We start from the raw sequence: 56,000 nt of genomic DNA, 5'->3' as shown, positions 1-56,000 counted from the left end.
TGTCTTTTGAAGAAAATACAAGTTTGCATCGGCTTTTGGCCTGATGCCTGTTCTGCATATATCGTGAAGAGAAGATTGATCTGGAGGCTTCCAGGTGTTTTGGGTTTTGCCCAGGATGTCCGAGCCCAGTTCCTGTGAACCCATGGATGGCCTAGCCGGCCGGATATGGTGGAGGGGCTGGAGGTAGGTAGGAAGCTTGTCGCTCTGGGTCGTTGTTGTTTGGTCATCTTTAGGGGGTGAGCATCTGACGGACGACTTGATTACCGTTGCCTGACCGCGCGGTATCGGATCCAATCTCGAGAAGCTGGTCTTAAGACAGGCTGCAAGTGGGCTGCTCGGCGTAGCTCCAATAAAGCAGATCTGTCGAACACGTCGATGGCATTATTGGATTGACTGGGTTGTAAAAGGTAACCCGGTCTGTTGCCGTTTCCTTAGGGGAGCGGGCAGCGAGATGATGAGCATTGGCAATGAGAACGATTAAGTGTCGTAAGGGCATTTGGTGGATGCCTTGGCATGCACAGGCGATGAAGGACGTGATACGCTGCGATAAGCCGTGGGGAGCTGCGAATAAGCTTTGATCCATGGATCTCCGAATGGGGAAACCCACCTTAAATGCTTGGGAAATCTGTTCTGTTGGCTTTTGGTTTGGTCGAAGCGGATGCTTCGCAAGGCCAGAGGCCGTCGCCGGTTATCCGGCGCGCTGTCCGCAGGCCTTCGGCCGTGAGGACAAACAGGAGAGGTTTCCAAGCATTGTTATAAGGTATCTTACTTTCGAATACATAGGGGTAAGAAGCGAACGCAGGGAACTGAAACATCTAAGTACCTGCAGGAAAGGACATCAACCGAGACTCCGCAAGTAGTGGCGAGCGAACGCGGACCAGGCCAGTGGCATTAGTGATTAAAGCGGAACGCTCTGGAAAGTGCGGCCGTAGCGGGTGACAGCCCCGTACGCGTAGATATCATTAATGTCCTAGAGTAGGGCGGGACACGTGAAATCCTGTCTGAACATGGGGAGACCACTCTCCAAGCCTAAGTACTCGTGCATGACCGATAGCGAACAAGTACCGTGAGGGAAAGGTGAAAAGCACCCCGACAAGGGGAGTGAAATAGTACCTGAAACCGGATGCCTACAAACAGTCGGAGGGGGCAACCCTGACGGCGTACCTTTTGTATAATGGGTCAACGACTTAGTGTAACAAGCAAGCTTAAGCCGGTAGGTGTAGGCGCAGCGAAAGCGAGTCTGAATAGGGCGATATAGTTTGTTGCATTAGACCCGAAACCGAGTGATCTAGCCATGAGCAGGTTGAAGGTTGGGTAACACCAACTGGAGGACCGAACCCGCATCTGTTGCAATAGATTGGGATGACTTGTGGCTAGGGGTGAAAGGCCAATCAAACTCGGAAATAGCTGGTTCTCCGCGAAATCTATTTAGGTAGAGCGTCTGGCGAATACTCCCGGGGGTAGAGCACTGGATGGGCTATGGGGACTCACCGTCTTACTGATCCTAACCAAACTCCGAATACCGGGAAGTACTACCAGGCAGACACACGGCGGGTGCTAACGTCCGTCGTGAAAAGGGCAACAACCCTAACCTCCAGCTAAGGTCCCCAAGTCATGGCTAAGTGGGAAAGGATGTGAGGATCCCAAAACAACCAGGATGTTGGCTTAGAAGCAGCCATCATTTAAAGAAAGCGTAACAGCTCACTGGTCTAAATAAGGGTCTTTGCGCCGAAAATGTAACGGGGCTAAAGCCATGCACCGAAGCTGAGGATTCCTCTTTGAGGAGTGGTAGCGGAGCGTTCCGTAAGCTGATGAAGGGAGACCTGTGAGGGCTCCTGGAGGTATCGGAAGTGCGAATGTTGACATGAGTAACGATAAAGAGGGTGAGAGACCCTCTCGCCGAAAGACCAAGGGTTCCTGCTTAAAGTTAATCTGAGCAGGGTTAGCCGGCCCCTAAGACGAGGCGGACACGCGTAGTCGATGGGAACCACGTTAATATTCGTGGGCCTGGTGGTAGTGACGGATCGCACAAGTTGTTCATTCTTATTGGATTGGATGGGCAGCGGAGCGGTTCCAGGAAATAGCTCCACCGTATAGACCGTACCCGAAACCGACACAGGTGGTCAGGTAGAGTATACCAAGGCGCTTGAGAGAACTATGTTGAAGGAACTCGGCAAATTGCACGCGTAACTTCGGAAGAAGCGTGACCCCATAGTAGGCAACTATTGTGGGGTGGCACAGACCAGGGGGTAGCGACTGTTTATCAAAAACACAGGGCTCTGCGAAGTCGCAAGACGACGTATAGGGTCTGACGCCTGCCCGGTGCTGGAAGGTTAAGAGGAGAGGTGCAAGCTTTGAATCGAAGCCCCAGTAAACGGCGGCCGTAACTATAACGGTCCTAAGGTAGCGAAATTCCTTGTCGGGTAAGTTCCGACCTGCACGAATGGCGTAACGACTTCCCCGCTGTCTCCAACATAGACTCAGTGAAATTGAATTCCCCGTGAAGATGCGGGGTTCCTGCGGTCAGACGGAAAGACCCCGTGCACCTTTACTATAGCTTTACACTGGCATTCGTGTCGGCATGTGTAGGATAGGTGGTAGGCTTTGAAGCAGGGACGCCAGTTTCTGTGGAGCCATCCTTGAAATACCACCCTTATCGTCATGGATGTCTAACCGCGGCCCGTTATCCGGGTCCGGGACAGTGTATGGTGGGTAGTTTGACTGGGGCGGTCGCCTCCGAAAGAGTAACGGAGGCGCGCGATGGTGGGCTCAGACCGGTCGGAAATCGGTCGTCGAGTGCAATGGCATAAGCCCGCCTGACTGCGAGACTGACAAGTCGAGCAGAGACGAAAGTCGGTCATAGTGATCCGGTGGTCCCGCGTGGAAGGGCCATCGCTCAACGGATAAAAGGTACGCCGGGGATAACAGGCTGATGACCCCCAAGAGTCCATATCGACGGGGTTGTTTGGCACCTCGATGTCGGCTCATCGCATCCTGGGGCTGGAGCAGGTCCCAAGGGTTTGGCTGTTCGCCAATTAAAGCGGTACGTGAGCTGGGTTCAGAACGTCGTGAGACAGTTCGGTCCCTATCTGCCGTGGGTGTAGGAATATTGACAGGATCTGTCCCTAGTACGAGAGGACCGGGATGGACATATCTCTGGTGGACCTGTTGTCCTGCCAAGGGCATAGCAGGGTAGCTATATATGGACGGGATAACCGCTGAAGGCATCTAAGCGGGAAACCCACCTGGAAACGAGTATTCCCTATCAGAGCCGTGGAAGACGACCACGTTGATAGGCCGGGTGTGGAAGTGCGGCAACGCATGAAGCTTACCGGTACTAATAGCTCGATTGGCTTGATCGTTCTCATTGACTATGCTCATCGAACAAAGTTCGATAAGCCTGACCTTTTGTCCTCACGCGCCATAGGCGCTGCGGACGGCGCGCCGGACAACCGGCGACGCGCTTTGCGCTTGCGGCCTTCTGGCCGAAGGTGCCTCGCGAAAGGTAAGACGTGTTCAAATAAAAGGATGTGAAAACATCCACCAGCTTCTCAACACAAGTTGCGCTTCGCTGACCTGGTGGTCATGGCGGGGTGGCTGCACCCGTTCCCTTTCCGAACACGGCCGTGAAACGCCCCAGCGCCTATGGTACTTCGTCTTAAGACGCGGGAGAGTCGGTCGCTGCCAGGTCTGCAAAACGCAACTCGTGTAAATCTTCTCTTTACGAAACTTACGGCCCAAAGCCGATCAAAGGGCCGCTCGCAAAGCGGCCTTTTGTGTTTGGGGCCACAGGAACACGAGACAAATTGCAAAGCAATTTGCTCGGCACAGATCCGTAAATCGCAAAGCGATTTACGCAGACGATATTTTGCCAGAGGCAAAAATCGGTCGGTATTTTGCCAATAGGCAAAAACCTGGACGGACGACGCTAGCGTCGCCTGGATAACGCGGGGTGGAGCAGCCCGGTAGCTCGTCAGGCTCATAACCTGAAGGCCGCAGGTTCAAATCCTGCCCCCGCAACCAAACTCTTTCCGAAGATCAAAACGAAAAAGCCCTCCATATCGGAGGGCTTTCGTATGTCTGCACCAGCGCTCGCATCGTCGGGCTCCGTGCAATTCCTTCTCCCCGAAATACCGAAGTCCGTTATCGCAGGCGCTAAGACCGCATCTTCGATGGCCATCCCGACGCCTAGTCCTGCGTTCAATAGCCGCAAGGGTCTACGCAGCGAATGCAGCAATGCCGCAACACAAAACCACAAGCCCGCCGCAAAGCGGGTTGTTTTATTGTCGCGAGAAAAAGCAATCACTTTTGTGCCGCTCGCCTGCGGTTCTCGTCATGCGACGAACTCGCCACCAGTTTCATTGCGGCAGCGAGCAGGACGATAGCACCGGGCAGCACGAGAGTGTTCCACTCAAGCTCTCCCTCGGTTTCTGCGATGAGCGTCGCAAAATGAACCACCAAATACAAAATGATGACCTGGAAGAAGAGAATCTTCAATTCATTAATTGTGGACAGCAGCATCCACCTCGGCACTTTTCGACGCTCATCGTCCGACACATCGAAAACGAATCCGAACGTAATCGCATATGCAAAGATGATCAGAATGATGCCGAAAATGAACTTATCGGTAGAACGCAGCACTGCCGCGATAACGGACGAACTTGGATCCATACGAACGGCCGCGAACGCATTTCCGAGCGTCAGCGTGCCCTCCCAGAACGTGAGTGCAGCACCGCTTAGAAGGCCTAAAGGCGCGATGATGATGACATAGCGCAGCGATAGAAACAGCGAGAGCATAAACGTACTCCGTCGGCGGAACTGACGGTGGTCAAACCACCTTGCTATGTCGGGGGCAACGGCTCCATCCGGGCATGCCCAGCACCCCGCGTCAGCAAAAGCTAATCAATGACTCCTGAACCAGAAGATCGGAGGAAAGGAACTCTGGTCAATCGTTCAGGTTATTCAGATATTTGCGTGTACGGTTGGCAAAGCATAGCCCGGACCGCTCCGCCCCGCCATTGCCGTCGGGTCATTCCAGGTCGAAATGGACTTGAAGCATAGTCTTGGGATTCCATGCCGATTACCGGGACTCCGGGGCAAGGCTAAAGTGGCAATTCGACGAACACGACCAGTCCGCCAGGAGCGCGTGACGATGACTTCAGATTCAAATCGGCATTTTTCCGTTTGGACATTGATGGCGATGGTCGTGGGCTCAATGGTCGGGGCCGGAATTTTTTCTCTGCCGCAGGCCTTCGGACGCGCGACCGGACCGTTCGGCGCATTGATCGCGTGGTCGATCGCCGGTATCGGCATGCTGATGCTAGCCTTCGTATTTCAGACACTGTCTCGACGAAAACCGGAGTTGGACGCAGGGATATACGCCTATGCAAAAGCCGGGTTCGGCAACTATCTCGGGTTTCTCTCTGCGCTTGGATATTGGTCGGCTGCCTGCCTCGGCAATGTTTCGTATTTCGTCCTGATCAAGTCGACACTTGGCTTGTTTTTCCCCGTCTTCGGGGACGGTAACACAATCATCGCGATCTTCTGCTCATCGATCCTGCTGTGGCTCTTTCACACGCTCATTCTGCGCGGTGTCAAAGGCGCAGCCGCGATCAACACCATCGTGACTTTCGCCAAGATCATTCCAATTATCCTTTTCATTGCCTTTGTTGCCTGGGGATTCCACGCGGATATTTTCGCTGCCAATTTCTGGGGCGGCGAGGACGTCAGTTTCAGCAACGTCGCCAGCCAGGTTCGCGCCACGATGCTTGTGACCGTCTTCGTCTTTGTCGGAATCGAAGGCGCCAGTGTGTATTCCCGCTATGCGCGGAACCGCAACGATGTTGGAGTGGCAACGCTTGTGGGTTTCCTCGGCGTATTATGCCTGCTTGCTCTTGTTACGATCCTTTCCTATGGCGCCATGTTGCGCGCCGATCTTGCAGGACTGCGCAATCCGTCCATGGCCGGCGTTCTGCAAAGCATCGTTGGACCTTGGGGGGCCGTATTTGTCAGTTTGGGATTGTTGATTTCCGTTCTGGGCGCCTACCTGTCGTGGGTGCTTCTCGCCGCAGAAATTCTTTTTTCGGCCTCGAAATACGAAACCATGCCGCGGTTTTTGTCGCACGAAAACAGAAACGGAGTGCCCTCGAACGCATTGTGGCTCACCAATATCGTCGTCCAAACGTTTTTGATTCTGACGCTGTTTACGCAATATGCGTTCAGACTTGCGCTCGAGCTGACGAGCTCGATGATCCTCGTTCCCTATCTCCTCGTTGCCGCGTACGGATTTAAACTTGCCTGGTCAGGCGAAACATACGACCGGGATCCGGCTGGCCACCGGACGGATCTGATACGTGCCGGGATCGCCCTGATATACACTGTGGGCTTGATCTATGCGGCCGGAGCAAAACACCTGCTGCTATCGGCGGTGATCTACGGGCCGGGTTCAATTCTCTTTATTGTTGCGCGCCGCGAAGGGGGCAAAACCGTCTTCACTCCAAGCGAATTGATCATGTTCGCAGCCGCGAGTCTCGGCGCGGCAATAGCGGTCTATTCCATCACAACAGGTCTCATTTCCGTTTGACCGAGCGCCGTGACGGTGTGCGTCGAAAGAAACGCTTTGGCGCCATTGCTGGCTCAGTTAGTCGCAGCGTTTCATTTCGGTCCAAAAGGTCGTTGCTTGCGTAAGTCGCGCACGAAAATCGGGACGCGAAGAATGGTCGTGGGATTCTATGCTGATCCACTGGAGGACCGAACAACACTATAATTCAAATCAGCACTCGCTACGGTCAGCGCACTCGGACATTTGATAGAGTTTTGTAGGGGACACCATGACTTCAGACTCTACTCAGAAATTCTCGTTGTTTGCGCTAACGGCCATGGTCGTCGGATCGATGGTCGGCGCTGGCATATTCAACCTGCCCGGTCGGTTCGGTGCCGCAACAGGCCCATTTGGCGCCATGATCGCCTGGGCGATCGCGGGCACCGGCATGTTCATGCTCGCCCGCGTGTTTCAAGCGCTTGCCGAGAAAAAGCCGGATATCGACTCGGGCGTGTTCGCCTATGCCAAGGCTGGCTTCGGCAACTATATGGGCTTCCTGTCGGCTTTTGGCTACTGGCTTGGTAGTTGCCTTGGCAACGTCTTCTACTGGGTGCTGATCGGCTCGACGCTGGGGCGCTTTTTCCCTGCCGTCTTCGGCGACGGAAGCAGCGCCACGGCGATCATCGTGTCGTTGATCGGTATCTGGGCATTTCATTTCATGATCCTGCGCGGCGTCGAGCAGGCGGCGTTCATCAACACCATCGTCACCATCGCCAAGATCGTACCGATCCTCGTCTTCATCCTGATGCTGATCTTCTCCTTCCACTACGGGCAGTTTGCCGAAAACTTCTTCGGCGGCGCCGGCATGCCGGAAAAGTCGTTGGTCGCGCAGGTGCGTGACACCATGCTGATCACCGTGTTTGTTTTCCTCGGGATCGAAGGGGCGAGTGTCTATTCGCGCTTTGCCAAAGAGCGCGCGGATGTCGGCACCGCCACGATTCTGGGGTTCGTTGGCGTCACCGGCCTGATGGTGGCGGTCACTCTGCTGCCCTACGCAGCGATGCCGCAATCGGCTATCGCAGCCCTGCAGCAGCCTTCGATGGCCAGCGTTCTCGAGGCGGTCGTCGGTCATTGGGGCGCCGTCTTCATTTCCATCGGCGTTCTGGTCTCGGTTCTTGGCGCTTATCTCGCCTGGTCGCTGATTTGCGCCGAGGTCCTGTTTGCTGCCGCCAAATCTGAGGACATGCCGCGGCTTTTTGCCGCGCAGAACGGCAATCGGGTGCCTGCCAATGCCCTGTGGCTGACCAACATCGTCGTGTCGCTATTCGTCATCTCCACCTACTGGTCCCGGGATGCGTTCAACTTCATGCTCGACATGACCAGCGTCACGGCTCTTTTGCCCTATCTGCTTGTCGCGGGTTACGGCGTGCTGCTCGCCCGCAGTGGCGAAGGCTATGAAGAAACCGCCAATGAACGCGGCCGCGACCAGATCTTTTCCTGGATTGCGGTCATCTACACGATCATCATGTTCATCGCCGCCGGGCTGAAATATGTGCTGCTTGTAGCGGTCTTGTTCGTGCCAGGCACAATTCTCTACGTCTGGGCGCGGCGTGAGCAGAAGGTGCAGATGTTTACGTCTGTCGAACTCATCGTTTTGGCCGTCACGGTGATCGCCGGCATGATCGGCGCCTACGGCCTGCTGAGCGGCACTATCACGCCTTGATAGGGAGGTAGAAGAATCATGACCCAAGACATCACATTTGGCGTTCACTCCGAGGTCGGCCAATTGCGCAAGGTGATGGTTTGTGCGCCTGGTCGTGCCCATCAGCGCCTGACGCCGACCAACTGCGACGCCTTGCTCTTCGACGACGTTCTCTGGGTCGACAACGCCAAGCGAGATCATTTCGACTTCATGACCAAAATGCGCGACCGCGGCGTCGAAGTGGTGGAGATGCACAATCTGCTCGCCGAAACCGTTGCGGTCCCTGAAGGCAAGAAGTGGATCCTCGACAACCAGGTGGTGCCAAACCAGGTCGGTCTAGGCCTCGTCGATGAGATCCGCAGCTATCTTGAAGGATTGTCCAACCGCGAATTGGCGGAAACTCTGATCGGTGGCCTGTCGACGCAGGAATTCCCTGAGACCCACGGCGGCGAAATGCTGAAGCTGGTACGCGAGGCGGCTGGCGTCACCGAATATCTGCTGCCGCCGCTGCCCAACACGCTGTACACCCGCGATACGACCTGCTGGATCTATGGCGGCGTGACGCTGAACTCGCTCTACTGGCCGGCACGCCACGAGGAGACCATACTCACCACCGCCATCTATAAATTCCATCCTGACTTCGCTGGCAAGGTCAAGGTATGGTGGGGCGATCCGACCAAGGACTGGGGTCTTGCCACGCTCGAGGGCGGAGACGTCATGCCGATCGGCAAAGGCAATGTACTCATTGGCATGAGCGAACGCACCTCGCGCCAGGCGATCAGCCAGGTTGCCGCCAATCTCTTCGCGCAAGGTGCAGCCGAACGGGTCATTGTGGCGGCAATGCCGAAACTGCGTGCCGCGATGCACCTCGATACAGTGTTCACCTTTGCCGATCGCGATTGCGTGCTGCTCTATCCCGATATCGTCAATGGCATCTCCGCCTTTTCGTATCGGCCCGGTGCAACGCCGGGAACGGTCGAACTGCACAAAGATAAGGGAACATTTGTTGAGACTGTCCGCGACGCTCTAGGCCTCAAGGAGCTACGTATCGTTGAAACGGGCGGTAACGATTATATGCGCGAACGCACGCAGTGGGACAGTGGTGCCAATCTCGTTTGCGCTGCCCCGGGTGTCGTCTTCGCATATGATCGCAACACCTACACCAACACGCTTTTGCGTAAGCAGGGCATCGAGGTCATTACCATCATAGGCGCCGAGCTTGGCCGCGGTCGTGGCGGCGGCCATTGCATGACCTGCCCGATCATCCGCGACGCGGTGGATTACTAATTCTGGGATGCTTTGATCGCTGTGGCAAATACTGCGCACGCTTTATAGTAGCAAAGTTTAACGCCTACTGTGCGGAGGGTTAGTTGCAGGCGAAAATTGTTGCATTGGCGAGATCATTCTCAATTTTCGGTTTGGTTGTCGGCACTGTCTTTTTCGCTGCATCCTTAAGCCCGAGCCTGATGCCACGAACTTACCTGGTTCAAGGCATTGTTGCTGGTTTCTGCGCAGCGCTGGGTTATGGGATCGGCGTATTGCTGCGTTGGCTTTGGCTCTATTTGGAGCTGCCGCTGCCGCGTGTTCGAACAACTGTGAAGATCGCGTCTATTGTCATCTGCATCGCAATTGCGGCCATCGTTCTTTGGAGAGCCACCGAATGGCAGAACTCCATTCGGAAGCTGATGGGGCTCGATCCAGTGCAAAGCGCAGAGCCCTTTGAGCTCGTTGTCATTGCGCTGGCTGTGTTCGGTTTGCTGGTGTTGTTCGCGCGGCTCTTCAGGCTGACCTGGATGGCTCTCGCGGCTTTGTTCGAACGATTTCTTCCAAGACGAGTGTCCATTCTCGTCGGCGGTTTGATTGCAGTCGGATTGTTTTGGTCGATCGCAGAGGGTCTTCTTTTCAGAACAGCGTTGCGGATTGCGGATAGCTCATTCCAGCAGCTCGACGCCATGATTGACGATGATCTGGCGATGCCGGGTGATCCTCTAAAAACAGGCAGTGCGGCTTCTCTTATCGACTGGAAAGAACTGGGTCGGCGGGGCCGCGAGTTCATTATTTCCGGGCCTACAGGCGCTGAAATTGGCAATTTCTTCCACGAAAACGCTCTCGACCCTATCCGGGTTTATGTCGGACTTAACAGCGCAGATACCGCTGAGGAGAGAGCTCGGTTGGCTTTGGCGGAGCTCAAGCGAAACGGGGCTTTCAAGAGATCTATCCTGATCGTCATTGTTCCAACAGGGACTGGTTGGGTCGACCCCGCGGCAGTGGACACAGTCGAATTCCTTCACAAGGGCGATGTTGCGAGCGTAGCCCTCCAGTATTCATACCTGAGCAGCTGGCTGTCGCTGTTGGTCGAGCCAGCCTACGGCGCAGAAGCGGGGCGCGCGCTTTTTCGTGAAGTCTATCGCTATTGGATCACGCTCCCTCGTGATCAGCGCCCGAAACTGTACCTGCATGGGCTCAGCCTCGGCGCAATGAATTCAGAGCTTTCGGCCGATCTCTTCGATATCGTTGCCGACCCGTTTCAAGGCGCATTGTGGAGCGGGCCTCCCTTCCAGAGCCGCACGTGGAAGTCGGTGACTGCCAATCGCAATCCCGGTTCGCCCGCCTGGTTGCCGCGTTTCCGCGACGGCTCCATCGTTCGATTTACCAATCAGCATAATGCGCTGGACATCTCGGGTTCCGTCTGGGGGCCGATCCGGATCGTTTACCTGCAGTATGCCAGCGATCCAGTAACGTTTTTCGATTTTCATTCGCTCTACCGGGAACCTGATTGGATGAAGATGCCACGCGGTCCGGATGTATCCCCTGAGTTTCGCTGGTTCCCTCTGGTCACAATGACGCAACTTTTACTGGACATGGCAACAGCCACCACATCTCCGATCGGGTATGGCCATGTCTATGCACCGGAACACTATATCGATGCGTGGATTGCCGTCACTGATCCGCAGGGTCTTTCCCCCGATGATGTTCTCCGCCTCAAAACATTTTTCGAGAACAAGTTTCGAAGTGGCGCTGAGGTGGCCGCGCACGGATAGGGTCTTAGTCAACTACGGCGCTGGTCGACTGTAGTGTCGTATGCATTGCCGACGGCGCATTCAAAAAGAGACGCAACGCATCACTCTGGGATTCTGTGCCAATTTCCTCGCTGCATTCGCGCGATATGTTTTCGATGTGGCCTCGTGATCAAGGTCTAAGGGTTCGGTTCACAACTTGGAGGGTGTCATGTCTAGTCTGATCGCCATCGTCTATCCAACGGAAGCAAAGGCTGAGGAGGTGCGCCGACGCCTTATCGAACTGCAGAAGGAGTATTTGATCAAACTTGGTGACGCTGTCATCGCAACCAAGACACAGGGCGGCAAAGTCAGGCTGAACCAGCTTGTAAGTATGACGACGTCTGGAGCTGTATCGGGCAGTTTTTGGGGCCTTCTCGTGGGTGTCCTATTTCTGAACCCGCTCATCGGCGCGGCGGTGGGGGCGGCATCGGGAGCCATCGCAGGCGCACTAACCGATGTCGGCATAGACGATGCATTCATGAAAGACCTTGCGAGCAGTCTGCAGCCCGGGAATGCGGCGTTGTTTGTGCTGGTGCAGGAAATGACGGCCGATAAGCTGCTGAAGGAGATATCCGGTTTTGGCGGTGTGGTGCTTAAAACCTCCTTGGATGAGACCAAGGAGCAGACTTTACGTGATGCCCTGCAGAAAGATGCGGCAGCCTAATTGGCCGATGTTCACGCCTGAAGCGTAACCCATTGTGATCGCCGGCATTGAGCCGGCGAGAAGGAGGTATGCGGAAATCGAAATTTTCGAAGTCGCCAAGCAATCCAGGCGACGCCCAATCGGCGCATGAACATCCTGATATTCCGTTTGGCGAGCCGATAGGGAGTGAAACATGACAGGACAAAGGCAATTCGGACCTATTGCGACCGGCATTCTGATTCTTGCCCTCCTTCATTTCGCTCAGGCGATCTTCGTTCCGCTTGCATTCTCGCTGTTTCTCATCGCGTTGGTTTGTCCAATCCAATCCACACTGCAGCGGTGGTTGCCGCAGCTGATAGCGCTGCTTCTCACCCTTATTCTAACGATGGCAATCATTGCCGCCATCAGTTCATCGGTCGCTTGGGGGTTCGGCAAACTCGGTCAATGGCTTTTCACCAATGCGGGTCGTTTCCAGCTCATCTACGCGAGCTGGACCGATTGGCTGGAAGGACATGGCATAGCAATCGCCGGCGTGCTCGCCGACCGTTTCGATGTGAGGTGGCTGGTCGGCTTCACGCAAGGAATGGCCGGTCGAGTCAATAGTTTTGCCGGCTTCGCACTGCTGGTTCTTGTCTTCACCATGCTTGGTCTGCTCGAGGTTGACGATTTCAACGAAAGACTGAAGACCCCTGCTGCGCAGCCTTATGGCGCGCGCATTCTCCTTGCAAACCGCGAGATTGGCATGAAATTGCGCCGCTTCATGATCGTGCGCACATTCGCCAGTTTGTTGACGGGTCTCGTCGTCTGGATGTTCGCGCTCGCGGCAGGGCTGGAACTTGCGGCCGCTTGGGGCGCGATCGCCTTTACGCTCAATTATATTCCGTTCTTGGGTCCGTTTGTCGCAACGGTATTGCCGACACTGTTTGCCATTGCCCAATTCGAGTCATGGCCGATGGCGGTCGGGGTCTTCGTGGGGCTCAACCTGATCCAATTTGTTATCGGGAGCTATCTTGAGCCGCTGCTGATTGGCACTTCTCTTTCGATTTCGCCGTTTGCGGTAATTTTCGCAGTGTTTTTCTGGAGCTTCATGTGGGGTGTTCCTGGCGCCTTCATCGGTGTGCCAATTCTAATTGCCTTCATTGTCTATTGCTCAGGCGAGAAATCCACGAGATGGATCGCGACACTCGCTTCGCGAGGGTCGTCGACATGACCGGCCGGTGAATCTGGGCCGGTCAGCGTGAAGACTGTCGTTGTTCCGCCCTCTTTGCTTCCCGAGCATCGCCGAGCGGGCGGGTGAACCGGCCTGAAAACCATTCTGCAAATCGTTCCACAACGACGAACAATCCCGGGATCAACAATATTCCCACGGTCGTTGCCGCCAACATGCCTCCGAGAATGGTGACGCCAAGTGCCTGGCGGGCGTTGGCACCGGCGCCCGTTGCGACCACCAGCGGGATCATCCCCAAGATAAACGAAACGGCAGTCATCATCACCGCCCTAAAACGCTGAGCCGCTGCAGAAACCGCTGAATCAACGATCGAGAGCCCGCGCTCCCGCTCAACTCGCGCAAATTCGACGATCAGGATGGCATTTTTCGAAGCGAGGCCAATCAGTAAAACGATACCAATCTGGGCATACAGCGAGTTTTCCAGTCCTGATACTGCGAGCGCCGTGATTGCGCCTAAAGCGGCAAAGGAGAGCGAGAGGATAATGGAGACCGGCAGGGTCCAGCTTTCGTACTGGGCAACAAGAAACAAGAACGCAAAGATGAGCGCCAGCGCCAAAATCATGGGGGTCTGCGCCGCAGATTGCCGCTCCTGCAGGGACAGCCCTGACCATTCGTAGCCGTAGCCTTCAGGCAGCACTTCTGAGGCCGCGCTCTCGAAAGCCGCCATCGCCCGAGCCGAACTGGTTCCCACAGCTGGAATTCCGTTTATAGGAGCGGCGGGAAAAAGATTATAGCGCGACAGCGAAAACGGTCCGAGGTCTGGTTCCAGGGTTACCAGAGTGCGCAGGGGTACCATCGTGCCATCGCGGCTTCTGACATGCAGATTGAGAACATCATCCGGAATTGTTCTGAACTGGCTGTCCGCCTGCAGGTTGACCTTGAATGATCTGCCGTCATGCGTGAAATCGTTGACATATCTTCCGCCGAACTGGGCTCCGAGCGTTGAATAAATCTGGTCGACGCTGACGCCCAGGCTTTCGGCACGCACGCGATTGACATTCACGAAAACCCGGGGGACATCCGCCGAGAAAGAACTGGATGCAATCGCAATCTCCGGCGTCTGGCCGGCAGCGGCTATCAGCGCCCGTGCCACCTGACTGATGTCTTCCGGCGATTGGCCCAAGTGTGCTTGTAGCCTGAAGTCCAATCCCCCCACTTGCCCGATGCCGGGGATGGGCGGAGGAGCGAATACAGCAACGTTGGCCTGCGGAAGGGTCGAGAAGCGCGCATTGAGCGATGCCAATAAGGCTGTTGTTGACAGGTTTGGCGCGTCTCTTTTTTCCCAGGGATCCAGCATGACAATGGCGAAGCCGCCATTCGGCACAGAGCCGCCCTGCAGAAGGCTGAAACCGGATATCGTCACGACCTTCGCCACGCCCTCCGTTTCTCGCAGCGCCGCTTCAACCTGTTGCATCGTTTTTTCGGTGGTCGAAAGTGTGGATGCATTGGGTAGCTGAAGGTCCACAAAGAGGAAGCCCTGATCCTCATCCGGCAGGAATGACGACGGCACTTTCAGGAAAAGCAGCATTGCTACGACGATCGTGGCAGCAAGGATGCCAAGAACAATGACGATACGCCGAGCGAGACCGCTGACAACACGGGTATAGCCACTACGCGTCTTTTCCAGCACGGACTCGAATCTTGCCAGCGGCCCGCTGAGTTCTGCCGGCTTGCGGAGAAGGGTCGCGCAAAGGGCCGGGCTCAAGGTTAAGCCGATAAAAGATGAAAAGACGAGCGATGCGGAGATTGTGACCGCAAACTGCCGGTAAAGCTGGCCGTTAATGCCTTGCAGAAATGCCGTCGGAACAAACACGCCCAGTAGCACCATCGTCGTGGAGATGATCGGGCCGGTGACCTGTAGCATGGCCCTTTCACTGGCAGTTTTTGCGTCCAATCCCTGATCTTTCATGAGCCGCTGCACATTTTCCACGACGAGAATGGCGTCATCAACAACAAGTCCCGTCGCCAGTATGAGCGCAAGCAGCGTGATGAGATTGATTGAAAACCCCGCGACATAGAGAACGGCGAATGTGGCGATCAGCGATGCCGGAATGGCGAGCGCAGGAATTATGGTGGCGCGCCATTCGCCAAGAAACAAGAAAGTGACCGCCACCACAATTACGAAGGTGATTGCGAGCGTTATGATGATTTCGCGAATGGACGCGCGCACGAACTGCGTCGAGTCATAAACCGGCTCATAGGTCAGACCGTGCGGAAACTGTCGCGAGAGAGTTTCAAGTTCCTTGGTCACCGCATCTGCTGTACCCAGCGCATTGGCGCGCGGCGCCTGATTTACGACGAGCATTGCACCAGGAGCTCCGTTCACTCTCACGCTGGACGCGTAGCTTTGCGCCCCGAGTTCGACCCGGCCGATATCGCGAATGCGAACGAGAGCGCCCGCCTGGCCTGTCTTCACGATAATGTCGCGGAAGGCTCCGGTCTCCTCAAGTCGGCCTTGGGCGACCAGCGTGTACTGAACCTTCGCATTGTCTTGCGAAGGTGGACCGCCGACCTGGCCGATCGACGCCTGAATATTCTGGGCTTGAATTGCCGATGCGACATCATCCGGTGTTATCTCGAGCGCTGCCATGCGCACGGGATCCATCCAGATGCGCATACTATATTGGGACGATCCCATGACCGACGCTTCGCCGACACCCGGCACGCGCGATAGGGCGTCTGTGACATTCATGGAGAGGTAATTGGCAATGTCGAGTTCGCTGAGCGTGTGATCCGGGGAATAGAAGCCGAAGGCCACCAGGAAATCAGGAGAGCGGGCTCGCACGGTGATCCCCTGCTGGGAGACCGCGGCCGGCAACTGTGCGGTTGCAAGTTGAGCACGATTCTGGACGTTGATCTGGGCGAGGTTGGGATCGGTGCCGACGGCGAAGGTCACCGTTAGGGTATAGGAACCGGCATCGGAGCTGTTTGATGACATATATATCATGTCATCGACGCCATTGATCGCCGTTTCCAGAGGGTCCCCGACCACCTTTGCGATAACCTCGGCATTGGCGCCGGGATAGAAAGCCGAAACCGTGATGCTTGGCGGCGTTATGTTGGGATATTGGGCAATGGGAAGCCCGAAAATTGATAGGCCGCCGGCGAGGCATAGGATAATGGCGACGACAATTGCGAACCGTGGACGGGAGATGAAGAAGCCCGAAATCATGGCTGCTTCCCAGCATCTTGCTCGACGGGCTGGACAGCGATGCCATCGGAGAGCCGCTGCGTCCCTTGCACAACGATCTTTTCTCCCGATTTCACACCCTGTCGGACAGCCCACAGATCACCGACCTTCGCCCCGGTGTCGATACGGCGTTGCCGAACAATATTGTTCTCACCCATCACGTATAAGAAGCGACCGTCGCGGTCCTGCAGGACGGCGGTTTGGGGCACGGATGGCCCCATGGCCTGCTGGACGCTACCGACAATGAGCTTGACGAACTGGCCAGGCATCAACAGTCCCTCGGGATTTGGGAATATCGTTCCGACGGTTGCTGTTCCTGTTCTTGAATCGACTTCTGGCGATAGGAACTCCAGAATACCATCCTGATTGTAAACGCTGCCGTTCGGTAACCTCAGGGTCAATTTCATGGCCTCGGCTGTCGATTTCATCTCCGCCGCGTCTCTTTGACGAAAGGTTGTGATGTCTCCTTCGGTGACAGAAAAGGCAACGCGCACCGGATCGACCTGCACCAGTCGAACAAGCGCTCCGACATCCGGACCAACGAAATTGCCTTTGGTAAAAAGCGGCTGACCGACGCGGCCCGAGATCGGCGCTGTTATGCGCGTGTAGGAAAGATCGAGTTCAGCCTTCGTGAGGCCTGCCTGAGCTGCGGCAAGGTCGGCGGTCGCAATCTCAAAGGCTGTCTGGGACTCTTCATAGGCGGCGCGCGCCACGGTGCTGCGTCGGACAAGTTCCGCATTCCTGTTTCGATTATCCGTGGCCTGGTGAAGGGTTGCCTCGGCACGTGCGACCTGCGCCTTGGCAGTGGCGACGGCAGCTTCATAGAGCGCAGGCTCAATGACGAACAGAATATCGCCATCGCTTACGGCCGCGCCCGGACTGAATGCGACTTCCTCGATGAAACCCGAAACGCGAGCGCGAACGTCCACCGCCTCCAGGGCCTCTACGCGGCCGATATTCTCACTCGGAGATTCAACCGGTCCATCGACAACCGATTGCACCACGACAGTGGGGGCCGGCCGGCCCACAGGAGGGGTGTCCTGCGCTGAAATGCGGACCGGCAATGCTAAAAAAAAGACGAGCCAAGGAGAGATGGCAAGGATAGTCCAGGAGATATTTTTCATCTGGATCTCCAAGGCGATAGCATCGTCGCACGGAGAAAATATATATTGCGGACCACTGTGCGAACAAGAAATTCCCTACCACTCCACATAGAAATGGACTGATTGCCAAGATTTGGGACGTGGAGCGAATAGAGATCAGTTTGACCTGTTGCGCACCAAGAGATGTGGCGGCCATTTGCTGCTGACGTGCAGGGGTGGTCCGAGCTATTCCGAGCACCACCCAGAAGTGGCATGCAAGCGTTCATATGCTGTTAACCACGTCGGCGCTGCAGTTGTGCCGGGCGATCCCTGTGCAGCTTTGGATGTAAGCAACATCTAAACAATCCGGATTAATTGTGTTATGCACTATTGCTACGCAGGGGTGAGTATCTGGCCGTCGGGGGGAGTGATGTCGGAGCAGCATCTTCAGAAAAGGGTGATTTGCTTGATTTCAGTAGACGTAGCCGCGGTAGGCGACCGGTTGCGTGCTCTCCTAGTTATCGGGAGTGTGAAGCTATGAGAGCCGAAGGCGCGATCGGACGAGATATATTGGCCAACGGCACAATCTCAGATGCAAAGCCCGCGGCGCCGAAGCAAACACCAGTTGAGCCCGAACAGGGAGCACGTGGCGCCAAGCACCTGCCCACATATGAGCTCACAACACACGATCTTCCCCCGGGATACCAGTTTGAAGCTTGGCGCAACAACTTTGCACCCATGCTCGAGTTCGACGAACCCGACGACGTGACAGTCGGCTTTGGCGGCAAGCAAGTGACCTGGGACCTTGGTTGCCTTGCCTTCTCTCGCATCGAGACCGACGCATTGGGTTTCGTCAGCCTGCCCGGACATACACGACGGGATCCACTGGATCACTGGACGCTGACGACGTTACTTTACGGGTGCGTGAATACCATTGCACCAGCCAGGACGTTTGAAGGCAGTGCTGGTGTGGTTCAGGTCCATCCTCTTGGCCGACCCTTCGAAGGGAACATCACCAATAGCGAGATGCTGATGTTGTTCGTTCCACGTGATTTTTGCGCCGAAGTAACGAGCGCTCTGAATGCCGCGGAATTCTCCAATCTCAGCACCGGAATGGGGCGACTGTTCACGGACTACATGATTGGCCTTGCCAAGCGGCTGCCGGTGATTGATGAAGCTGAACTTCCAGCACTGGTGGCTGCCACCCGGGCAATGATACTCGCCTGTGCGTCGCCTTCTGCAGACCATATCGAGGAAGCGCGGGAGCCGATTGCATCGGTGCTGATCGAAAGGGCGCATCGAATTATCCAGGCCAGATTATTCGATCCGAAGTTTGGGGCAGATTCCCTGCGTCGGGAACTTGGCGTCTCACGCTCACGGCTCTATCGCCTGTTTGAACCGTTCGGCGGCGTCATGCATTATATTCAGCATCGGCGCCTGCTCGATGCGCATTCGGCACTGAGTGATCCGACCGATCAACGCCGTATCATCGAGATCGCTGAGCAACACTGTTTCAACGATGGGACGGAATTCAGCCGCGCTTTCCGGCGCGAATTTGGTTGTAGTCCCACCGACGTAAGGAGCGGGCAAAAGGCCGATCTGCCGTACAGGCCGGCGACCGATCTAAAGGCGTACGCGCCTGAAGAACGGTTTGGCGTACTGTTACGCCGGCTTCACGGCTAAGGTGGGCCGACGATCGCTTTAAACGAGACAGGAGCGGGACCGCATCCGGTCTGGAAGCGCTGAAACCAGCGATCTGTTCTCGCTCTAGCAGGACATCAGCAGTGGAGACAGGCGCAGGTGTTGTTTTCACCCATGCGCAGTGGTAGTATTCAGTAGTAGCGTTGCAGCTTTGGCGCGCGCTTTGTATGTTTCGTCTGTGAGTTGCTTCTAATTAGCAGAAAATCTCTCGCACATGAGGAACATACTCAGCCGCCACTCAACGGTGCCTCCGCCTGTTTGTCTTAAACGTGAACGGATATACTGGAGGAAAAAATGACCAAGTGCACGATAGGTCTTACTCTCTTAGGCTGCCTTGCCTTGTCTGGCTGCCAATCTGCTTCGACGTCCCAAGCAGGACGCAGTAACGAGTTCGGCTGCATCGCCGGTACGGTCGGCGGCGCGGTCGTCGGCGGATTGCTTGGCGCAACTATTGGCTCAGGGACCGGACAGCTCTGGGCTGTTGGCGGCGGTGCCACGCTGGGCGCTGCGGGCGGCAGTGCCTTGACATGTCATTGACGCGAAAGGTCGGAATTATGAAAAGAGTAGTCCTGCTGACGGGATTCGTTTTTTTTACCACCATTGCGGCCACCGCGCAGAATCAACCGGTCGCTATGAACCAGGGCCAAATGGACCGGCTCGATCGTGACAAGAATGGAGCGGTCGACCGATCCGAATATCAAGCCTTCATGACGTCGGCCTTCACGAGCCTGGACAAGAACAAGGACGGCAGCCTGAACTCTGACGAAGTTGTCGGAGTTCTGACTGTCCAGCAATTCTCCGCCACCGACGCCAACGGTGACGGCAAAGTCAGCCAGAGCGAGTTCCTGAATAGGGTGATGGCGGACTTCAAGACCGCCGACCGCGGCGGCGACGGGAACCTGCAGTAACGCACAAGCGACCGAAGCGCCAAGGAAAGCGTGTTTCTGCTCGCCTCTCTACGCGGTAGTGACGGCCAGACGTGTTCGTCCGGCAGGCGACCCTCAAATAGTTCATCACGCCGGTCTCGTGAGGCTCAGGGATGTGGGACCGGGTTTGCCTACTCGTCGCGTCGCAAGTTGCGAATTCGGTCGAAAAGAACCGCAAGCACGATTGCCCCACCGATAAAGCAGCCTTGCCAGAAGGCGTTGATGCCGAGCAGGCCAAGACTGTTGCGAATAACCTCGATGAGCGCGGCGCCGATCAACGCTCCAAAGGCGGTGCCGACGCCGCCGGCCAGATTGGCGCCCCCGATGACCGCAGCGGCAATGACCTGAAGTTCCATCCCGGCGCCGATATTTGTGGTGACAGCGCCGAGCCAACCGGTCTGGACGATGCCGGCAACCCCCGCCGACAGGGCGGAAATCATATAGACGATGACCTTGATCCTCTGCACGGGAACGCCAGTCAGTGTAGCGGCGTGCTCATTGCCGCCGATGGCAAAAACATAGCGGCCGAACTTGGTCCAGCGCAGCACAAAACCGGTAATGAGTGCCAGCACGACCATGTAAAGCACTGGATTGGCGATGCCGAAAAGCCAAGCACCACCACCCAGCGCCAGCAGCTTGTCGTGATCAGGCCCGAACTGGAAAACGACGGTGTTGTTGGACGCAACCATCGCAAGGCTGCGCGCGATCGACAACATGCCGAGCGTGACGACGAAAGGCGGGAAGCCAAGATAGGCAATCAACAGGCCATTGAAAGCTCCGACTAAAAGAGCGGTACCGATCGAGGCGGCGATGCCGACCTCAATGCTGTACCCCGCGTGCATGACGACCGCCAGCACCATGCTGCACAGGCAAAGCACGGAGCCAACGGACAAGTCGATGCCGCCGGTGATGATGACCAGCGTCATGCCCAGCGCGATAATTGCGACGAAGGTGACGTTGCGGGTGATATTGTAGATGTTCTTTGCCGTCGCAAAGGAGTCTGTCGCCATCGACAGAAAAATGCAGGCGAGAATGACCGCAATCAGAACCCAGAATGTCTGGCCGCCCAAGATCGCCGCAAGCCAGCTCCGTTGCTTCTGTCCGATCGTCTGGTCAAGTGTAATCGCCATCGTCGACCTTCTTTCTTGCTGCTGCAACGGATAGCATCGATCACACCTGTTCGATGGCGCCGGTGATCAGTCCCGTCACTTCCTCCGGCGAACTTGCCGCAATTGGCTTGTCGGCCACTTTTCTGCCCCGCCGCATCACGATCACGCGGTCTGCGACCGAAAAGACGTCGGGCATGCGGTGGCTGATCAGGACAACGACAATGCCCCGGTCACGCAATTGGCGGATCAAATTCAGAACCTCGGCCACCTGGCGCACGGAAATGGCTGCTGTCGGCTCGTCCATCAGCACGATTTTCGCTTCCGACAGCATCGTGCGAGCAATCGCGACCGCTTGCCGCTGTCCGCCTGACATTTGCTTGACGAGATCGCGCGGCCGCGTCTCGGATTTGAGTTCGCGAAATATCTCGCCGGCGCGCATGTACATGGTCTTGTAGTCGAGGATGCGAAGGGGCCATACGCCGCGGCGCAATTCTCGTCCGAGGAACACGTTCGCTGCCGCCGTAAGATTGTTGCAGAGCGCCAGATCCTGATGAACGATCTCGATGCCATGCAGCCGTGCCTCCTTCGGCCGATGAAGCACGAGATCGGCGCCATCGAGGCGCATGGTTCCGTGGCTCGGCCGAAAGTTGCCGGCGATCATCTTGACCAATGTGGACTTACCGGCGCCGTTATCACCCATGAGGCCGACCACTTGCCCCGCTTCGAGCGAAAACGAAACATCGTTGACGGCCTGGATGGCACCGAAATGTTTGGAAATATTGGTGAGCTCGAGAACCGCCACCAGCCTTCTGGCCTCCCAAAAACTTGTCGCTATCTGTTCGCTCCGGACCCGGCTTGTTTTCGACGAGGCTCAAGCGACTTCGCCTTTCCAATATCCTCCCAGGAAAAGCGATTATTAGCATTTACGCAAAACCCCGCGACAGCGTCAACTCATTGTCCGAGGTGTTGGCCCATTTGTAACAAAAATCTGTTTTGTCGGACAAATATCATTTGACGGAAGTGGCGTCCGAATATTAGCTATCAGTGGGAGAGAGAGCATGCTGATCCTTGTTACCGGTGCGACGGGCAAGGTCGGGCGGCGCTTCATTGCTGGGCTGCTTGACGATCCGAGATTTTCCAAAGCCCGTATTCGCGCGCTTTGTCATAACCGTTTGTGCGAGGCGACAGACCGTGTCGAAGTCATCCGCGGCTCGATCGCCGATCGCGATGTTGTGGCCGCGGCGCTCTCTGATGTTACCCATGTCGTGCATCTCGCCACATGCAAGGAAACGCCTGAAGACATCATGGATGTCACGGTCAAAGGTCTCTTTTGGCTGCTTGAGGAGTTCCGTGCGAGCGTCAGGGCACGCCAGTTCATCCTGATCGGCGGCGATGCGGGCATCGGGCATTTCCACTATCGCCACAATGGGCCGATCACCGAGAGCGCACCCCATTGCGCTTATCCGGGAAGCTACGCGCTCTCCAAGGTTCTGGAAGAGGTCATGCTGGAGCAGTTTGGCATTCAGTACGGCCTCAATGGCTGTTGCCTACGCGCGCCCTGGATCATGGAAAAGGACGATTTCAAATATTCGCTGTCCTTTGGAGACGACGTCTTCGGTGGCCCGGACTGGAAGACGCTCGTTCCGGAAGAAGCCGCACGGGGCTATGCGGCTATGGGTACGGTGCCGCTGCTGCTCGATGCTGACGGCCGCCCGCTGAAACGCAACTTTGTGCATGTCGATGACCTCGTATCCGCAATATTGGCAGCGATCGACAACCCTCGGGCGGAGCGGCAACTCTTTAATATCTGCATGGATCGACCTGTCGACTATGCCGAAGTCGCCGCCTACCTGTCCCGCACGCGAAATCTCGGCTCCGTCGAGATTCCGAGCCGCTTTCATTCCAATTGGATGGACAACAGCAAGGCGAAATACCTGCTGGATTGGCGGCCAAACTACGATCTCGAAATGCTTATCGACTCGGCGTGGCAATACGAGCGTTCGAAGGAGGAGCCTCGTATCGTTTGGTATCCGGGTTGATTTGGTGTGGCGGGCATGCCGTGCCCGTCTGTTTCAAGGGAGGAAACCATGAGGAAGGCATTATTACTTACAGCCGCAGTTTTAGCACTGACCGCCGGGCAGGCCCTGGCCAAGAAGCAACTCGTCATCGTCGTCAAGGGCCTCGACAATCCATTCTTCGAAGCAATCAATCAAGGTTGCCAGAAATGGAACAAGGAAAACCCGACTGCGGAATATGAGTGCTTCTACACCGGTCCGGCATCGACATCGGATGAAGCCGGCGAAGCGCAGATCGTGCAGGATATGTTGGGCAAGGCAGATACGGCCGCAATCGCGATTTCGCCGTCAAATGCAAAGCTCATCGCCCAGACCCTGAAGACCGCCAATCCGACGGTTCCGGTGATGACGCTTGATGCCGATCTTGCAGCCGAGGATGCAGCCCTGCGCAAGACCTATCTCGGCACCGACAACTATCTGATGGGCGCACGCATCGGCGAGTACATCAAGAAGGCCAAGCCGAAGGGCGGTAAGATCTGCACAATCGAAGGCAATCCGGGAGCGGACAATATTCTACGCCGCGCCCAAGGCATGCGCGACACGCTCACTGGCCAGAAAGGCCTGACCGCATTGAAAGGCGAGGGCGGTTGGACCGAGGTCGCCGGCTGCCCGGTCTTCACCAATGACGACGGTGCCAAGGGTGTGCAGGCAATGACCGATATCCTCGCGGCCAATTCCGACCTCGACGCATTCGGCATCATGGGCGGCTGGCCATTGTTCGGCGCGCCGCAACCCTATCGTGACCTGTTCAAGCCGATGGCCGACAAGATCGCCAGCAACGATTTCGTCATCGGTGCTGCCGATACGATCGGTGACGAGGTTGCTATTGCGAGAGAAGGCCTGGTGACTGCACTCGTTGGCCAACGGCCGTTCGAGATGGGCTACAAGGCACCTACGGTGATGATGGATCTGATTGCCGGCAAGGCAGTTGAAGATCCGGTATTCACCGGGCTCGATGAGTGCACGAAGGACACAGTCGATACCTGCATTCAAAAGTAGGCTCGCGGCTTGGCGCACCCGGTACAAGGGTGCGCCGACTGCCTCGACGTGGCGGATCGAAAGATCTGCAGGGCTTGACGCGCCCTGAATTCCGAGCTTTGTGCCGGATCCAATCGCAGGCGACTTCCTCGTTATTACGATTGTTTTGATAATACGTGCAGACAGTCGAAAGAATGCTGAGGCAGTAGAAATAGATGCCTGACAAGAAATCGGGAAAGCCTATGACTCCGGTCGAGGTGACGACGGCTGACCGCTCAGCTACCACAAGGCGCCCAAATGCTCCCCGCATGACTGGGGCGAGTGTTCATGTGTCTTTGGCGGGCGAGATCGGCCTCCGAATCGTGCGCGGTGACTATCCGCCCGGCACGATCCTGCCAAACGAGGCAAAATGGTCGCAAGTCTTTGAAGTCAGCCGGTCGGCGGTGCGCGAAGCGATCAAGATGCTGATGGCCAAGGGCCTGCTTTCTTCCCGTCCGAAAATCGGCAGTTGGGTCGAACCCAAGGAACGTTGGAACCTGCTGGATCGGGATGTATTGGGTTGGTATGCCGCGTCACCCGATCGCGAATCGTTTCTGAGGACCGTGCAAGAACTCAGGCATATTATCGAGCCGGAAGCGACTGCGCTTGCTGCTGAGCGCCGAACTGAGGAGCAAATGAACGTGATCAGTCAGGCCCTGCATGACATGGGTCACGCGACATCACTCCAGCAGCGAACGGAAGCCGATGCGCGATTTCATATCGCGATCTTGCGCGCCTCTGGTAACGATCTGCTGGTGCCGCTCGGCGTATTGATTGAATCGGCGCTGAACCACCTCTTCACTCATGTCACGCGTGAGGAAGACGACTTGGTATATGTGCTGAAACTTCATGAAAATATTGAGAAAAGCATCCGATTGCAGCGACCGAACATGGCGCGCAACGCAGTCCGCAAGGTGCTGGCAAATACAGACCAAATCATAGCACGGTGGTCACGATAGAAGTCTGTATCCTGTCTGGCTGAGGAAGCGGTCACCAGCCCCGCGTGCGTATCTATCCACCGACGGAAAAGCCCGCTCTCACGCGGGCTTTTTGTTGGCCAAGAGCTGAAATTAAAACCCCGTTGCTTAGGAAGCCAGCGGCGCAGCTTTCCGAGGCGACCTTGCCATCAGCCGCGCATAAGCGATGGCTGACAGCATATTGACGTGGTTGGCGCGGCCGGTTCCGGCGATGTCGAAGGCAGTGCCATGATCGACCGAGACGCGGTCGATCGGCAGCCCGAGGGAGACGTTAACGGCGGTCTCAAAAGCGACGAGCTTGATCGGGATGTGACCCTGGTCGTGATATTGGGCGATCACCAGATCGAAGGCGCCGTTATAGGCGCGGGCGAAGACCGTGTCGGCGGAGATCGGGCCGACCACGTCGATACCCTTGGCCTGGGCGAGTTCGACGGCAGGTGCCAGGAATTCGGTGTCTTCGGTTCCGAACAGGCCGTTTTCGCCACAATGCGGGTTGAGACCGGCAACGGCGATGCGGGCCTTCTTGCCGAGGCGCATGAAGTGATTGTGGCCGGCTTCGATTGTTGCCAGCACGCGGTCAGTCTTGGCCCGCTCGATCGCACCCTTCAGCGAGACGTGGGTAGAGACGTGAATGGTGTTCAGCCGCTCGGAGGCGAGCAGCATGAAGGAACTCTTGGAACCGGTCAGATGTGCCAGCAGGCCGGTATGGCCATCGAAATGATGGCCGGCGAGGTTCATGGCTTCCTTGTTGATCGGCGCCGTGACGATGACGTCGGCCTCCTTCGACATTGCGAGATCGACAGCGCGGGCAATGTAGCGAACGGAGGCGTCGCCGGCGACCGGGCTGACCTTGCCGATTTCGGGGAGGGGGGCGCCAAGCGGTACCTCATCGACGGCGATGGTATTTCCGTCTTCGGAGGCGGAGGGGCCAAAATTGAGGCTGACGTCGGTGGCGCGTGCAGCGCGTTCCAATGCTTCGGCATTGCCAACGATGACGAAATCGCGCCGTTCGGCGGCCGGCAGTGCAGCCAGCGCCTTGACGATCACTTCAGGGCCTACGCCCGCGGGGTCGCCGAGGGTTACTGCGACTTTTGCATTTCTGTCCATCAGTCAAATTCCTCTTGAAAGCCCTGCCTCAATAGGCTGCTTCGTAGATCGAACGTATGTCAGTGCGCGTCAAGTCGCGCGGATTGTTATCCAGGAGCCTGCGGATCGCGAAAGCATCGTCGGCCATGGCATCTAGATCGCTTTCCGGCACGCCGAGGCCGGAGAGCGTCATTTCGATGCCGAGTTTGGCGCAGAAGGCATAGGCCGCATCGAAGACCGATTTGACGGTATCGGATGTGTCGCGGCCAAGCGCTTCCATGACTGCCTTCGTCTTTTCCGGCACGGCCGGCGTGTTGAAGGCGAGAACATGGGGGAAGATCAGCGCATTGGCCGCGCCATGGGCGACATGCCAGCGGGTGCCGAGCGGATAGGCGAGTGCATGGCCGCCGGCTGTATTGACCGGGCCAAGGCAGAAGCCGCCATAGAGTGAGGCCAGTGAAAGCCCGGCACGGGCTTCGGCATCCGAGCCGTCGCGCACGGCTCTTGCAAGATACTTGCCGACGAGCCGCGTTCCTTCGATCGCATACATGTCGATCATCGGATGCGCCTTGCGATTGGTGAAAGCCTCGACGCAATGCGCCATGGCATCGACACCGGTTGCGGCGGTGGTGCGGGCTGGAACGGAGAAGGTCAGCGACGGGTCGATGACGGCGATATCGGCGAGCATGTGAAGGCTCTCGACTGCGAGTTTAGCCTTGGTCTCGGGATCGGTGACGAGCGCGCGGATGCCGGCCTCGCTGCCGGTGCCCGATGTGGTCGGCACCTGCGCGAGCGCTGCCTTGCGCGCCTTTTGCACCTTGTTCGGGCCGACAACTTCGCGAAGCGTCTGCTGCGAGCCGGCAAGTACGGCAGCGAGCTTGGCAAGATCCATGGCGCTACCACCGCCGAAGCCGACGATGAGCTCAGCCTGTGTCGCTTCTGCCGCGGCGAGCACTTTGTCGAGATTGGCAATATCCGGCTCGGGCGTTACATCGGAGAAGACCGAAACCTCACCCGTCAGCTGCAACACATCAATGCGTGCGGCGTTGAAAGCATCCGAGATAACCAGCGTTCGGGAATAACCCTTGCCGGCCGCCCAGGCGCCCAACTTCCCCGCAGTTCCGACACCGAACTCGATCAGGTGTGGCCGGACAACGGTAATAGGTGAATCCAAACTGACCATATACGGTCCTCCCGATGCGCGACGGCCTCGACCGCCAATGATGTAAATTTGTTATCCCGTCCTATCGTTTTTGGCAAGAATGAATGAGGGTTTTTCTCGTCTGTCGATCAATTTCCGGCAAGTGGGACGTGTTTTTCATGGCCTAAGCATGGCTTAGTATGTTGATATATAACAGTTATTGTTGCCGTCATGACAGCGTGCTCATCCAGGTGAGCAGCTTGTCAATCGCTTGTCGTGTATTTGTAAAAATAATGACGCGCATGGAGGAGGCCGAAGTGTTTCACACATTCGGCTCCTCCATGCGCAGTCGGAACTTGCGATTGCTTCTAAGCAATTGATTCCAAAGGAAGACGCACATATTTGATGGCGCGCCGGTAATAGGTGTAGGCTACATGAAGCGCGCCATCTGGTCCCTGCGTGATGGAGGGATAGGAGAACTCGCGATTGAGCATATCCTTCGAATTGTTGCTCAGGCAGTAACCGTCACCGGTATCGAGATCGAACTTGCGTTCGAAATGACCATCTGTATTGGCAGAAACTGCAAGGCTGAGCGGCGCGCGCGGAACGCCCCAGATGGCCTTTCTGGCCGGCATGCTCGAAATTTCCGCGACAGGCGCCTTATCGCTTTCTATTTCGTCATAGAGCGAGTGGCGTCGCGCATCGGAGGACGCGGCATTGCTGTGGTTGTAAACCATCGCGATTCTCCGGTCCGTCAGCCCTACGGCCTGGATCGAGGAATTATTGTTGGGCAGATTGGTCGGCTCCGGAGCGCTCCAGGTCTCGCCCTGGTCTAATGACAGCGAGGCGCGAATATTCTCCGAATAACGATCGCGGAAGAAGGCGATCATCCTATCGCCCTCGAGCGGTATGATATTCATGTGCACGGCGCCCAGACTGCCTTCTATCTCCTTCATTTGCCAGCTCTTTCCGGCATCGCGGGAGATCAGAACGCCTGCGGTGTCGGCATCGCCGCTCCAGCGCTGACCGGGTAGGCTGATGCAACGGAAGATGGGAAGTAACCAGTCGCCTTTGCCATTAACGACAATCTGCTGCCGCACGAAAGTGCCTGGCAGGTCGCAGAGAATGGTGGGCGGAGCAAAACTCTTGCCACCATCTTCAGAGATCCGGCATTTGACAACCGCGCCGTCCTGATCGCCAGATGTTTGCGAGGTGTAAAGCAGCCAGACCCGACCATCCGGCGCGTTGAAAATCAACGGATTTTGCTCGGATTTTGCCGGATCATCAGACATTTTCTCCGGTTCGGACCAGCGATCCGCGCCGGGTGCCAGCAGCGACATGTAAATCGAGATGTCACCCATGCCTTCCATCGTGCCGCCAAACCAGACACAGGTCAGCGTGCCATCGGCCAGAAAAGCGAGATTGGCGGCATGGTTCTGGATGCAGGGAGAGGGCAGATAAGCATCAAAGCGGTCAGTCTGGGCGGTATTTGCTCTGAGGACACCGTCCATCAACGCCGGAATGTCCTCGGGCTTCAAACCTGTCATTTGCATGGCATCCTCCTTTACGGCAGCTTTGCGTAGCCTTCGGCGAGTGCCGCATATTCGGCATCATTGAGCGGCACCAGCGGCGGGCGCGTGCGCCGCCAGCCGGCATTGCCGGTCTTCAGGCCAACCATGGCTTTGATCGTCGGGATCTGGACATAGGAGTTCGACAGGGTGCGGAAGGCATTGATGCGCGCCTGCGCAGCCTCGACCTCTGCCCTCTTCGTCTCGTCGTGGACATGGTCGTAGACCGTGCGCAGCGAACTTGCGACGAGGTTCGAGGTCGCGGTAATGCAACCGGCGCCTCCGGCATTCAGGAGCGGCAGCAGCAGCGGGTCGGCACCGCATAGCACCGAGAAGCCAGGGCAGGCTGCGATGATCGCCTGCATGTTGTTGAAATCGCCTGCAGATTCCTTAATACCGACGACCGTTTCCGGGAAGGCTTCAACCAGGCGGCTGATCAGCGGAATGGAGAGCGGAACGCCTGAGACCTGCGGGATATGATAGAGGATCACCTGCAGCCTGGTATCGCCGATCTTCTCCAGAATCTGCGCATAGGCAGTGAACAGCCCCTCATCGGAGACGCCCTTGTAGTAGAAGGGCGGCAGCATGACCACCTTGGTAACGCCAAGCGAAAGCGCATGCTTCGTCAGTTCGACCGTCTCGGGAATGGCGACGACGCCGGTGCCTGGCAGCAGCTTGTCGGCTGGAATGCCAGCCTTCAGAGCCGCTTCGAGGATCATGCGGCGTTCGGGGGAAGAGAAGGAGTTGGCTTCGCCCGTTGTCCCGAGCAGTGCAACGCCGGAGCAGCCTTCTTCGATCAGCCGCTGGCAATGTTCCGCGAAAAGGCCGAGATCGGGGCTGCCATCGGTATTGAGAGGGGTGGTGGCGGCGCTATAGACGCCTGTAATCTTGTGATTGCTCAAAGTATCCTCCTCGTCAGACCGGGCCTTCCCGGCACGTTCCTACGCTGTCGTATTCATCTCAATGCGGCGTAGTTGTCAATCTTACAAATTTGAAAACTTCGTATGCGCATTTTCAAGTTATTGATTTTTATCATTAAATAATTGATGTCATCGTTTTTAATCTTTCGTACCCTATTTTCCATTGACAGATTTACATTATCGCGCAAATGTCAGCGCCATATCGCGCAGCTTCGGGGAGGTCTTTCGAAAGGCGCGCTATTTGCCACGGAGGAGCAAATGACAATTGGTAGTGACCAAAACTTTTCGCAGATTTCCCGTCGTGAAGCGCTGAAGCTCGGGCTTGCGGCCGGTGTCGGCTTCTCGCTCTTCGGTGCGAGCGCGCGCATCGTCATGGCGCAGGACGGACAGGTTTTGAAGGCCATCAATCCGGCCTTCGACCAGGACTGGTCGCCGCTGCGCGGCGGCGGCAGAACCTTCCGCTGGAATTCCTTCTGGTGGGCGTCGCCGATGTATTTCGACGCGGAGGGCAAGATCCAGCCTTACGTCTTCACGAGCTGGGACTCGCCGGACAAGAAGGTCTGGACGTTCAAGATCGACCCGAAGGCAGTCTTCTCCGATGGCAGCAAGATCACCGCGGCCGATATCAAGGGCTCCTGGGAGGTTTCCTCCATGCCCAATACGAAGAACCAGCGCGTCGATCAGGTGCTGAGCAAGGTCGCCGGTTACAAGGAAATCTCCGCCGGCTCCGCCAAGGAGCTGACCGGCGTAACAACGCCTGATGAATTGACGGTTGTCTGCACGCTGACGCAGCCAGATCCGATCTTCTTCATGCGTCTTGCCAACCACATCGTCCCGATCACCAAGGCCGCCCAGTCGCGCGGCAGCGATGGTGAGGAGGTGGCCGATTGGTACAAGCCTGATAGCAGCGCCGTCTATTCCGGTCCCTTCAAGCTGACGGCGCTTGATATCGACGCCGGCACGCTGACCTTCGAGCCGAACGAAAAGTTCTTCGGACCGAAGCCGAAGCTCGCCCGCATTGAGATCAGTTCGATCGAAGACAACGTGACTGCGACCTCGCTGATCAAGTCCGGCGAATACAATGCTCACACCGAGCTCGTCACCTCGACGATCATCCAGGATCTCGGCCCGGAGTTTTCTGCCGGTCCGCTCATCCCGACCAGCCAGCATTTCTGGTTCAACACGTCGCGCGCGCCGATGGATGACCCGAAGGTGCGTCAGGCGCTGATCATGGCGGTCGATCGCGACGGCCTGTTCAAGGCATCCTATCCGGATGGTCCGCACAAGAAGGCCGACCAGATCCTGAACTCGGTTCCGGGTGCTGACAATTCCGGTTTCGAACCCTATCCGTATGATCCTGCAGCGGCCAAGAAGTTGCTGGCTGAATCGAGCTATGGCGGTCCTGAGCGTCTTCCAAAGCTGCTGTTCGTCGGCATTTCCGGCCCGGCGATCCAGGCGGCTGCCCAGTTCATCGCCGAGCAGTGGCGCCAGAACCTAGGCATCACTGCCGTCGACATGAAGCCGCAGCAGGACGCCTATGCCGGTCCGGACCAGAACTCGGTTCAGATCTTCCGTGATGACGTCGGTACGCGTGTTCCCGATGCGGTCTCCTATCTCGCCGGTTCGATCGCCTCCACCTCGTCCAACGCCCAGAACAAGCTCGGCGGATACAAGAACGACAAGGTGGACAGTCTGCTGGCGGAAGCCGCAACCAAGGCTGCCGATGATCCGGATCGCGTGAAGCTCGCGCAGGAGGCCCAGAAGGCCTTCCGCGACGACTGGGCCTTCCTTCCGTGGTACTCTCAGGCGATGTCGCGCTGGGCAACCAAGGACGTCAAGGCAATGGAAAAGAACCTCGACTGGCAGGTCGTGGCTCCCTGGGATGTTTCCATCGGCTGAAGCCGATAGCAGGGCCGCATGATGCGGCCAAAGCAGCGGCGCGAAGGCCGAAAGGCCTTCGCGCTATATTTCAAGAAGAACCGGCGGCTGCGGCCTCCCGCGGGAATGCGCCGGGCAAGAATGGGAGGTGGCCTTGCTACGCTATGTGTTCACGCGGTTTGCCATCTGGATTCCGTCTGTCCTTGTCGTGATGATGGCCGTCTACGCGATGGCGTTCTATGGCGCGGGCGATCCGATCAAGCTGATCTTCCTTCGCGCGCCTGGTGACGTCGCTTACAACCCACAGCGGATCGAGGCGATCCGCGAAAGTGCTGGTCTCAACAAGCCCTTCATCGAGCAGTTCGGCCTCTATGTCTGGAACCTCCTGCACGGGCAGTTCGGCAATTCGCTGACATCCGGCCGCTCCGTCTGGGCAATGGTTTCGGCAGCTGCTCCCGTCTCCTTCCAGCTTGCACTCTGTTCCATCATCCTGACGACGGTCGTTGCGATCCCGCTCGGGATGATCGCCGCTCTGAACCAGAACAACCGCATCGACTATACGATCCTCGGTACGGCACTTTTTCTCTGGGCGATCCCTGCCTATGTCGCCGGTCCGCTGCTGATGGTGGCGCTGATCGTGCTGCTGCCGATGATCAAGGTGCCCTACGGCTGGGGCGGCGTCTTCGACATGCGCATCATCCTGCCGCTCGTCGTGCTCTCCTTCCAGCCGATCGCGCTGATCGTGCGCCAGACGCGCGCCGCCGTTATCGAAGTGCTGTCCGAAGATTTCGTTCGCACCGCGCGTGCCAAGGGCGTGCCGGAAATCGTAGTGGCGCTGAAGCATATCCTGCGCCCGGTGCTGACGCCCGTCGTCACACAGCTCGGCCTCATCATGATCACCATCGTCAACGGCGCCATCTTCGTCGAGCTCGTCTTTGGCCTGCCGGGTCTCGGCCGGTTGACCGTGCAGGCGCTCACCAATTCCGATTATCCCGTCATTCTCGCGATCACCCTGATCGGATCCTTCCTGGTCATGGTGTCGAACCTGCTGGTCGATGTGCTCTACCCGCTGCTCGATCCGCGCGCCAATGATTCCAGAAGGAGCCGCTGATCATGTCCGCTATTCCTCTTTCGACGATCGACACGGCCGAGGAGCCGCCGGTCAACCTGTGGCGCGATGCCTGGCATCGCCTGAAGCGCAACAAGCTTGCGATCTTCGGCCTGATCGTGATCGTGGTCCTCGCCTTCACGGCGATCTTCGGTCCGTATCTGACGCCATATGACTATCTCAGTCAGGATCTTGCCTCGCGCAATGCACCGCCGTCCCTCGCGCATTTCTTCGGAACTGATGATCTCGGCCGCGACGTCTTCAGCCGCATCGTGTTTGGTACGCGCACGGCCTTCCTCGTTGCCGTCATCGTCACCTTTATCGCTGTCGTGATCGGGCTTCTGCTTGGTGCGGTCGCGGGCTTCTTCGGCAATCCCTTCGACCGGGTCATCATGTGGCTGACGGATGTGACGATGTCGGTACCGAACCTGCTTCTCGTCGTCGTTATCAATGCATCGCTGAAGACGCCGATCACCAAATGGATGGAGGCGCAGTATCTCGCGACCCTCAATCCGTTCTACCGCCAGACGGTCTGGGTGGACTTCCTCCTGGTCTTCGGTTCGATGGCGCTGATCTCCTGGCCGCCCTATGCGCGCCTCGTTCGCGCGCAGGTCCTGTCGATCCGCAATCGCCCCTACGTCATGGCGGCACAGGCGCTTGGCCTTTCCAACTGGATCGTCATTATGCGCTACATCGTGCCGAATGCGCTTGGTCCGCTGATCGTTTCCGTCAGCGCCGGCCTAGGCACGGCAATGGTGCTGGAAAGTGCCTTCAGCTTCCTCGGTGTCGGGGTTAACCCGCCCACGCCGAGCTGGGGCAACATGATCTCGGACGGCCTACGCGTATGGCAGCATTATCCGCATCTCCTCGCCGCTCCGGCGGCCGTGCTCGGTCTTGCTTCGGTGGCCTTCAGCTTCCTCGGCGATGGCCTCAACGACGCACTCAATCCGCGGGGCAGCAAATGATGAACGCAACCACCAGTGAACGCCTGCTGGACGTGAAGGACCTCACCATCGAGATCGACACGCGCCGCGGCCCGGCCGTCGTCGTCGACGGCATCGACCTCTACGTCAACAAGGGCGAGACGCTTGGCGTCGTCGGTGAATCCGGCTGCGGCAAGAGCCTGACGATGTTGAGCCTGATGCGGCTTCTGCCGAACAAGATCAAGGTAACGAAGGGTACGGCCAAGTTTGACGGCCGCGACCTGCAGAAGATGTCGAACCGCGAGCTGCGCAAGGTGCGCGGCGGCGATGTCGGCTTCGTCTTCCAGGATCCGATGACGTCGCTCAATCCGGTCATGCGCATCGGCGACCAGATCTGCGAGCCGCTGATCTATCACCGCGAGATGTCGAAGAAAGAGGCACGGACTCGCGCCGTCGAGCTTCTGCGCCTCGTTGGCATTCCGGGGCCGGAAGAGCGGCTGATGGCCTATCCGCACGAGCTGTCCGGTGGCATGCGCCAGCGCGTGATGATCGCGATCGGCCTTGCCTGCAATCCGAAGCTTCTGATCGCCGACGAGCCGACGACTGCACTCGACGTGACGATCCAGGCCCAGATCGTCGATCTGGTGAAGGATCTGCGCGCCAAGCTCGGCATGTCCGTCGTCTGGATCACCCACGACCTCGCGCTGATTGCGGGTCTCGTCGATCGCGTCGCCGTGCTCTATGCCGGCACGGTCGTGGAAGATGCGCCTGTGGACGAGCTTTATGCTCGTCCCAGCCATCCTTACACGCGCGGCCTCTTGTCCTCGATCCCGAAGCTTTCGGATGCGCCGGCAAGCCGCCTGTCCTCGATCGGCGGCACGCCGCCGGAGCCCGGCCGCCGTCCGAAGGGCTGCCCCTTTGCGCCGCGCTGCCCGCTGGCCGAAGCCGTCTGTCATGAGCTCGTGCCGCGGCTCGAGCCGATTTCCGGCAACAGCGCGCATCGTACCGCTTGTTTCGTCGTCCAGAGAATGCAGGAGGCTGCGTGATGGGTGCTCAACCGCTCTTGAAGGTCGAAAACCTCGTCAAGCATTTCCATGTCAAGCTCGGTGCTTTCGGGGAACGCTCGGCGACCGTCTATGCGCTCGACAATGTCAATCTCGAGATCATGGAAGGCGAGACGCTGAGCCTTGTCGGCGAATCCGGCTGCGGCAAGTCGACGACCGGCTTCACCATCCTCAATCTCTACAAGGCGACCAGCGGCAAGGTAGTCTACAAAGGCCAGGATCTTGCGACACTGGACGAAAAGCAGATGCGGCCGTTCCGCCGTGACCTGCAGATTGTCTTCCAGGATCCCTATTCAACGCTGAACCCGCGCATGACGGTCGGCGAGGCGATCGGCGAGCCGATCCTCTTCCACAAGCTTGCCACCAAGGCCGAGCTGAAAGACAAGGTCGCGGCGCTGCTGACGGATGTCGGCCTGCCGACACGTTTTGCCCAGCGCTATCCGCATGAGCTCTCGGGCGGCCAGCGCCAGCGTGTCGTCATTGCCCGCGCGCTTGCCTGTCAGCCGAAGTTCATCGTCTGCGACGAGGCGATCTCGGCGCTCGATGTGTCGATCCAGGCGCAGATCATCAACCTGCTGCTCGACCTGCAGGAAAAATACGGCCTGACCTATCTCTTCATCGCCCATGACCTGGCTGTCGTGCGCCATATCAGTACCCGCGTCGGCGTCATGTATCTTGGCCGTCTGGCCGAGCTCGCAACGCGTGAAGAGCTCTTCGACAATCCGCTGCATCCCTATACGAAGGCGCTGCTGTCGGCTGTTCCCGAGACCGATCCGGAGCTCGAGCGCACCCGCAAGCGCCAGATCCTGCAGGGCGATGTGCCGAGCCCGCTGAACCCGCCAACAGGCTGCCGTTTCCATACGCGCTGCCCGATCGCGATGGAGGTTTGCAGCAAGGTCATTCCGGAATGGACGGAGGCAAAGCCCGGCCATCTCGTCGCCTGCCATGCCGTCAATACGGGGCAGGCCTCATGACGCTGAAAGTCGCCATCATTGCCGACGACCTGACCGGCTCTCTCGATACGGGGACCCCCTTTGTCGAGGCCGGGCTGTCAGTCGCTGTGGCGATCGATATCGAAGCGGCCGGCAAGTCGCTGGAAACCGGTGCCGAAGTCGTGGTGGTCAATACGGCCTCGCGCGGCCTGCCGGAGGAGGAAGCGGCTGCGCGCGTGCGGGCGGTTGCCGAGACCCTGCGCGCTGCCGGGTCGGCCATCTTCATGAAGAAGATCGACTCCCGGTTGAAGGGCAATGTTGCGGCCGAAAGCATTGCGCTGGCCGATGTGTTGGGTCTCAAGACTATCCTCATGGCGCCCGCCATTCCCGATCAGGAGCGCATCACCTATCGCGGTTGCGTGGTCGGGCGGGGCGTTGAGCATCCGTTGCCGATCGCCGATCTCTTTGCCGGATTTGGCCGCGAAGTATTGGTCGCCGATGCCGAGGACGATGCCGATCTCGATATCGTCGTCGTCGAGAATGACTGGCTTTCGACGCTTGCCGTCGGCGCTCGCGGTCTGGGCTCCGCACTGGCGCGCCGGCTCGGCGAGGCTGCACGGCTCCCGCCGGAATTTCTTGCGACGCGGAAGACACTTTTTGCCTTCGGCTCCCGCGATCCGATCACCGCCGCACAGATGGACAGTCTTGAAGCCTCGGGTGCGCTCCGCATCGTCATGGATGCGCCGATGGGCGTGGTCGAAAGCGGCGAGGGGCTGGCGCTGCCGGCGCTGATGCGCTGCACGGGCGAGATGAAGAGCGATGCCGCACTCGTTGCCACTCGCTTTGCGCAGGGTGTGAAATCGGTCATAGATGATACGAACCCGGACATGATCATGGTGGGTGGCGGCGATACTGCGCTTGCCGTTTTTCGCGAACTGGGCGTTTCAGTCCTGTTTCCGAAGGGGGAAATCGAAGCCGGTATTCCGTGGTTTGACGTTACCGGTGTCAACGGGCGGCAATTCCGGTGTGCCGTCAAGTCGGGGGGCTTCGGCAATTCCGATAGTTTGCTAAGACTGATCGTTCGGAATCAGGCGGCGTAACGGATGCCAGCGGGGAGAATGAGAGTGGATGAAGCGAATGGCGGATCGGTGAAGCCGGAGGCGGTGCCTGCAGCTCGACCGGAGCGCGGCAAGGCTGTGAAGCTGGTCGACCGTGTTTTCGATCAGTTGATGGAGCGCATCCGTGCCGGCAATTATCCGCCGGATTCACGCCTTCCGGGTGAACATGAACTTGCCTCTCTGCTCGGCGTCTCGCGCCCCATCGTGCGCGATGCGCTGGCGCGTCTCAGAGAGCAGGGGATTGTCTATGCAAGGCAGGGGGCTGGCACCTTCGTCAGCGCGCATGGCTCGCCGACAGCGCAGCTTGCCTATTCGCCGGTCAAGACGATTGCCGATATCCAGCGCTGCTACGAATTCCGCCTGACGATCGAGCCGGCTGCCGCCTATTTTGCCGCCAAGCGCCGCGACGATGCCGCGATCCAGAAGATTGCCGCAGCCCTTGCGGATCTGCGTGAAGCGACAAGTCATCAGCTACACCGGGTGGATGCCGACTTCGTCTTCCACCGTGCCGTCACCGAGGCGGCCAACAATCACTATTACACCGCCTCCATGGATGCGCTAAAAGCGCATATCGCCGTCGGCATGCATCTGCACGGGCTTTCGCTGCTCGGCCCACGACCGGGCCTGGAGCAGGTGTACCAGGAGCATAACGAAATCTACAAGGCGATCGCCGAGGGCAGGGCGGAGAATGCCCGTGACCTGATGCGGGCGCATCTCGAGGGTTCACGCGACCGCCTGTTCGAAGGCCGAGTGCTCGACCTGTCCTTCTAAGGAAGCGCGGCTTCGGGATGTGGACTCGAGGCCTCATTCCTCGAATAAAGCTCGTTCCGTCGCGAATATCTTGGTGATGTATTCGGCGACGGTCCGGATCGGCAGATCCTTGCGCTGCTGGCGTCGGGTGAGAAGCCAGGCCTCCCGCGGCGGCGGGACGAGTTCGAGCGAGCAAGCACAGAGGCTTTTTTCCGTGCGACCGATGTAATGCGGCAGGAGCGCCAGACCTGCGCCTGACTTGGCAGCCATCGCCTGGGAAACCTGATTGTTGGCGCGGAAAGACACACGCGCGTGCGAGAAGTGGCGGGCCAGCCAGATCGCCTCGGGCACATAGCCGTTCACCTCGTCAAATCCGACGAAGACGGGTTCGGCGCCGTTTTCGACCTGCCGGCAAACCTCCTGCGTTCCGTAAAATCCGTATCCGATCGTCGCGAGCTGCTTGGCGATGAGATCGCCGTCCTGCGGTTTTGCCAGGCGTATGGCGATGTCGGCCTCGTGGCGTTCAAGGCTTATGGTACGCAGGTCGGTCGCGAGGTCGATGTCGAGGCCCGGATATTGTTTGCTGATTTCCGCCAGCCGGGGGATCAGGAAGCCCTGCGAGAGTGCGGGCGAAGCGTTGATGCGCACCAGGCCTTTCGGCGTGTCATCCTTCCAGCCCCGTCCGAGCGTCTGGACGGAGGCTTCCATATCGCTTGCTGCGGTGAGTGCGCGGGTTCCGGCGGGCGTGAGCACATAGCCGTCGGGGCGGCGCTCGACCAGTTTTTCGCCGAGCGTTTCCTCAAGTGAATGAAGCCGGCGGGCAATGGTTGCGTGGTTGACACGCAATGTGCGGGCCGCGGCCGAAAGGCTGCCGTGCCGTCCGAGTGCGAGAAAAACCCTGATGTCCTGCCAGTCGGGCTCTGTGCGTTTTTTATCAGCCATTGGCAAAGAATAGAGAATTTTTCGCAGAAGGGAACGGGACTAAACAGGAGGCGGCCTCGAAACAGAAAGGTTGCCGACATGACCTCTTCCAATCTTAATCTCACGCTTATCGGCGGGCCAACCGTGCTGATCGAATACGGCACGCTCCGGCTTCTCACCGATCCGACCTTCGACCCGCCGGGCCTCTACAAGGAAACGCCGGTCCGTTTCGAAAAGACCTCCGGCCCTGCATTGTCGGTCGAAGAGATTGGTCGGCTGGATGCGGTTCTTTTGAGCCACGACCAGCACTTCGACAATCTCGACAATGCCGGGCGGGCAATGCTTCCTGACGTCCGCACCACCTTCACGACGAAGGCTGGAGCGGAGCGGTTGGGTGGCAATGGGCTGGGCCTTGCACCGTTCGAAACCGTAACGCTGGAAGGCGCCGGCGGCGAGAAGCTGCTGGTCACCGCAACACCTGCCCGTCACGGCCCCGTCGGCATCGAGCCGATTTCCGGTGATGTCGTCGGTTTTGCTCTCGGCCGCGAAAAGCCAGGTGACCTTCTCTACGTGACCGGTGACACCGTCTGGTACGAGGGTACGGCCGAGGTTGCGCGGCTGTTTTCTCCCAAGGTCGTGCTGTTGTTTACGGGCGCTGCCGAGCCCCGTGGCCGCTTCCACGTGACGATGGGCAGCGAAGACGCTCTGGAGGCGGCGCACGCCTTCCCGAACGCCCTCCTCGTATCCGCGCATAACGAAGGCTGGGTGCACTTCCGCGAAACTCAGGACCAGCTCGCACACACGTTCTCGGTCTTCAACCTCAAAGATCGCCTGAAACTCTTCGAAAAAGGCAAGCCGCTCGCCGTCGACCTGACGGTCTGATCACCTCTCAAACATGGCGCAAAGCGCCATCTTCCAAGGAGACATACCATGAGCAATGAACAGAAAGTCGCAATCGTCACCGGTGCCTCGCAGGGTATCGGCGCAGGCATCGTCGAAGCCTATCGCAAGGAAGGCTATGTCGTCGTTGCCAACTCCCGCAACATCCAGCCGTCGTCCGATGCAGGCATTGTTGTAGTACCCGGCAGCATCGGCGAGCGTGGCGTGGCCGAGCAGGTCGTCAAGACGGCCATCGAGCGTTTCGGTCGTGTCGATACGCTGATCAACAATGCCGGTGTCTTCATCGGCAAGCCGTTCACCGACTACACGGTCGAAGACTTCAACAAAGTCATCAACGTCAACGTTGCCGGCTTCTTCCACGTCACGCAGTTTGCCATTGCCCAGATGCTGAAGCAGGGCCATGGTCACATCGTTCAGATCACCACGGCCCTTGTGGACCAGCCGATCGCCGATGTTCCCTCGGGTCTGGCAACGCTGACCAAGGGCGGTCTCGACGCCGTCACCCGCGGGCTTGCTATCGAATATGCCAAGAGCGGCATCCGCGTGAATGCGGTGGCACCCGGCATCATCAGGACGCCGATGCATGCGCCGGAAACGCACGCTTTCCTCAGCGCCCTGCATCCGGTCGGCCGCTTGGGTGAGGTGAGCGAAGTCGTCGATGCCGTGCTCTATCTGGAGCGTGCCGGCTTCGTCACCGGCGAGACACTGAATGTCGACGGCGGCCAGCACGCCGGCCGTTGGTAAGCCGAGAGAATAGGCAACGGACGGAGCGCTCCATAGCGCCCGTCCTTCAAGGAGAACGACAATGCCTTATGTGAATATCAAAGTGACGCGTGAAGGCACGGCTCCGGGCGCAACCAGCACGACGCCGGAGCAGAAAGCCGCCCTGATTAAAGGCGTCAGCGATCTGCTCTTCGATATCCTCGGCAAGCCGCACGACAGCACCTTTGTCGTCATTGATGAAGTCGAGATGGAAAACTGGGGTGTCGGTGGTGTGCCTGTGCCTGAATATCGCAAGCAGCTTGCGGAAAAAGCAGCAAAGCAGAAATAGTGTCGTGGCGGCCTGCAAAGCCGCCACTCGCTTATGATCAAACGCAATGCATGGAGTATCGTGTCATGGGCAATTGGCAGGACAATCGTATCATCGGCCTCTTCGGGATCGAGCTCCCCATCATTCAGGCCCCAATGGCAGGCGCGACCACGCCCGAGATGGTGATTGCGGCGAGCGAAGCCGGCGGTCTTGGATCGCTTCCTGCCGCCCTTCTGACGATCGAGCAGACGAGAGCAGCGCTTGACCAGATCCGTGCCGCCACCAACAAGCCGATCAATGTGAACTTCTTCGCGCATACCAATCCTGCCGCCGATCCCGTTGCGCAGATGGCGTGGCGTACCGCTCTCGCACCCTATTATGTTGAGCTGGGGCTGGATCCCGCCGCGCCGGTTCCGGCGGCAGGAAGAGCGCCCTTCGATGACAATTATTGCGCCCTTGTCGAAAGCTACCGGCCTGAGGTCGTGAGCTTCCATTTCGGATTGCCGGGTCCGGATCTCCTGGAGCGTGTGCGTCGCACCGGCGCGAGGATCATCGCCTCGGCAACGACGGTTGTGGAAGCGCGCTGGCTCGCCAAGCATCGCGTCGATGCTGTCATTGCGATGGGTTTCGAAGCCGGAGGGCATCGCGGCAATTTCCTGAGCGATGACATGGCAACGCAGGTCGGCACGATGGCGCTGGTGCCGCAGGTTGCCGATGCGGTTTCGGTGCCCGTCATTGCAGCAGGCGGCATCAGCGATCGGCGGGGTGTTCGCGCAGCCTTCGCGCTCGGCGCATCGGCCGTTCAGGTCGGCACGGCTTATCTTTTAACGCCGGAGGCAAAGATTACCGCGTTTCATCGCGAGGCGCTCAAATTGGCGCGGGACGACAATACGGCCGTCACCAATGTCTTCACCGGCCGTCCGGCACGGGGGATCGTCAATCGTATCATGCGGGAGATCGGACCGCTTGCGAAGGCTGCACCGGCCTTCCCGACCGCCGGCGGTGCGCTTGCGCCGCTGAGAGCGGTGACCGAGAAGGATGGCAGGCCGGATTTCAGCAATATGTGGGCTGGTCAGGCCGCGAGCCTTGCGCGCGAAATGTCGGCGGCGGCGCTGACGCGTTACCTCGTCGAGGCCGATTAAGACGGTCGCTGCCGTTACAATAATATGTCAGCCCTCCGCGCCGGCTGCCTTCGCCTGCTGGGCAGCGCGGAGCGTGGCTGTTGCGGCGGCGGCCGCGCCGTTCTTGTCGTCGCCGCCGACCTGAACCATGGGCTGGGCGAATTCGATGCCGTTGCTCTGGAAGGCTTCCCGGATCATCGCGTAGGCCTTGCGGCGAATATAGGTCTGCATGCCGGGCACGGTCGTCATGGCGAAACTCAGGACGATGCCGTAGTCGCCGAATTCCTCGACGCCCTTCATCTTGAGCGGCTCGATGAAGAGGGGACCGACCTCGGCATCTTCTTTCAGCTCTGCGCCGATCGCCTTGGTAATTTTCCTGGCCTTGTTGATGTCGGTGTTATAGGCGACCGAGATGCGGAATTTGTCGATCACCCAGTCGCGGCTCATGTTCTCCACAGCGCCGAGCTCTCCGAAGGGGACAGTGAAGACTGGGCCGCGATGGTGGCGCAGCCGCACCGAGCGCAGGCTGAAGCCTTCCACCGTTCCCTTGTAGTTTTTCGCCTGAATATATTCGCCGACGCGGAAGGCATCGTCGAGCATATAGAAAACGCCGCTGATGACGTCCTTGACGAGGGTTTGCGAGCCGAATCCGATCGCTACGCCGAAGATGCCCGCGCCGGCGATCAGCGGTCCGATCTCGACGCCAAGCTGGGAGAGAACGATCAGGCCGGCCATGACCGCCACCATGACGGCAAGTCCATTGCGGAAGATCGGCAAAAGCGTCCTGAATCTCGCGCGTTTTGCCACTTCGGCAGGGGCGAGGCCGGTCGCGTCCGCAGAGGTTGTAATGGTGCGATCGATCCAGCCCTTGGCAAGCTGCCAGAGAAGATCGGCAATCAAAAGCACGATGACGCCTTTCAGCAATCCATTGAGGACGGCCGCTATCGTCGCGTTCTGATTTGCGAGGGAATCCGGGCTGAAGCGCCAGACGAGAGCAAGCCACCCAGCAGCGAGCGCGATGACGATTGCCCGACTGCCGCGCACGAGCAATATGCTCTTCGGACTCTCAGGCGGTGCAGAAGTGAGTGTTGCCGCAGCCCTGCCCGTGGCGCGCAACAGATCCGGCAGGACAAGGACATAGGCGCCGATCCAGAAAAGACCTTGCAGATCCAGGCACCAGAGTGCCCATAGGAGGGCAAGAAAGGCGGTCAGCCCTGCCTTTATGACAAGGGGATGGATGAGAGCCGACCAGACCGTTTCAATCGCCAGCGCCAGTAGAAGAATCGAGAAGCCGTAGGAGATCGCTTCGGTGACGGCGGGATCAACGCCAAGTGGTGCTCCGAGTGTTGAGGTTGCTACAGCAAACAGTGTGATGCCGAGAAAGATTCGGGCGCGGATAACAAGCCCGGGGCGATTGCTTTCCACGAGGCCAATCAGGACAGCGCCGATGCGGTAGACGATGAAGGCGACCAGATAGGCAAGGAGGACCAGCCGGGCGAGCGGCGGCCATTCGACGGCGAAGAATATGATCGCCACAACCACGCTAAAGACTGCGACCGGAAGAAGACGGGCGACCGGGCCGATCGATGCGGGGCGCACGCGCCTGAAGAGCCATTCGGCGGCCGCGCCTATTGCGACCAAGCCGGCAAAAATCAGGAAGATCGGCGCATAGCCGTGTGAGACGGCGTCCTGGCGAGCACGAGCGGCGCCTTCGGACATTTCGGAGGGGATGCGCGGAACGGCCGCAAGAATACCATCGATGCGCGCGCGCACTCGCGCTTCCCAGGTCGCAAAGCCTGATGGCTGGGCGGCTGCGGCTGTTGCGTCCTGCTCCTTCTTCCGACTTTCCAGCCAGGTTTGGATCTCGGGATCCTGCAACAGGCCTATCAGTTGGTCGATCTTCTGCTGAGGCGGTGGTGGCGCGGTTTGAGCCGCCGCCGCGGTCACAACGAGGAAAGCCAGAAGAAATACCGCCAGCCTGATCATCCTAGATGTCTCCCGGCGAAGCTGCCGGTTGCAGCAGAGGCCGTCACCGATCTGTCCATGCGCTCATCCTTACACAAATAGAAGGATGTGCACAGCCGATGCGTTTAGGGGAGTACGTTACGGTAAACTCCGGCGTAAAGGCGAGGGAGGAAGCGTAAACGGTGGCGAATTTACGGTAACGTACTTCCATCTTCCGCCCGCCACTTCATAGTTGGCGGGATGAGCAGGAGGCCGAAATTCCAATGCGTGGGAAAGGAGGCATTAATCGCAACAGTACCGAAACCGCACAGCGCGGGCTGTGGCGGCTCATGCTGAAATTGCCTGCCATGCGCGGCAGACTGCAGCTTCTCGCATCGAAATCCCATTCGCTCGACGATCTCTTCGAGGCTTATGAAGAAGCAAGCCTCGCTCTGGGGCGGCTGATGCGGCAGCCTGGAGACGAGCATTATCCGATGGTGACAGAATACGAAACCATCTGTGCCGAAATCGAATCCGACATCATCCAATATGTCCTGGAACACCGCCCGAGCGTGCCGGATTGAGGAGCTGACTCGCGTTAAAATCTATCGTCTACTGGTTTTGTTAGCATTTTCGGTTGCAACCTTCTGCTGTCTCGGCGATAAACATCTCTGTTATACTTTAGCCTAATCAGCGCGTACGGGGCGATCATGGGTGCTGAAGTACACGATACCAGGGCATGCGAAGTATCGTTGCCGGAGGCCAGGGCGGAACTCGAACGAATTCTGTCCGATCCCAGATTCCACGCCACGGAACGGCAACGGGCCATTCTCAGGTATCTTGCGGAAAGGCGTTTCGCCGGCTGCGAGGAGGGGGTTAAGGCCTATTCCATCGCACTAGACGTTCTCGGCCGAGCGAGCAATTTCGATGCATCCAACGATCCGATCGTGCGCATCGAGGTGAGCCGGCTGCGTTCGTCGGTCGAGAACTATTACGAAGCCTTCGGTGCCGAGCGTGATGTGACAATCCACATCCCCAAGGGAACGTATGTGACGCTTTTCCCCCGTTCGCATGTGCCTTACGAACAAGACGAGGAAAAGCTGGCGTTGGAAAGCGATTTGCCCGAGACGCCGGATGATGTTCCGGTTTCTCAAGTTGCGGAGAGCTCTGTTGCCGCTTCACCCTCAGGTCGGCCTCTGGCGATATATGCCAGCGGGGCGCTGCTGCTGTGCGTCGCGATTGTCGCCGGCGCTGTCGCCTATGCATCGAAGCCGTCCCTGACGGTCCGTCCGTCCGTTGCTCTTTCCATGGATGCAGTCGACAGCAGGCTGCAGGGCGAGGCTAGCCAGACGCGCGATATGCTGCTGACGGCGCTGACACAATTCCAGACGCTGACAGTGGCGAAGGCAGGTTATGCCGGTAAGCGAAACCAGAAGGTCTCGGGGCGGGCCTATGAAATAGACATGAAATATTACGGCGACGGGGATATCAGGAGCGTCTGGTGGCAGATCGTTGACAGCCAGTCCGGCGACCTCCTGAAATCGGGGCTCGAAAAGATCGCCATCGATGGCAGGAGCCCGGCAGCGACCCGACAGGAGATCGTCGATGTTCTTGCTCGCCGCTTTGCAGCGACGCGGGGTGCGATCAACAATATCGAAACCCATGCCAGCAGTACGGAGTCGATCGGTAATGCCTGTGTCCTGCGTGCAGAATATCAGCTCGATGACGGCAGCTCGGACAATATGGCCGCGGTGCGCTCCTGTCTCGAACGGACGCTTGCCGCCGATCCGAGCAATTCCGATGCCAAGGCGCTGCTCGCACGTGTCCTCATCGCGCCGGAGGCCGCGGCCGGGGATGCCGCGGTGCGCGCCCGTGCTCTCGATTTGGCAAACCGCGCGGTTTCGCTCGCCCCAATGTCGGACCGCGCCTATGTGGCGCTGATGATGACGCAATTCGCCGACGGGCGCATCGATGCGGCGCTGCAGGCCGGGAACCGGGCGATCTCGCTCAATCCGAGCAATCCGGATGCGGCGGCGAAACTTGCTTCCGTACTGTTTTCGGCCGGTTACTTCGACGCCGGTGTCGCCATGGCGCAGGATGCGGGGCGGGCCGTCGATATCGTGCCGCGTGATGCCATGCTCGTGCTTGCCCTGGATGCTTATCGCCGCGGTGATTGGTCGGAGGCCTCATTGCTTGCCGAACAGGTGAACTGCACCGATTTCGTCGTGCGGGCCTTACGGGTGGCCGCACTCGGTCAGCTCGGTTCCGACCAGGCGAAGGAGCGGCTTGCCGATGTGCGGGGCAGGGATCCGGATTTCGAGCGCACCTTGCGTTGGAAGCTCGAGGCAAGGCGCTTCCAGCCATTGCTTTCGGCAGAGATCGTAGCAGGACTGACAAAGGCGGGGGCCGTATTCGCGCTCAACGACGTCACCGGAGCCGTGAACCGGTAAATGGGATTAGCTGCTCGCTCCCGTTCTCTGCAACGCTCTCCTGCAACCCGGTCGGCCGCTGCGACGAGAATATTCGAAGCGTTTTTCCTTTCGGCTTACGAGGCAGAAGTGGCGCAATATCCCGAAAACGACAGTCCCGTCTACGGCGGCATTTACGGCGCGGTTTACCGTAACGTACTTCCGCCTGGAGGCGGAGATGTATCCTATCGTTACAGGGGCAAGTTTGAATTCGCGGGTCAGCAGAGGGATATTGGATGCGAACCACCATGCTATTGCTTTCCGCGGCCATTCTGGCCGCTCCCGTAGTCGTGAAGGCTGCGGATATTGCTCCCGTTCTCGCTCCGCAGCCGCGGCCGGATGATCCCGACAAATGGACCTTTTCGATCTCGCCCTATTTCTGGGCCGCCGGGATCACGGGCGACACCGGCGTTTTCGGCCTTCCGGAAGTTCATGTCGACGAGAGTTTCGGCGACATTCTCTCGGATATCGATTTCGGCTTCATGGCAGCGGGCGATGCCCGTTATGACCGTTTCAGCATCGTGACCGATATTATCTATGCCCGCATAACGACGGACTCGGCCACGCCGCGCGGCATATTCGCCGACAAGGTCGACCTGAAAACGGAAACCTTCACGGCGATGATCGGTGCGGGTTACTCGGTGATAGACGAGCCCCAGGGCCGCCTCGATGTGATCGGCGGCGTGAAGATCTGGTATACCGAAACGACAATCTCCTTTTCCGGCGGCCCGCTGGGCGGCGTGTCAGGCACTGACGATGCCACCTGGGTCGATGCCATGGCCGGCGTAAGGGGGATGTATTCGATAACGCCTTCGGTCTATTTTACCGGGTGGGGTCTGATCGGCGCCGGCGGTGCCGATCTCGACTGGGATGTCATGGCGGCTATCGGCTACAAATGGAATGACACCATTTCCGCCGTTGCCGGCTATCGTGCTCTCGGCGTGAACTATAGTGACGATACCCTGACCAACGATATCGTCGAGCATGGCCCGATCCTGGGCGTCGTCTTTCATTTCTGAGATTGCGCGAGGGCGCTCGCGGCAATCACCCGACCGAGCGCTTTTTCACTGATCGAAAGCGAAGATCTTTTTCCAGTCGTTCTTCATGTCGACCACCAGCCAGTTGCGGCGCTCGGCCTCGTTGAGTGCCTTATCCAGCTTCCCGAAGGCTGAATCCCTATCATAGGCGTATTCCCGCGCGGCGTCGGTATGGTGGACCAGCATGGCGAAGCCCGGACCTTTGCCCGCCGTCGTCCAGCGCATCATCTCGTAGTCGCCATCCGAATTGCCGGCGACGAAGATCGGCCTGAGGCCAATGAACTTGTTGATGCCCACCGGCTTGCCTGGACCATCGTCGACAAAGTCGATCTTCGGCAGGCGTCTGAGGACCGGAACGTCGCCGACCAGATCATATTCGGTGGCAATCGTACTGCCGACGACCTGTTCGGGCGGGATGCCGTAGATCTTTTCCGTCACCGGACGCATGAATTCCACGCCGCCGCCCGAGACGATATAGGTGCGAAAGCTGTTGGCGCGCAGATAGTCCAGCAGTTCGCGCATCGGCAGGTAGGTCATCTCGGTATAGAGCTTGCCGGTCTTCGGATGTTTCGATGCCGCAAACCAGTCGGTGACGATCGTGTTGAATTCGTCCGTGGTCGTGTTGGCATGCGTCACCATCACGAGGTCCACCATGCCCTTTTCACCACCTCTTGCGACGCCTTTCAGGTCGCCGCCGAGAACGCTCTTGAAGGGCTCTCTGGTCTTCCATTCGGGATGCTGTGGCGCGAGCGTCTTGACCCGGTCGAGCACAAAGCCGAGCTGCGCGTAGTAGGGCTGCTCGGACCAAAGCGTGCCGTCATTGTCGAAGACGGCGATGCGGTTCAAAGGCGCGACATAACGCTCACCACCCTCCGTGACGGTTGCCTTGACGAAATCCATGATGCGGCTCTTGGCGGACGTGTCATTCCACGAAGGCAGCGGCTCCTGCGCGAGGACCGGGTTCCACGCTGCCGCGATCAGAAGGATGAGAGCGACGACGAGGGAGGCAAGGCTTGCGTCAATGGTTTGAGTGGATCGTCTCATGGACGTCCTCCGGTGGCGCTGAAACGCGTTTGATGCAGCGGAAGCCGAGATGGCTCGTCGATGTATCCTCCGGCTCGGCATGGCGGGCGGCCGGGCGATAGCGACGGCAGTAATTCGGTGCACAAAGATGCGAGCCGCCCTTCAGCACACGGCGCGGAATGCGGATGCTGGGTTGGCGGGGATCGTAACTCGCCTCCACGCCGCCGCCGCGCGGATTGCTTGGAATGCAGCAGGCTTTTGCAGCGGGTTCCGTGTGGCGATCGGACCAGTAGTCGGTGGTCCATTCCCAGACATTGCCGATCATGTCGTAGAGGCCGTAGCCGTTCGGCGGAAAGCTGCGAACGGGCGAAGTCCGCCCATGGCCTTTCGGTTTCGTGGATGTCACGGGGAAGGTTCCCTGCCAGGTGTTGGCCATGGGGGTGCCGCCGGGCATCAGCTCGTTGCCCCAGGCGAATTCGGTATCGTCCAGGCCGCCGCGAGCTGCAAGCTCCCATTCCGCTTCGCTCGGCAGGTCAAGGCCTGCCCAGTCCGCATAGGCCTTGGCATCGCACCAGGCGACATGAACGACGGGGTGGTCGAGCTTGCCGCGCAGGTCGCTCAGGCCACCGAGCGGCCTGCGCCAGTTCGCACCGAACTTGAAGGTCCACCACTGGGTGATATCAGACCCACTGACCGTCTTCGGCTGGAAAAAGACAAGCGATCCGGCGCGCAGCATCTCTGGCCTGGCGCCGGGGTAGTCCCTTGCCTCGGGCGTCTTTTCGGCGAAGGTGATATAGCCGGTCGCCTTGACGAACTCCGTGAACCTGCGGTTCGTGACCGGGATTTCGTCGATCCAGAAGCCATTGACCTTCACGGGATGTGCGGGCGCTTCCTCCGGGTAGTGGTCGTTCGAACCCATCGTGAAGGTCCGGCCGGGAATCCAGACCATGCCTTCGGGTGTCGCTCCCGAAGCCTGCCCATCGTCGAATGCCAACGCCATCGTCACCTCCGGAGTCTGAGCTTGAAGTTTCGCGCTTAAGCGGGGGAGACGGAAGTACGTTACCGTAAACGCGCTCGCGCGCGAGGTAATGGCTGGCGTAAATTTACGGTAACGTACTTGTTTGCGAGGGTGAGCCTGTGTCTTCTCGTGCCGCATGGGTATCGGAGGGATATTATGAGCCGGATCAGGTTGGCGTCTTGCCTGCTGGCGCTTTTGCACGGGCTGTTCGGCATGATCGGCTCGGCTGCGGCGCAGGAGTCCGACAGCGATCTTGCCAAGAAGCTCACCAATCCGGTCGCTTCGCTGATCAGCGTCCCCTTCCAGTTCAACTACGACCGGGGCTTCGGCCCGGAAGACGGCAATCGCGAGACGCTGAATATTCAGCCGGTCATTCCGTTTTCCATCAATGAGGATTGGAACGTCATTTCGCGCACCATTCTTCCAGTGATCTGGCAGGACGATATTGCCGGCTCCTCCGGCCATCAGTTCGGCATCGGCGATATCACGCAGAGCTTCTTCTTCTCTCCCAAGCAGCCTGGACCGGGTGGACTCATCTGGGGCGTCGGCCCGGTCTTTCTCATTCCGACGGCGACCGATGAATTGCTGGGAACCGGTAAATGGGGCGCGGGTCCGACCGCGGTGCTGTTGAAACAGGACGGTCCCTGGACTTATGGCATTCTCGCCAATCATATCTGGTCCTTCGCGGGACAGAGCGACAGGGCGGATGTGAGCTCGACCTTCCTGCAGCCGTTCCTTTCCTATACGACGAAGGATGCTTGGACCTTCACACTCAACACCGAGAGCACCTATGATTGGGAGGCCAATCAGTTGTCCGTGCCGATCAATCTGCAGGCTTCGAAGCTTTTGAAGTTTGGCCAGCAGCCGGTCAGCCTTTCCGCCGGCGTCCGCTACTGGGCCGACGCGCCCGATAGTGGGGCGGAAGGCTGGGCCTTTCGCGTCGGCATGACATTCCTGTTTCCGAAATAGGGACGGGGGCCGCCGTAGGCAGGCGATCTTCCATCGGCCGTGACCGGGTTGATGGGCGGCAGCGCCGATCGTTTTTTCTCGTCGCTCACAGCACCATGCCGGACAAGGGCCTTGGCGATTGCGGTCCTGTCGATATCCGTACCCACTTGTGCCGCAAAAAGCCTGCGCTCCAGAAGTTCGATCTGCTGCTTGAGGTCGGCAGAGCCCTCTCTTGCCAGCCAATCGGCGATGGTTCGGTACCCGAGTTCCGAGGCCCAGGCCTGCAGGGCCGCATAGATTGCGGTTTCGCTGCCGGTCCTGATGGTCTGCGTTATTTGGCGAAGGTGATGGGAGCGGGAACCGTCTCTGAGATCCCGATGTTTCGAGCGCCATGCGGCGAAACTGGGTGCGAGCCAGCGGACAATGAGGACGGCAGCCGCCAATGCGACGGCGATTGCGGCAATGAGCCAGATGCTGCGCGGGCGCGACCAGGGGTTCTCTTCCTGTGAAAGCTGTGGAGCGATCGCCTCTTTGACCGCTGCAGCGCCGACCGTGACTTTCACATCGGGAAGTGTCGCGGTTTTCTGCGTTTTGCTGTCGACATCGAACCACGGGTAGGAAACCGCGGGTATGTCGAATGTTCCGGCGGTGGCGGTGGTATAGACAATGGTTTCGGTGTGTCTGCTGGCCGTTTCCCTGTTCATATCTATGCCGTCTTCTATCTTAGGCGGCTTCACATATTGCTGCAGCCCGGATGCGTTGCCGATGTCCACCGGCGGCATCATCATGGCCTGTGTGTCCAGAGCCGTGACGGTGATGGTCCGCGAAAGCGCATCGCCTGCCTTCAGCCTGGACGGATCACGATCGAAGGATTGTTCGATCGTCAAACCATGCGCCGCAAATACCGGCTGGTCCGGGAGGGAGTCGCCACCGACCGTGAAAGAAATACCCGGGATGGTGACGGTTGCCTTTGTCGGCTTTCCTTCCACGGCATAGCCAAGCTCGATCGGGATATCCGGCACGGTAAAGAGGCCGGATACTTCCGGCACGATCGCATAACTGCGGCGGATGCCGGAATATTGCACGCCGTCGATGGTCTGCGTCAGGTTGAAGCTGCGCTCCTCCGGCAGGGTGACCATTGCGTTCGGAACATCGAATAGGGGAAACTGCGGCGGCGAGGTGAAGAAGTCGGGTACGAAGACATCGACCGTCAGGCGCATCTGCTGCCCCGGCACGATCTCGCCGCTGCCTTCGATCGCCGCCCGCGCAAACGGTTCGGCGGCGAGCGCACTCCCCGATATCACCAGCCAAAACAACAGGCCAAAGCGCATCATTGCTTTTGCTCCTGCGCTTCCATTGCGAACTTGCGCGCCATCAGGTCGGCCGGGCTCGTCTGAATGTTCTTCATCCACATCTCCGAGGTCTGTTCGGCGATGCTGATCTGCCCTTCCTTGCCTTTTTTTCCCTTGTCGTCGAACTGGACGCTGTCGGGCTTCTCGTTCGGCTCCTGCGGCTGCTCTTCTTCCTTCTCCTGTTGGGCCTTTAGTAGCCTTTCTGCGATGACGAGATCGGCCTCAGCGTCCGGCCAGTCCTTCTGTTTTTCGATCGCCTTCTGGTAAGCCGCGACGGCCTCTTCGAATTTGCCGAGATGCAGGAGTGTATTTCCCTGATTGTACCAGCTCTCGGCCGTATCGATGGCTGCGAAGGCGTCGAGCGCATCCTGAAAATGGCCAGCCCGGTAAAGCGCGACGCCTTTCCACATGGGATCCCTGAAATGGCCGGCAGCCCTCTCGAAATCGTCCTGTTCGAAAGCCAGTCGCCCCTGCTGGTTCGGCGTCAGCCACAGATCCATGAAGTCAGCCGCCTCCGCCGGAGACGGCGTCAGTAATCGGATAGCGAGGAACAGAGCGCCGACCCTGACCACCCAGCCGCGCCGGAAGGAGAAGGCGAGCAACAAGGCGACCGGACCAACCAACCACCAGCCGGCATCCCGCCAGCGATTGCCTTCGGAAGCCTGCGCATCGGAAAAATTCGTGCTGATGCGCTGGCTGATCCAGCGCACGTCCGTATCGTCATCCGTGATAGTAGCGACATCTGCCCCCGTCGCCGACTGTACCTGCTTCAGGGCCTCGATATCGAGTTTGGGCAGGAGGCGCCCGCCGCCCGCACCTGTCAGAAAGCTGCCGTCGGCCGTCTTGACCGGACCGCCCTCGGCAGTTCCTATGCCGAGAATGACGACGCTATTGGCATTTGCGGCCTTCAGTGCATCCAGTGCCGCCGGTTCGATACCATCGGTCAGAAACAGGATCGTGCCAGCCGTGCCCTCGGTCTTGAAAAGGTTGTTCGACAGCGAAAGCGCAGCTGACGTGTCCTTGCCGGGCTTGGGCATGATCCGCGTCGCCAAGGCATCCGAGTAGCTCTCGATCAAGGAGGCATCTTCTGTCAGCGGTACTACGAGGTGGGCGCTGCCGGCATAGGCGACGACTGCGGTTTTCGCCCCGGGTCGCGCGGCAAGGATATCGTGGATCTTGAGCTTTGCACGTTCGATGCGGCTGGGGCTGATATCGATCGCGTCCATGGTCGGCGAAAGATCGACGGCGATGACAAGAGGCGCTGTATCCTCGACAAAGGGCGGGGCCTCGCGCTGCCACGTCGGACCTGCTGCGGCGATCGTGCCCAAGGCCATCAGACCGGCGAGCAGCCAAGACGGATTGATCCGGCCACGACCGATGGGCTCGACGATCAGCTTGTCGAGCAGATGCGGCGCGATCATGCTCTTCCAACGGTCGCGAATATCGTCTGAGCGCGCTGCCAGCCAGAGGATGAGGGGTGGAACGAACAGGGCCAGCAACCACCACGGCCGCAGGAAATGCAGATCCGTAATCACGCCGCGGCCCTCCTGCGGATCAGGCCGTAAGAGCCTGCAAAGAGGTGATAGAGGGCGAGAATGACGATCGCGGCGCCAAGCGGCCAATGAAACAGTTCGATACGCGGGCGCCAGGACAGTACCTTCTGTTCATCCGGCGTGATCTGGTCGAGAACGTCATATATCGCCTCGAGCTGGTTCTGGTCGCCGCCGAAGAAATAACGCCCGCCGGTATCTGCGGCGATCTTCTGCAATGTGCCCGTATCCAGCTTGTCCTCGCCTGTCGCGGCGGGATCACCGATGCCGATCGCATGGATGATGATGTTATTCCTGCCGGCGATCTCTGCCGCCTTCAGCGGCGGCATCTTGCTTGCCGTATCATTGCCGTCGGTCAGCAGAATCAGGACTTTTTCCGGGACTGTGGTCTTTTCGAACATTCTGAGCGCGAGGCCGATCGAATCCCCAAGCGATGTGCGCGGGCCGGCAATGCCGGGCAGCAATCCGTTGATCATCATCCGTACGAGATCATGGTCCATGGTGAAGGGCGCAAGCGGGTAGGGCGCATCGCCGAAAGCGATCAGGCCTAGCCGGTCGTTCGGTCGTTTCGTGACGAAATCGGCGACCACGGTTCGTACGGCGTCGACGCGCGCTCCCAGACTGCCGTCGGGTACCGGGAAATCACGTGTCTCCATCGATTGCGAGAGGTCGAGCGCCAAGAGGATATCGCGCTGCGGCTCTACCTTTTCGAGCGGTGGCTCGACGAATTGTGGCCGGGCGAGCGCCAGCACGACAAGGCACCAGGCGAGGCCCTCGACGATCGTCTGGTGCCATGCTCGCTTCGGCACGACGGAACCCTCTGTCGGCTGAACGCCGGCGGCGCGTGTTACCTGATCGAAAAACGGCAGACGGATCGATGCCGATGTCTCCCGGTGCGGTGGCAGCAACCACCAGATCAGCAGGGGAAGTGGAAGCAGCAGAAGCAGCCATGGATGCTCAAGCTGATACATGGTGCCTCCTGATCCACCGTCTCGAATTGAGTATGAGCTCATTGGCGCTATCAGGGGGAAGAGCGGCGATGGCTGCACTGTCGCGATATTCGAGATCATCGAGCAGGCGGGCCAGCGCCTTGTACGCTCCGCGGCTGTCCATGCGCTGCAGCCACGCCTGACCGGTGAGGGCTGCGACATCACTCCTTGGCCATGCCGCGAGTGCCGTGCGCTTCAAGAGTTCCGACAGTTCGTGGACACCCTTTTCCCGGCTCGCCGGACTGCGAATGTCGACTTCGATGCCATCAAGCAATCGCAGAGCTTCCTGCCGGTAGGCATTGCGGCGATATCGCCTGAGCCAGACAAGGAGGGCCGCCAGCACTGCAATGCCGAGCAAGACAGCAAGTGCAGCCCAGCCCCAGGTCTGAGGCAGCCAGGAGACAGGCGGCGGAACCGCAATGTCGTGTAAAGAGCGGAGTGCCGTTTCGGTCATCGGATCGAGCTGGATTTTCGGCTCCATCAGCGCCTCCGCTGCCGCCAGGCGGATTGCTCGAGCAGGCGGCGAAGCTGCGGCGCCGTCTCCTCGGCAGTGGAGACGGGCAGCATGGGCAGGCCAAGTTCGCGTTGCCATGCCCGCAATTCGCGGCCGCGATTGCGGGCGAAGGTGTCGATGGATTTGCGCACGCCGGCCTGGCTGAGCGACAGTTCCGCCTGCAACCCTCCGCCGCTGACGACGATATCGGCGGATTTGGGAAGCTCCAGGAGAAAGGGATCGTAGATCAGCAGACAGATCACGTCGTTGCGAGCCGAGAGTGCCAGCAGCAGATCGCGCGTCGTCACGCCGTGCCCGCCGAAATCGCTGATGATGACGATGAGATGATCGTGATGGGCGATACCCGCTACGCGCTGCAGCACTTCATCCAGCGAGGCCGGAGAGGGCACGCCCGCAAAGCCGGCGTTCAGCGCCTTGTTCTTGGCGGCAATCTTGTCGGCAAGCGCGATGACGGCATTGCGGCTGCGATGTGGCTTCACCTCCTCTATATCGCCATCGCCAAAGATGAAGCCGCCCACCCGGTCGCTCGATCCAAGAATGCGCCAGGCGCAGAGCATGGCGGCCTCGGCGGCGGTGACGGATTTCATGACGCGGCGGCTGCCGAAGAACATGTTGATCCGCTGATCGACCACCAGGATGGCCGGCCGCTCCTTCTCCTCACCATAGATGCGGACGACCGGCCTGCTCGTACGCGCCGTCACCCGCCAATCGATGGAACGGATATCGTCGCCCGGCAGGTAATCGCGCAATTCCTCGAAGATCAGGCCGCGGCCGCGGCCGCGCAGCGCCGATTGCATGCGCCCCGCGAGCTGCTGGTGGCTTCTCGCTTTCTGGACGAAGGTCAGGTTGCGGGCGCGGCCCTCGAGAGCGACGAGCTGTTCCGTCGTGACGTAGACGCCATCGCTGCTCAGGGCCGCGCCACTCATGAGACCGCAACCAGCACAGTGATGCGGTCGATCACCTGATCGGCGGTGGTATTGGCGGCGTGTGCCTCGTAGGACAGGATAAGGCGATGGCGAAAGACATCGTTGACGATGGCCTTCACATCGTCGGGGGTCACGTAATCGCGGCCTTTCAGCCATGCGTAGGCGCGTGAAACCTTGTCGAGGCCGATGACGCCGCGCGGGCTGACGCCGACCTGCAGGAGTTTTGCCAGGTCCTTGTCGTATCGGTCGGGATAGCGCGTGGCTAGGACGAGGGCGACCATGTATTTCTCGACCGGTTCGGAGACCGTCACCGCGCCGATTTCCTTGCGGGCATCGAAGACCGCCTGCGGGTTCAGGCGCTCCGTGGCCGGCGCGGAACCTTTAGTGTGGGCAGCGTTCTCCTCGTCTCGGTTGAGCCGCATGATCGCGGCTTCGGATGCCCCGTCAGGATAGGTGACCTCGACATGCATGAGGAAGCGATCGAGCTGCGCCTCGGGCAGGGGATAGGTGCCTTCCTGCTC

46 protein-coding genes, 1 tRNA gene and 2 rRNA genes (1 of these 49 only partly in view) are annotated in these 56,000 nt (G+C 58.8%); 30 read left to right on the top strand and 19 right to left on the bottom strand.

What is annotated here, in order from left to right; translation table 11 throughout:
• Positions 1-475: 475 nt before the first annotated feature.
• The 3 genes from AB8B33_RS18330 (at position 476) to AB8B33_RS18320 (ending at position 4,023) form a co-directional block, all read left to right on the top strand.
• Positions 476-3,362 (top strand): 23S ribosomal RNA (locus AB8B33_RS18330).
• Between the two features lie 213 nt (positions 3,363-3,575).
• Positions 3,576-3,690, top strand: a 5S ribosomal RNA gene (gene rrf / locus AB8B33_RS18325).
• 256 nt (positions 3,691-3,946) lie between these two features.
• Positions 3,947-4,023, top strand: a tRNA-Met gene (locus tag AB8B33_RS18320).
• A gap of 279 nt (positions 4,024-4,302) precedes the next feature.
• Here AB8B33_RS18320 and AB8B33_RS18315 read toward each other — a convergent pair.
• On the bottom strand, positions 4,303-4,797 hold the full coding sequence (locus AB8B33_RS18315) for a YqhA family protein (protein WP_113322757.1): 495 nt from the start codon (positions 4,795-4,797) through the stop codon (positions 4,303-4,305).
• 355 nt (positions 4,798-5,152) lie between these two features.
• On the opposite strand from AB8B33_RS18315, the gene AB8B33_RS18310 reads away from it, so the two are divergent.
• The 6 genes from AB8B33_RS18310 (at position 5,153) to AB8B33_RS18285 (ending at position 13,155) form a co-directional block, all read left to right on the top strand.
• Positions 5,153-6,583 (top strand): basic amino acid/polyamine antiporter, encoded by a 1,431-nt coding sequence (locus AB8B33_RS18310; RefSeq protein WP_113322755.1) that lies wholly within the window; start codon positions 5,153-5,155, stop codon positions 6,581-6,583.
• Positions 6,584-6,830: 247 nt separating this feature from the next.
• Positions 6,831-8,264, top strand: a complete 1,434-nt coding sequence (locus AB8B33_RS18305) for a basic amino acid/polyamine antiporter (protein WP_439016436.1) — start codon at positions 6,831-6,833, stop codon at positions 8,262-8,264.
• 18 nt (positions 8,265-8,282) lie between these two features.
• Positions 8,283-9,530, top strand: a complete 1,248-nt coding sequence (arcA, locus tag AB8B33_RS18300) for an arginine deiminase (RefSeq protein WP_113322751.1) — start codon at positions 8,283-8,285, stop codon at positions 9,528-9,530.
• An 83-nt stretch (positions 9,531-9,613) separates the two neighbouring features.
• Positions 9,614-11,284, top strand: coding sequence for an alpha/beta hydrolase (locus AB8B33_RS18295; protein ID WP_439016435.1), 1,671 nt, complete (start codon positions 9,614-9,616; stop codon positions 11,282-11,284).
• Between the two features lie 187 nt (positions 11,285-11,471).
• Positions 11,472-11,966 (top strand): DUF1269 domain-containing protein, encoded by a 495-nt coding sequence (locus AB8B33_RS18290; protein ID WP_025669117.1) that lies wholly within the window; start codon positions 11,472-11,474, stop codon positions 11,964-11,966.
• 172 nt (positions 11,967-12,138) lie between these two features.
• Positions 12,139-13,155 carry an AI-2E family transporter gene (locus tag AB8B33_RS18285; RefSeq protein ID WP_113322747.1) on the top strand — a complete coding sequence of 339 codons (1,017 nt, stop codon included), beginning with the start codon at positions 12,139-12,141 and terminating at the stop codon, positions 13,153-13,155.
• Between the two features lie 22 nt (positions 13,156-13,177).
• Here the strand turns inward: AB8B33_RS18285 and AB8B33_RS18280 are convergent, their stop codons facing one another.
• Together AB8B33_RS18280 and AB8B33_RS18275 are read right to left on the bottom strand one after the other, a co-directional pair.
• Entirely contained in the window at positions 13,178-16,345 is a 3,168-nt protein-coding gene (locus AB8B33_RS18280; RefSeq protein ID WP_439016434.1) for an efflux RND transporter permease subunit, read from the bottom strand.
• Entirely contained in the window at positions 16,342-17,364 is a 1,023-nt protein-coding gene (locus AB8B33_RS18275) for an efflux RND transporter periplasmic adaptor subunit (protein WP_439017273.1), read from the bottom strand. The genes AB8B33_RS18280 and AB8B33_RS18275 overlap by 4 nt, the downstream gene beginning before the upstream one ends.
• 618 nt (positions 17,365-17,982) lie before the next feature.
• Here AB8B33_RS18275 and AB8B33_RS18270 point away from each other — a divergent pair.
• The 3 genes from AB8B33_RS18270 (at position 17,983) to AB8B33_RS18260 (ending at position 20,054) form a co-directional block, all read left to right on the top strand.
• Positions 17,983-19,128 (top strand): AraC family transcriptional regulator, encoded by a 1,146-nt coding sequence (locus AB8B33_RS18270; protein WP_113322741.1) that lies wholly within the window; start codon positions 17,983-17,985, stop codon positions 19,126-19,128.
• Between the two features lie 312 nt (positions 19,129-19,440).
• Positions 19,441-19,683: a hypothetical protein gene (locus AB8B33_RS18265; RefSeq protein WP_439016433.1), complete on the top strand. Its 243-nt coding sequence runs from the start codon at positions 19,441-19,443 to the stop codon at positions 19,681-19,683.
• Positions 19,684-19,700: 17 nt separating this feature from the next.
• Positions 19,701-20,054, top strand: a complete 354-nt coding sequence (locus AB8B33_RS18260; RefSeq protein WP_113322737.1) for an EF-hand domain-containing protein — start codon at positions 19,701-19,703, stop codon at positions 20,052-20,054.
• A gap of 149 nt (positions 20,055-20,203) precedes the next feature.
• Here the strand turns inward: AB8B33_RS18260 and AB8B33_RS18255 are convergent, their stop codons facing one another.
• Both AB8B33_RS18255 and AB8B33_RS18250 read right to left on the bottom strand, forming a co-directional pair.
• A complete protein-coding gene (locus tag AB8B33_RS18255; RefSeq protein ID WP_439016432.1) occupies positions 20,204-21,202 on the bottom strand; it encodes an ABC transporter permease in 999 nt (332 codons plus the stop codon).
• Between the two features lie 40 nt (positions 21,203-21,242).
• Positions 21,243-21,983 carry an ATP-binding cassette domain-containing protein gene (locus AB8B33_RS18250; RefSeq protein ID WP_439016431.1) on the bottom strand — a complete coding sequence of 247 codons (741 nt, stop codon included), beginning with the start codon at positions 21,981-21,983 and terminating at the stop codon, positions 21,243-21,245.
• A gap of 256 nt (positions 21,984-22,239) precedes the next feature.
• On the opposite strand from AB8B33_RS18250, the gene AB8B33_RS18245 reads away from it, so the two are divergent.
• The 3 genes from AB8B33_RS18245 to AB8B33_RS18235 all read left to right on the top strand — a co-directional run bounded on the left by AB8B33_RS18245 (position 22,240) and on the right by AB8B33_RS18235 (position 25,232).
• Entirely contained in the window at positions 22,240-23,220 is a 981-nt protein-coding gene (locus AB8B33_RS18245) for an NAD-dependent epimerase/dehydratase family protein (RefSeq protein ID WP_113322733.1), read from the top strand.
• 48 nt (positions 23,221-23,268) lie between these two features.
• Positions 23,269-24,255 carry a substrate-binding domain-containing protein gene (locus AB8B33_RS18240; RefSeq protein WP_029868596.1) on the top strand — a complete coding sequence of 329 codons (987 nt, stop codon included), beginning with the start codon at positions 23,269-23,271 and terminating at the stop codon, positions 24,253-24,255.
• A 194-nt stretch (positions 24,256-24,449) separates the two neighbouring features.
• Positions 24,450-25,232, top strand: a complete 783-nt coding sequence (locus AB8B33_RS18235) for a FadR/GntR family transcriptional regulator (RefSeq protein WP_439016430.1) — start codon at positions 24,450-24,452, stop codon at positions 25,230-25,232.
• Between the two features lie 126 nt (positions 25,233-25,358).
• Here AB8B33_RS18235 and pdxA read toward each other — a convergent pair whose 3' ends face one another.
• From pdxA to AB8B33_RS18215, 4 genes are all read right to left on the bottom strand, one after another.
• Entirely contained in the window at positions 25,359-26,357 is a 999-nt protein-coding gene (gene pdxA / locus AB8B33_RS18230) for a 4-hydroxythreonine-4-phosphate dehydrogenase PdxA (RefSeq protein WP_439016429.1), read from the bottom strand.
• Positions 26,358-26,385: 28 nt separating this feature from the next.
• Positions 26,386-27,519, bottom strand: a complete 1,134-nt coding sequence (locus AB8B33_RS18225; protein ID WP_439016428.1) for an iron-containing alcohol dehydrogenase — start codon at positions 27,517-27,519, stop codon at positions 26,386-26,388.
• Between the two features lie 326 nt (positions 27,520-27,845).
• Complete coding sequence (locus AB8B33_RS18220; RefSeq protein WP_439016427.1) at positions 27,846-29,030, bottom strand: sialidase family protein; 1,185 nt, start codon at positions 29,028-29,030, stop codon at positions 27,846-27,848.
• 11 nt (positions 29,031-29,041) lie between these two features.
• A complete protein-coding gene (locus tag AB8B33_RS18215; protein WP_439016426.1) occupies positions 29,042-29,947 on the bottom strand; it encodes a dihydrodipicolinate synthase family protein in 906 nt (301 codons plus the stop codon).
• 276 nt (positions 29,948-30,223) lie between these two features.
• Here AB8B33_RS18215 and AB8B33_RS18210 point away from each other — a divergent pair, with 276 nt between their 5' ends.
• The 7 genes from AB8B33_RS18210 (at position 30,224) to AB8B33_RS18180 (ending at position 37,759) form a co-directional block, all read left to right on the top strand.
• Positions 30,224-31,864: an ABC transporter substrate-binding protein gene (locus AB8B33_RS18210; protein WP_439016425.1), complete on the top strand. Its 1,641-nt coding sequence runs from the start codon at positions 30,224-30,226 to the stop codon at positions 31,862-31,864.
• A 133-nt stretch (positions 31,865-31,997) separates the two neighbouring features.
• Positions 31,998-32,954, top strand: coding sequence for an ABC transporter permease (locus AB8B33_RS18205; RefSeq protein WP_113322721.1), 957 nt, complete (start codon positions 31,998-32,000; stop codon positions 32,952-32,954).
• A gap of 2 nt (positions 32,955-32,956) precedes the next feature.
• The gene (locus tag AB8B33_RS18200) at positions 32,957-33,916 is read left to right on the top strand and encodes an ABC transporter permease (RefSeq protein WP_310386123.1); all 960 of its coding nucleotides are present in this window, start codon (positions 32,957-32,959) and stop codon (positions 33,914-33,916) included.
• Positions 33,916-34,920: an ABC transporter ATP-binding protein gene (locus tag AB8B33_RS18195; protein ID WP_439017272.1), complete on the top strand. Its 1,005-nt coding sequence runs from the start codon at positions 33,916-33,918 to the stop codon at positions 34,918-34,920. Before AB8B33_RS18200 ends, AB8B33_RS18195 begins: the two co-directional genes overlap by 1 nt.
• The gene (locus AB8B33_RS18190; protein WP_113322716.1) at positions 34,920-35,912 is read left to right on the top strand and encodes an oligopeptide/dipeptide ABC transporter ATP-binding protein; all 993 of its coding nucleotides are present in this window, start codon (positions 34,920-34,922) and stop codon (positions 35,910-35,912) included. Before AB8B33_RS18195 ends, AB8B33_RS18190 begins: the two co-directional genes overlap by 1 nt.
• Positions 35,909-36,970: a four-carbon acid sugar kinase family protein gene (locus AB8B33_RS18185; protein WP_439016424.1), complete on the top strand. Its 1,062-nt coding sequence runs from the start codon at positions 35,909-35,911 to the stop codon at positions 36,968-36,970. Before AB8B33_RS18190 ends, AB8B33_RS18185 begins: the two co-directional genes overlap by 4 nt.
• A 24-nt stretch (positions 36,971-36,994) precedes the next feature.
• Entirely contained in the window at positions 36,995-37,759 is a 765-nt protein-coding gene (locus AB8B33_RS18180) for a FadR/GntR family transcriptional regulator (RefSeq protein ID WP_439016423.1), read from the top strand.
• A 33-nt stretch (positions 37,760-37,792) separates the two neighbouring features.
• On the opposite strand, the gene AB8B33_RS18175 is transcribed toward AB8B33_RS18180, so the two are convergent.
• Positions 37,793-38,680 carry a LysR family transcriptional regulator gene (locus tag AB8B33_RS18175; RefSeq protein ID WP_439016422.1) on the bottom strand — a complete coding sequence of 296 codons (888 nt, stop codon included), beginning with the start codon at positions 38,678-38,680 and terminating at the stop codon, positions 37,793-37,795.
• 78 nt (positions 38,681-38,758) lie between these two features.
• Between AB8B33_RS18175 and AB8B33_RS18170 the strand changes: the two genes are divergently transcribed.
• From AB8B33_RS18170 to AB8B33_RS18155, 4 genes are all read left to right on the top strand, one after another.
• Complete coding sequence (locus tag AB8B33_RS18170; protein ID WP_439016421.1) at positions 38,759-39,541, top strand: MBL fold metallo-hydrolase; 783 nt, start codon at positions 38,759-38,761, stop codon at positions 39,539-39,541.
• 48 nt (positions 39,542-39,589) lie between these two features.
• On the top strand, positions 39,590-40,303 hold the full coding sequence (locus AB8B33_RS18165; RefSeq protein WP_439016420.1) for an SDR family NAD(P)-dependent oxidoreductase: 714 nt from the start codon (positions 39,590-39,592) through the stop codon (positions 40,301-40,303).
• 61 nt (positions 40,304-40,364) lie between these two features.
• On the top strand, positions 40,365-40,610 hold the full coding sequence (locus AB8B33_RS18160) for a tautomerase family protein (protein WP_113322707.1): 246 nt from the start codon (positions 40,365-40,367) through the stop codon (positions 40,608-40,610).
• 65 nt (positions 40,611-40,675) lie between these two features.
• The gene (locus AB8B33_RS18155) at positions 40,676-41,731 is read left to right on the top strand and encodes an NAD(P)H-dependent flavin oxidoreductase (RefSeq protein ID WP_439016419.1); all 1,056 of its coding nucleotides are present in this window, start codon (positions 40,676-40,678) and stop codon (positions 41,729-41,731) included.
• Positions 41,732-41,758: 27 nt separating this feature from the next.
• Here AB8B33_RS18155 and AB8B33_RS18150 read toward each other — a convergent pair whose 3' ends face one another.
• On the bottom strand, positions 41,759-43,696 hold the full coding sequence (locus tag AB8B33_RS18150; RefSeq protein WP_439016418.1) for a mechanosensitive ion channel family protein: 1,938 nt from the start codon (positions 43,694-43,696) through the stop codon (positions 41,759-41,761).
• 242 nt (positions 43,697-43,938) lie between these two features.
• On the opposite strand from AB8B33_RS18150, the gene AB8B33_RS18145 reads away from it, so the two are divergent.
• The 3 genes from AB8B33_RS18145 (at position 43,939) to AB8B33_RS18135 (ending at position 47,141) form a co-directional block, all read left to right on the top strand.
• Positions 43,939-44,238 carry a hypothetical protein gene (locus AB8B33_RS18145; RefSeq protein ID WP_113322702.1) on the top strand — a complete coding sequence of 100 codons (300 nt, stop codon included), beginning with the start codon at positions 43,939-43,941 and terminating at the stop codon, positions 44,236-44,238.
• 126 nt (positions 44,239-44,364) lie between these two features.
• Positions 44,365-46,104: a hypothetical protein gene (locus tag AB8B33_RS18140; protein ID WP_439016417.1), complete on the top strand. Its 1,740-nt coding sequence runs from the start codon at positions 44,365-44,367 to the stop codon at positions 46,102-46,104.
• Positions 46,105-46,358: 254 nt separating this feature from the next.
• Complete coding sequence (locus AB8B33_RS18135; RefSeq protein ID WP_439016416.1) at positions 46,359-47,141, top strand: DUF481 domain-containing protein; 783 nt, start codon at positions 46,359-46,361, stop codon at positions 47,139-47,141.
• A gap of 45 nt (positions 47,142-47,186) precedes the next feature.
• Here the strand turns inward: AB8B33_RS18135 and AB8B33_RS18130 are convergent, their stop codons facing one another.
• Both AB8B33_RS18130 and AB8B33_RS18125 read right to left on the bottom strand, forming a co-directional pair.
• Complete coding sequence (locus AB8B33_RS18130) at positions 47,187-48,203, bottom strand: HAD family hydrolase (protein WP_113322697.1); 1,017 nt, start codon at positions 48,201-48,203, stop codon at positions 47,187-47,189.
• The gene (locus AB8B33_RS18125; RefSeq protein ID WP_439016415.1) at positions 48,178-49,182 is read right to left on the bottom strand and encodes a formylglycine-generating enzyme family protein; all 1,005 of its coding nucleotides are present in this window, start codon (positions 49,180-49,182) and stop codon (positions 48,178-48,180) included. The genes AB8B33_RS18130 and AB8B33_RS18125 overlap by 26 nt, the downstream gene beginning before the upstream one ends.
• 231 nt (positions 49,183-49,413) lie before the next feature.
• Between AB8B33_RS18125 and AB8B33_RS18120 the strand changes: the two genes are divergently transcribed.
• The gene (locus AB8B33_RS18120; protein ID WP_439017271.1) at positions 49,414-50,169 is read left to right on the top strand and encodes a transporter; all 756 of its coding nucleotides are present in this window, start codon (positions 49,414-49,416) and stop codon (positions 50,167-50,169) included.
• On the opposite strand, the gene AB8B33_RS18115 is transcribed toward AB8B33_RS18120, so the two are convergent.
• The 6 genes in view from AB8B33_RS18115 to AB8B33_RS18090 are tightly spaced (each overlapping or abutting the next) and all read right to left on the bottom strand, a layout consistent with a single transcriptional unit that may run on beyond the window.
• Complete coding sequence (locus tag AB8B33_RS18115; RefSeq protein ID WP_439016414.1) at positions 50,091-51,482, bottom strand: hypothetical protein; 1,392 nt, start codon at positions 51,480-51,482, stop codon at positions 50,091-50,093. The genes AB8B33_RS18120 and AB8B33_RS18115 overlap by 79 nt on opposite strands.
• Positions 51,479-53,035 (bottom strand): VWA domain-containing protein, encoded by a 1,557-nt coding sequence (locus AB8B33_RS18110; protein ID WP_439016413.1) that lies wholly within the window; start codon positions 53,033-53,035, stop codon positions 51,479-51,481. The genes AB8B33_RS18115 and AB8B33_RS18110 overlap by 4 nt, the downstream gene beginning before the upstream one ends.
• Complete coding sequence (locus AB8B33_RS18105) at positions 53,032-54,021, bottom strand: vWA domain-containing protein (RefSeq protein WP_439016412.1); 990 nt, start codon at positions 54,019-54,021, stop codon at positions 53,032-53,034. Before AB8B33_RS18105 ends, AB8B33_RS18110 begins: the two co-directional genes overlap by 4 nt.
• Entirely contained in the window at positions 54,008-54,520 is a 513-nt protein-coding gene (locus AB8B33_RS18100) for a DUF4381 domain-containing protein (protein WP_439016411.1), read from the bottom strand. The genes AB8B33_RS18105 and AB8B33_RS18100 overlap by 14 nt, the downstream gene beginning before the upstream one ends.
• A complete protein-coding gene (locus AB8B33_RS18095; RefSeq protein WP_439016410.1) occupies positions 54,520-55,479 on the bottom strand; it encodes a DUF58 domain-containing protein in 960 nt (319 codons plus the stop codon). The genes AB8B33_RS18100 and AB8B33_RS18095 overlap by 1 nt, the downstream gene beginning before the upstream one ends.
• Positions 55,476-56,000, bottom strand: partial view of an AAA family ATPase gene (locus AB8B33_RS18090; RefSeq protein ID WP_439016409.1) — the 3' portion only. 453 nt of this gene lie beyond the right edge of the window; only the last 525 of its 978 coding nucleotides appear in the window; its start codon lies off the right edge, out of view — the gene reads right to left on this strand; it ends in the stop codon at positions 55,476-55,478. The genes AB8B33_RS18095 and AB8B33_RS18090 overlap by 4 nt, the downstream gene beginning before the upstream one ends.

This window comes from Rhizobium sp. 768_B6_N1_8 (assembly GCF_051811225.1).
In the GTDB taxonomy this organism is placed as follows: domain Bacteria; phylum Pseudomonadota; class Alphaproteobacteria; order Rhizobiales; family Rhizobiaceae; genus Rhizobium.
The sequence above is the reverse complement of the archived record's forward strand: the minus strand, read 5'-3'. Positions and strand labels throughout refer to the sequence as shown.

What these genes read in the sequence shown, in the direction of transcription:
- AB8B33_RS18150 (WP_439016418.1), bottom strand. Translation starts at nt 43,696, where the DNA reads ATGATCAGGCTGGCGGTATTTCTTCTGGCTTTCCTCGTTGTGACCGCG.
- AB8B33_RS18285 (WP_113322747.1), top strand. Translation starts at nt 12,139, where the DNA reads ATGACAGGACAAAGGCAATTCGGACCTATTGCGACCGGCATTCTGATT.
- AB8B33_RS18190 (WP_113322716.1), top strand. Translation starts at nt 34,920, where the DNA reads ATGGGTGCTCAACCGCTCTTGAAGGTCGAAAACCTCGTCAAGCATTTC.
- AB8B33_RS18220 (WP_439016427.1), bottom strand. Translation starts at nt 29,030, where the DNA reads ATGCAAATGACAGGTTTGAAGCCCGAGGACATTCCGGCGTTGATGGAC.
- AB8B33_RS18235 (WP_439016430.1), top strand. Translation starts at nt 24,450, where the DNA reads ATGCCTGACAAGAAATCGGGAAAGCCTATGACTCCGGTCGAGGTGACG.
- AB8B33_RS18270 (WP_113322741.1), top strand. Translation starts at nt 17,983, where the DNA reads ATGAGAGCCGAAGGCGCGATCGGACGAGATATATTGGCCAACGGCACA.
- AB8B33_RS18175 (WP_439016422.1), bottom strand. Translation starts at nt 38,680, where the DNA reads ATGGCTGATAAAAAACGCACAGAGCCCGACTGGCAGGACATCAGGGTT.
- AB8B33_RS18115 (WP_439016414.1), bottom strand. Translation starts at nt 51,482, where the DNA reads ATGATGCGCTTTGGCCTGTTGTTTTGGCTGGTGATATCGGGGAGTGCG.
- AB8B33_RS18260 (WP_113322737.1), top strand. Translation starts at nt 19,701, where the DNA reads ATGAAAAGAGTAGTCCTGCTGACGGGATTCGTTTTTTTTACCACCATT.
- AB8B33_RS18095 (WP_439016410.1), bottom strand. Translation starts at nt 55,479, where the DNA reads ATGAGTGGCGCGGCCCTGAGCAGCGATGGCGTCTACGTCACGACGGAA.
- AB8B33_RS18280 (WP_439016434.1), bottom strand. Translation starts at nt 16,345, where the DNA reads ATGATTTCGGGCTTCTTCATCTCCCGTCCACGGTTCGCAATTGTCGTC.
- AB8B33_RS18120 (WP_439017271.1), top strand. Translation starts at nt 49,414, where the DNA reads ATGATCGGCTCGGCTGCGGCGCAGGAGTCCGACAGCGATCTTGCCAAG.
- AB8B33_RS18185 (WP_439016424.1), top strand. Translation starts at nt 35,909, where the DNA reads ATGACGCTGAAAGTCGCCATCATTGCCGACGACCTGACCGGCTCTCTC.
- AB8B33_RS18200 (WP_310386123.1), top strand. Translation starts at nt 32,957, where the DNA reads ATGTCCGCTATTCCTCTTTCGACGATCGACACGGCCGAGGAGCCGCCG.
- AB8B33_RS18170 (WP_439016421.1), top strand. Translation starts at nt 38,759, where the DNA reads ATGACCTCTTCCAATCTTAATCTCACGCTTATCGGCGGGCCAACCGTG.
- pdxA (WP_439016429.1), bottom strand. Translation starts at nt 26,357, where the DNA reads ATGGACAGAAATGCAAAAGTCGCAGTAACCCTCGGCGACCCCGCGGGC.
- AB8B33_RS18130 (WP_113322697.1), bottom strand. Translation starts at nt 48,203, where the DNA reads ATGAGACGATCCACTCAAACCATTGACGCAAGCCTTGCCTCCCTCGTC.
- AB8B33_RS18160 (WP_113322707.1), top strand. Translation starts at nt 40,365, where the DNA reads ATGCCTTATGTGAATATCAAAGTGACGCGTGAAGGCACGGCTCCGGGC.
- AB8B33_RS18135 (WP_439016416.1), top strand. Translation starts at nt 46,359, where the DNA reads ATGCGAACCACCATGCTATTGCTTTCCGCGGCCATTCTGGCCGCTCCC.
- AB8B33_RS18225 (WP_439016428.1), bottom strand. Translation starts at nt 27,519, where the DNA reads ATGGTCAGTTTGGATTCACCTATTACCGTTGTCCGGCCACACCTGATC.
- AB8B33_RS18165 (WP_439016420.1), top strand. Translation starts at nt 39,590, where the DNA reads ATGAGCAATGAACAGAAAGTCGCAATCGTCACCGGTGCCTCGCAGGGT.
- AB8B33_RS18290 (WP_025669117.1), top strand. Translation starts at nt 11,472, where the DNA reads ATGTCTAGTCTGATCGCCATCGTCTATCCAACGGAAGCAAAGGCTGAG.
- AB8B33_RS18100 (WP_439016411.1), bottom strand. Translation starts at nt 54,520, where the DNA reads ATGGAGCCGAAAATCCAGCTCGATCCGATGACCGAAACGGCACTCCGC.
- AB8B33_RS18145 (WP_113322702.1), top strand. Translation starts at nt 43,939, where the DNA reads ATGCGTGGGAAAGGAGGCATTAATCGCAACAGTACCGAAACCGCACAG.
- AB8B33_RS18195 (WP_439017272.1), top strand. Translation starts at nt 33,916, where the DNA reads ATGAACGCAACCACCAGTGAACGCCTGCTGGACGTGAAGGACCTCACC.
- AB8B33_RS18155 (WP_439016419.1), top strand. Translation starts at nt 40,676, where the DNA reads ATGGGCAATTGGCAGGACAATCGTATCATCGGCCTCTTCGGGATCGAG.
- AB8B33_RS18310 (WP_113322755.1), top strand. Translation starts at nt 5,153, where the DNA reads ATGACTTCAGATTCAAATCGGCATTTTTCCGTTTGGACATTGATGGCG.
- AB8B33_RS18140 (WP_439016417.1), top strand. Translation starts at nt 44,365, where the DNA reads ATGGGTGCTGAAGTACACGATACCAGGGCATGCGAAGTATCGTTGCCG.
- AB8B33_RS18240 (WP_029868596.1), top strand. Translation starts at nt 23,269, where the DNA reads ATGAGGAAGGCATTATTACTTACAGCCGCAGTTTTAGCACTGACCGCC.
- AB8B33_RS18105 (WP_439016412.1), bottom strand. Translation starts at nt 54,021, where the DNA reads ATGTATCAGCTTGAGCATCCATGGCTGCTTCTGCTGCTTCCACTTCCC.
- AB8B33_RS18255 (WP_439016432.1), bottom strand. Translation starts at nt 21,202, where the DNA reads ATGGCGATTACACTTGACCAGACGATCGGACAGAAGCAACGGAGCTGG.
- AB8B33_RS18315 (WP_113322757.1), bottom strand. Translation starts at nt 4,797, where the DNA reads ATGCTCTCGCTGTTTCTATCGCTGCGCTATGTCATCATCATCGCGCCT.
- AB8B33_RS18265 (WP_439016433.1), top strand. Translation starts at nt 19,441, where the DNA reads ATGACCAAGTGCACGATAGGTCTTACTCTCTTAGGCTGCCTTGCCTTG.
- AB8B33_RS18245 (WP_113322733.1), top strand. Translation starts at nt 22,240, where the DNA reads ATGCTGATCCTTGTTACCGGTGCGACGGGCAAGGTCGGGCGGCGCTTC.
- AB8B33_RS18305 (WP_439016436.1), top strand. Translation starts at nt 6,831, where the DNA reads ATGACTTCAGACTCTACTCAGAAATTCTCGTTGTTTGCGCTAACGGCC.
- AB8B33_RS18210 (WP_439016425.1), top strand. Translation starts at nt 30,224, where the DNA reads ATGACAATTGGTAGTGACCAAAACTTTTCGCAGATTTCCCGTCGTGAA.
- arcA (WP_113322751.1), top strand. Translation starts at nt 8,283, where the DNA reads ATGACCCAAGACATCACATTTGGCGTTCACTCCGAGGTCGGCCAATTG.
- AB8B33_RS18125 (WP_439016415.1), bottom strand. Translation starts at nt 49,182, where the DNA reads ATGGCGTTGGCATTCGACGATGGGCAGGCTTCGGGAGCGACACCCGAA.